Annotated in this window: 70 protein-coding genes and 1 pseudogene (2 of these 71 only partly in view); 53 read left to right on the forward strand and 18 right to left on the reverse strand. The window is 50.0% G+C overall.

Annotation, left to right across the window (positions count from 1 at the left end):
- Together CS948_RS02890 and CS948_RS02895 are read right to left on the reverse strand one after the other, a co-directional pair.
- A protein-coding gene (locus CS948_RS02890; RefSeq protein ID WP_099290251.1) for a DUF6046 domain-containing protein crosses the window boundary here: on the reverse strand, positions 1 to 408 show its 5' portion. It extends 585 nt beyond the left edge of the window; only the first 408 of its 993 coding nucleotides appear in the window; the start codon lies at positions 406 to 408; the stop codon falls past the left edge of the window.
- Positions 409 to 427: 19 nt separating this feature from the next.
- Positions 428 to 4,300 (reverse strand): phage tail tape measure protein, encoded by a 3,873-nt coding sequence (locus CS948_RS02895; protein ID WP_099290252.1) that lies wholly within the window; start codon positions 4,298 to 4,300, stop codon positions 428 to 430.
- On the opposite strand from CS948_RS02895, the gene CS948_RS21560 reads away from it, so the two are divergent.
- On the forward strand, positions 4,299 to 4,502 hold the full coding sequence (locus tag CS948_RS21560) for a hypothetical protein (protein WP_176554887.1): 204 nt from the start codon (positions 4,299 to 4,301) through the stop codon (positions 4,500 to 4,502). The two genes, CS948_RS02895 and CS948_RS21560, sit on opposite strands and share 2 nt — an antisense overlap.
- A 90-nt stretch (positions 4,503 to 4,592) precedes the next feature.
- On the opposite strand, the gene CS948_RS02905 is transcribed toward CS948_RS21560, so the two are convergent.
- Positions 4,593 to 4,946 (reverse strand): hypothetical protein, encoded by a 354-nt coding sequence (locus CS948_RS02905; protein ID WP_099290253.1) that lies wholly within the window; start codon positions 4,944 to 4,946, stop codon positions 4,593 to 4,595.
- 144 nt (positions 4,947 to 5,090) lie between these two features.
- Here CS948_RS02905 and CS948_RS02910 point away from each other — a divergent pair, with 144 nt between their 5' ends.
- Together CS948_RS02910 and CS948_RS02915 are read left to right on the forward strand one after the other, a co-directional pair.
- The gene (locus CS948_RS02910) at positions 5,091 to 6,335 is read left to right on the forward strand and encodes an ATP/GTP-binding protein (protein WP_099290254.1); all 1,245 of its coding nucleotides are present in this window, start codon (positions 5,091 to 5,093) and stop codon (positions 6,333 to 6,335) included.
- Entirely contained in the window at positions 6,319 to 6,948 is a 630-nt protein-coding gene (locus tag CS948_RS02915; RefSeq protein ID WP_099290255.1) for an RloB family protein, read from the forward strand. Before CS948_RS02910 ends, CS948_RS02915 begins: the two co-directional genes overlap by 17 nt.
- Positions 6,949 to 7,116: 168 nt before the next feature.
- On the opposite strand, the gene CS948_RS02920 is transcribed toward CS948_RS02915, so the two are convergent.
- The 9 genes from CS948_RS02920 to CS948_RS02960 form a co-directional block, all read right to left on the reverse strand.
- The gene (locus CS948_RS02920; protein WP_099290256.1) at positions 7,117 to 7,599 is read right to left on the reverse strand and encodes a DNA N-6-adenine-methyltransferase; all 483 of its coding nucleotides are present in this window, start codon (positions 7,597 to 7,599) and stop codon (positions 7,117 to 7,119) included.
- Between the two features lie 6 nt (positions 7,600 to 7,605).
- Complete coding sequence (locus CS948_RS02925; RefSeq protein ID WP_099290257.1) at positions 7,606 to 8,061, reverse strand: hypothetical protein; 456 nt, start codon at positions 8,059 to 8,061, stop codon at positions 7,606 to 7,608.
- An 8-nt stretch (positions 8,062 to 8,069) separates the two neighbouring features.
- Positions 8,070 to 9,413 (reverse strand): DUF2586 family protein, encoded by a 1,344-nt coding sequence (locus CS948_RS02930; RefSeq protein WP_099290258.1) that lies wholly within the window; start codon positions 9,411 to 9,413, stop codon positions 8,070 to 8,072.
- Between the two features lie 12 nt (positions 9,414 to 9,425).
- On the reverse strand, positions 9,426 to 9,722 hold the full coding sequence (locus CS948_RS02935) for a hypothetical protein (protein WP_099290259.1): 297 nt from the start codon (positions 9,720 to 9,722) through the stop codon (positions 9,426 to 9,428).
- Between the two features lie 79 nt (positions 9,723 to 9,801).
- The gene (locus CS948_RS02940; RefSeq protein ID WP_099290260.1) at positions 9,802 to 10,851 is read right to left on the reverse strand and encodes a hypothetical protein; all 1,050 of its coding nucleotides are present in this window, start codon (positions 10,849 to 10,851) and stop codon (positions 9,802 to 9,804) included.
- A gap of 132 nt (positions 10,852 to 10,983) precedes the next feature.
- Complete coding sequence (locus CS948_RS02945) at positions 10,984 to 12,240, reverse strand: ATP-dependent Clp protease proteolytic subunit (RefSeq protein ID WP_099290261.1); 1,257 nt, start codon at positions 12,238 to 12,240, stop codon at positions 10,984 to 10,986.
- A gap of 42 nt (positions 12,241 to 12,282) precedes the next feature.
- The gene (locus CS948_RS02950; RefSeq protein WP_099290262.1) at positions 12,283 to 13,083 is read right to left on the reverse strand and encodes a hypothetical protein; all 801 of its coding nucleotides are present in this window, start codon (positions 13,081 to 13,083) and stop codon (positions 12,283 to 12,285) included.
- Positions 13,080 to 13,661, reverse strand: coding sequence for a hypothetical protein (locus CS948_RS02955; protein WP_099290263.1), 582 nt, complete (start codon positions 13,659 to 13,661; stop codon positions 13,080 to 13,082). The genes CS948_RS02950 and CS948_RS02955 overlap by 4 nt, the downstream gene beginning before the upstream one ends.
- A 2-nt stretch (positions 13,662 to 13,663) precedes the next feature.
- A complete protein-coding gene (locus tag CS948_RS02960; protein ID WP_099290264.1) occupies positions 13,664 to 14,971 on the reverse strand; it encodes a DUF935 family protein in 1,308 nt (435 codons plus the stop codon).
- Between the two features lie 272 nt (positions 14,972 to 15,243).
- Between CS948_RS02960 and CS948_RS02965 the strand changes: the two genes are divergently transcribed.
- From CS948_RS02965 to CS948_RS02985, 5 genes are read left to right on the forward strand one after another with little or no spacing between them, the layout of a single operon-like run.
- Complete coding sequence (locus tag CS948_RS02965; protein WP_099290265.1) at positions 15,244 to 15,684, forward strand: hypothetical protein; 441 nt, start codon at positions 15,244 to 15,246, stop codon at positions 15,682 to 15,684.
- The gene (locus tag CS948_RS02970) at positions 15,681 to 16,064 is read left to right on the forward strand and encodes a hypothetical protein (protein ID WP_099290266.1); all 384 of its coding nucleotides are present in this window, start codon (positions 15,681 to 15,683) and stop codon (positions 16,062 to 16,064) included. Before CS948_RS02965 ends, CS948_RS02970 begins: the two co-directional genes overlap by 4 nt.
- A 6-nt stretch (positions 16,065 to 16,070) precedes the next feature.
- Positions 16,071 to 17,555 (forward strand): phage antirepressor KilAC domain-containing protein, encoded by a 1,485-nt coding sequence (locus tag CS948_RS02975; RefSeq protein WP_099290267.1) that lies wholly within the window; start codon positions 16,071 to 16,073, stop codon positions 17,553 to 17,555.
- Entirely contained in the window at positions 17,552 to 17,992 is a 441-nt protein-coding gene (locus CS948_RS02980; RefSeq protein ID WP_099290268.1) for a hypothetical protein, read from the forward strand. The genes CS948_RS02975 and CS948_RS02980 overlap by 4 nt, the downstream gene beginning before the upstream one ends.
- Before the next feature lie 7 nt (positions 17,993 to 17,999).
- Entirely contained in the window at positions 18,000 to 18,365 is a 366-nt protein-coding gene (locus tag CS948_RS02985) for a hypothetical protein (protein WP_099290269.1), read from the forward strand.
- A 296-nt stretch (positions 18,366 to 18,661) separates the two neighbouring features.
- Here CS948_RS02985 and CS948_RS02990 read toward each other — a convergent pair whose 3' ends face one another.
- Entirely contained in the window at positions 18,662 to 19,756 is a 1,095-nt protein-coding gene (locus tag CS948_RS02990; RefSeq protein WP_099290270.1) for a hypothetical protein, read from the reverse strand.
- Positions 19,757 to 21,077: 1,321 nt separating this feature from the next.
- Here CS948_RS02990 and CS948_RS21565 point away from each other — a divergent pair.
- The gene (locus CS948_RS21565) at positions 21,078 to 21,242 is read left to right on the forward strand and encodes a hypothetical protein (protein WP_176554888.1); all 165 of its coding nucleotides are present in this window, start codon (positions 21,078 to 21,080) and stop codon (positions 21,240 to 21,242) included.
- 220 nt (positions 21,243 to 21,462) lie between these two features.
- Positions 21,463 to 22,071 (forward strand): hypothetical protein, encoded by a 609-nt coding sequence (locus CS948_RS03000; protein ID WP_099290272.1) that lies wholly within the window; start codon positions 21,463 to 21,465, stop codon positions 22,069 to 22,071.
- A gap of 67 nt (positions 22,072 to 22,138) precedes the next feature.
- Here CS948_RS03000 and CS948_RS21820 read toward each other — a convergent pair whose 3' ends face one another.
- A complete protein-coding gene (locus CS948_RS21820) occupies positions 22,139 to 22,264 on the reverse strand; it encodes a hypothetical protein (protein WP_255301835.1) in 126 nt (41 codons plus the stop codon).
- 137 nt (positions 22,265 to 22,401) lie between these two features.
- Here CS948_RS21820 and CS948_RS03010 point away from each other — a divergent pair, with 137 nt between their 5' ends.
- The 31 genes from CS948_RS03010 to CS948_RS21430 all read left to right on the forward strand — a co-directional run bounded on the left by CS948_RS03010 (position 22,402) and on the right by CS948_RS21430 (position 41,040).
- Entirely contained in the window at positions 22,402 to 22,776 is a 375-nt protein-coding gene (locus tag CS948_RS03010; RefSeq protein ID WP_099290274.1) for a hypothetical protein, read from the forward strand.
- 37 nt (positions 22,777 to 22,813) lie between these two features.
- Positions 22,814 to 23,041 carry a hypothetical protein gene (locus tag CS948_RS03015; protein WP_099290275.1) on the forward strand — a complete coding sequence of 76 codons (228 nt, stop codon included), beginning with the start codon at positions 22,814 to 22,816 and terminating at the stop codon, positions 23,039 to 23,041.
- 89 nt (positions 23,042 to 23,130) lie between these two features.
- A complete protein-coding gene (locus tag CS948_RS21570; protein ID WP_153881015.1) occupies positions 23,131 to 23,268 on the forward strand; it encodes a hypothetical protein in 138 nt (45 codons plus the stop codon).
- Between the two features lie 152 nt (positions 23,269 to 23,420).
- Positions 23,421 to 24,989 (forward strand): hypothetical protein, encoded by a 1,569-nt coding sequence (locus tag CS948_RS03020; RefSeq protein ID WP_099290276.1) that lies wholly within the window; start codon positions 23,421 to 23,423, stop codon positions 24,987 to 24,989.
- Positions 24,990 to 25,015: 26 nt separating this feature from the next.
- Positions 25,016 to 26,086: a hypothetical protein gene (locus tag CS948_RS21575; protein WP_176554889.1), complete on the forward strand. Its 1,071-nt coding sequence runs from the start codon at positions 25,016 to 25,018 to the stop codon at positions 26,084 to 26,086.
- 81 nt (positions 26,087 to 26,167) lie between these two features.
- Positions 26,168 to 26,974 carry a hypothetical protein gene (locus CS948_RS21825; RefSeq protein WP_240053551.1) on the forward strand — a complete coding sequence of 269 codons (807 nt, stop codon included), beginning with the start codon at positions 26,168 to 26,170 and terminating at the stop codon, positions 26,972 to 26,974.
- Positions 26,975 to 26,978: 4 nt separating this feature from the next.
- Positions 26,979 to 27,218, forward strand: coding sequence for a hypothetical protein (locus CS948_RS03035; protein WP_099290277.1), 240 nt, complete (start codon positions 26,979 to 26,981; stop codon positions 27,216 to 27,218).
- Positions 27,219 to 27,494 (forward strand): DUF3846 domain-containing protein, encoded by a 276-nt coding sequence (locus tag CS948_RS03040; RefSeq protein ID WP_099290278.1) that lies wholly within the window; start codon positions 27,219 to 27,221, stop codon positions 27,492 to 27,494. It abuts the gene before it with no gap.
- 209 nt (positions 27,495 to 27,703) lie between these two features.
- Positions 27,704 to 28,969, forward strand: a complete 1,266-nt coding sequence (locus tag CS948_RS03045; protein ID WP_099290279.1) for an RNA-directed DNA polymerase — start codon at positions 27,704 to 27,706, stop codon at positions 28,967 to 28,969.
- Between the two features lie 1,218 nt (positions 28,970 to 30,187).
- The gene (locus CS948_RS03055; RefSeq protein ID WP_099290281.1) at positions 30,188 to 30,415 is read left to right on the forward strand and encodes a hypothetical protein; all 228 of its coding nucleotides are present in this window, start codon (positions 30,188 to 30,190) and stop codon (positions 30,413 to 30,415) included.
- Positions 30,416 to 30,420: 5 nt separating this feature from the next.
- Positions 30,421 to 30,897: a hypothetical protein gene (locus CS948_RS03060; protein WP_099290282.1), complete on the forward strand. Its 477-nt coding sequence runs from the start codon at positions 30,421 to 30,423 to the stop codon at positions 30,895 to 30,897.
- Positions 30,891 to 31,937, forward strand: a complete 1,047-nt coding sequence (locus tag CS948_RS03065; protein WP_099290283.1) for a ubiquitin carboxyl-hydrolase — start codon at positions 30,891 to 30,893, stop codon at positions 31,935 to 31,937. The genes CS948_RS03060 and CS948_RS03065 overlap by 7 nt, the downstream gene beginning before the upstream one ends.
- Positions 31,938 to 32,128: 191 nt before the next feature.
- Positions 32,129 to 32,368 carry a hypothetical protein gene (locus tag CS948_RS03070; protein WP_099290284.1) on the forward strand — a complete coding sequence of 80 codons (240 nt, stop codon included), beginning with the start codon at positions 32,129 to 32,131 and terminating at the stop codon, positions 32,366 to 32,368.
- Positions 32,365 to 32,778: a hypothetical protein gene (locus CS948_RS03075; RefSeq protein WP_099290285.1), complete on the forward strand. Its 414-nt coding sequence runs from the start codon at positions 32,365 to 32,367 to the stop codon at positions 32,776 to 32,778. The genes CS948_RS03070 and CS948_RS03075 overlap by 4 nt, the downstream gene beginning before the upstream one ends.
- Before the next feature lie 46 nt (positions 32,779 to 32,824).
- The gene (locus tag CS948_RS03080) at positions 32,825 to 33,460 is read left to right on the forward strand and encodes a hypothetical protein (RefSeq protein WP_099290286.1); all 636 of its coding nucleotides are present in this window, start codon (positions 32,825 to 32,827) and stop codon (positions 33,458 to 33,460) included.
- Between the two features lie 20 nt (positions 33,461 to 33,480).
- Positions 33,481 to 33,714 (forward strand): hypothetical protein, encoded by a 234-nt coding sequence (locus tag CS948_RS03085; protein WP_099290287.1) that lies wholly within the window; start codon positions 33,481 to 33,483, stop codon positions 33,712 to 33,714.
- 5 nt (positions 33,715 to 33,719) lie between these two features.
- Entirely contained in the window at positions 33,720 to 33,914 is a 195-nt protein-coding gene (locus CS948_RS03090; RefSeq protein ID WP_141560869.1) for a hypothetical protein, read from the forward strand.
- Positions 33,915 to 33,946: 32 nt separating this feature from the next.
- On the forward strand, positions 33,947 to 34,210 hold the full coding sequence (locus CS948_RS03095) for a hypothetical protein (protein ID WP_099290289.1): 264 nt from the start codon (positions 33,947 to 33,949) through the stop codon (positions 34,208 to 34,210).
- A 205-nt stretch (positions 34,211 to 34,415) separates the two neighbouring features.
- Entirely contained in the window at positions 34,416 to 34,907 is a 492-nt protein-coding gene (locus CS948_RS03100) for a hypothetical protein (RefSeq protein ID WP_255301836.1), read from the forward strand.
- A 138-nt stretch (positions 34,908 to 35,045) separates the two neighbouring features.
- Positions 35,046 to 35,222, forward strand: a complete 177-nt coding sequence (locus tag CS948_RS03105) for a hypothetical protein (RefSeq protein ID WP_240055265.1) — start codon at positions 35,046 to 35,048, stop codon at positions 35,220 to 35,222.
- Positions 35,223 to 35,285: 63 nt separating this feature from the next.
- Positions 35,286 to 35,498, forward strand: a complete 213-nt coding sequence (locus CS948_RS03110) for a hypothetical protein (RefSeq protein ID WP_099290291.1) — start codon at positions 35,286 to 35,288, stop codon at positions 35,496 to 35,498.
- 4 nt (positions 35,499 to 35,502) lie between these two features.
- Positions 35,503 to 36,309, forward strand: coding sequence for an N-6 DNA methylase (locus tag CS948_RS03115; protein ID WP_240053547.1), 807 nt, complete (start codon positions 35,503 to 35,505; stop codon positions 36,307 to 36,309).
- 32 nt (positions 36,310 to 36,341) lie between these two features.
- Entirely contained in the window at positions 36,342 to 36,935 is a 594-nt protein-coding gene (locus CS948_RS03120; protein WP_099290404.1) for a tyrosine-type recombinase/integrase, read from the forward strand.
- A 135-nt stretch (positions 36,936 to 37,070) separates the two neighbouring features.
- Positions 37,071 to 37,586, forward strand: coding sequence for a hypothetical protein (locus CS948_RS03125; RefSeq protein WP_099290293.1), 516 nt, complete (start codon positions 37,071 to 37,073; stop codon positions 37,584 to 37,586).
- 5 nt (positions 37,587 to 37,591) lie between these two features.
- Positions 37,592 to 38,065: a hypothetical protein gene (locus CS948_RS21830; protein ID WP_240053546.1), complete on the forward strand. Its 474-nt coding sequence runs from the start codon at positions 37,592 to 37,594 to the stop codon at positions 38,063 to 38,065.
- Positions 38,046 to 38,288, forward strand: coding sequence for a hypothetical protein (locus CS948_RS03135; RefSeq protein WP_099290294.1), 243 nt, complete (start codon positions 38,046 to 38,048; stop codon positions 38,286 to 38,288). The genes CS948_RS21830 and CS948_RS03135 overlap by 20 nt, the downstream gene beginning before the upstream one ends.
- Positions 38,289 to 38,314: 26 nt before the next feature.
- Complete coding sequence (locus tag CS948_RS03140) at positions 38,315 to 38,797, forward strand: hypothetical protein (protein WP_240053545.1); 483 nt, start codon at positions 38,315 to 38,317, stop codon at positions 38,795 to 38,797.
- Positions 38,794 to 39,249, forward strand: coding sequence for a hypothetical protein (locus tag CS948_RS03145; protein WP_099290295.1), 456 nt, complete (start codon positions 38,794 to 38,796; stop codon positions 39,247 to 39,249). The genes CS948_RS03140 and CS948_RS03145 overlap by 4 nt, the downstream gene beginning before the upstream one ends.
- 105 nt (positions 39,250 to 39,354) lie before the next feature.
- Positions 39,355 to 39,936 (forward strand): hypothetical protein, encoded by a 582-nt coding sequence (locus CS948_RS03150; protein WP_141560870.1) that lies wholly within the window; start codon positions 39,355 to 39,357, stop codon positions 39,934 to 39,936.
- A 10-nt stretch (positions 39,937 to 39,946) separates the two neighbouring features.
- Complete coding sequence (locus CS948_RS03155) at positions 39,947 to 40,474, forward strand: hypothetical protein (protein WP_141560871.1); 528 nt, start codon at positions 39,947 to 39,949, stop codon at positions 40,472 to 40,474.
- Between the two features lie 257 nt (positions 40,475 to 40,731).
- Positions 40,732 to 41,040 carry a hypothetical protein gene (locus CS948_RS21430; RefSeq protein ID WP_141560872.1) on the forward strand — a complete coding sequence of 103 codons (309 nt, stop codon included), beginning with the start codon at positions 40,732 to 40,734 and terminating at the stop codon, positions 41,038 to 41,040.
- A gap of 16 nt (positions 41,041 to 41,056) precedes the next feature.
- On the opposite strand, the gene CS948_RS03165 is transcribed toward CS948_RS21430, so the two are convergent.
- On the reverse strand, positions 41,057 to 41,710 hold the full coding sequence (locus CS948_RS03165; RefSeq protein WP_099290299.1) for a hypothetical protein: 654 nt from the start codon (positions 41,708 to 41,710) through the stop codon (positions 41,057 to 41,059).
- Between the two features lie 91 nt (positions 41,711 to 41,801).
- On the opposite strand from CS948_RS03165, the gene CS948_RS03170 reads away from it, so the two are divergent.
- The 7 genes and pseudogenes from CS948_RS03170 to CS948_RS03200 all read left to right on the forward strand — a co-directional run.
- Complete coding sequence (locus tag CS948_RS03170; RefSeq protein ID WP_099290300.1) at positions 41,802 to 42,032, forward strand: hypothetical protein; 231 nt, start codon at positions 41,802 to 41,804, stop codon at positions 42,030 to 42,032.
- A gap of 79 nt (positions 42,033 to 42,111) precedes the next feature.
- Positions 42,112 to 42,546, forward strand: coding sequence for a hypothetical protein (locus CS948_RS03175; protein ID WP_099290301.1), 435 nt, complete (start codon positions 42,112 to 42,114; stop codon positions 42,544 to 42,546).
- A gap of 12 nt (positions 42,547 to 42,558) precedes the next feature.
- Positions 42,559 to 43,221 (forward strand): hypothetical protein, encoded by a 663-nt coding sequence (locus CS948_RS03180; RefSeq protein WP_240053544.1) that lies wholly within the window; start codon positions 42,559 to 42,561, stop codon positions 43,219 to 43,221.
- 175 nt (positions 43,222 to 43,396) lie between these two features.
- Positions 43,397 to 43,915, forward strand: a complete 519-nt coding sequence (locus tag CS948_RS03185; protein ID WP_099290302.1) for a hypothetical protein — start codon at positions 43,397 to 43,399, stop codon at positions 43,913 to 43,915.
- On the forward strand, positions 43,915 to 44,307 hold the full coding sequence (locus CS948_RS03190; RefSeq protein WP_099290303.1) for a ribonuclease H: 393 nt from the start codon (positions 43,915 to 43,917) through the stop codon (positions 44,305 to 44,307). The genes CS948_RS03185 and CS948_RS03190 overlap by 1 nt, the downstream gene beginning before the upstream one ends.
- A 19-nt stretch (positions 44,308 to 44,326) precedes the next feature.
- Positions 44,327 to 44,533, forward strand: coding sequence for a hypothetical protein (locus CS948_RS03195; RefSeq protein WP_099290304.1), 207 nt, complete (start codon positions 44,327 to 44,329; stop codon positions 44,531 to 44,533).
- A 314-nt stretch (positions 44,534 to 44,847) separates the two neighbouring features.
- Positions 44,848 to 45,123 (forward strand): annotated as a pseudogene (locus tag CS948_RS03200) (helix-turn-helix domain-containing protein); the annotation flags it as partial.
- A 91-nt stretch (positions 45,124 to 45,214) separates the two neighbouring features.
- On the opposite strand, the gene CS948_RS03205 reads toward CS948_RS03200, so the two are convergent.
- The 3 genes from CS948_RS03205 to CS948_RS21945 form a co-directional block, all read right to left on the reverse strand.
- A complete protein-coding gene (locus CS948_RS03205) occupies positions 45,215 to 48,541 on the reverse strand; it encodes a hypothetical protein (RefSeq protein ID WP_099290306.1) in 3,327 nt (1,108 codons plus the stop codon).
- Between the two features lie 22 nt (positions 48,542 to 48,563).
- Positions 48,564 to 48,902, reverse strand: a complete 339-nt coding sequence (locus tag CS948_RS03210; protein WP_099290307.1) for a hypothetical protein — start codon at positions 48,900 to 48,902, stop codon at positions 48,564 to 48,566.
- A 201-nt stretch (positions 48,903 to 49,103) separates the two neighbouring features.
- Complete coding sequence (locus CS948_RS21945) at positions 49,104 to 49,349, reverse strand: type II CAAX prenyl endopeptidase Rce1 family protein (protein ID WP_099290308.1); 246 nt, start codon at positions 49,347 to 49,349, stop codon at positions 49,104 to 49,106.
- Between the two features lie 319 nt (positions 49,350 to 49,668).
- On the opposite strand from CS948_RS21945, the gene CS948_RS03220 reads away from it, so the two are divergent.
- The 5 genes from CS948_RS03220 to CS948_RS03240 form a co-directional block, all read left to right on the forward strand.
- Positions 49,669 to 50,310: a DUF6266 family protein gene (locus tag CS948_RS03220; RefSeq protein WP_099290309.1), complete on the forward strand. Its 642-nt coding sequence runs from the start codon at positions 49,669 to 49,671 to the stop codon at positions 50,308 to 50,310.
- 12 nt (positions 50,311 to 50,322) lie between these two features.
- Complete coding sequence (locus CS948_RS03225) at positions 50,323 to 50,952, forward strand: hypothetical protein (protein ID WP_099290310.1); 630 nt, start codon at positions 50,323 to 50,325, stop codon at positions 50,950 to 50,952.
- 33 nt (positions 50,953 to 50,985) lie between these two features.
- The gene (locus CS948_RS03230; protein ID WP_099290311.1) at positions 50,986 to 51,570 is read left to right on the forward strand and encodes an RNA polymerase sigma-70 factor; all 585 of its coding nucleotides are present in this window, start codon (positions 50,986 to 50,988) and stop codon (positions 51,568 to 51,570) included.
- Between the two features lie 57 nt (positions 51,571 to 51,627).
- Positions 51,628 to 52,800, forward strand: a complete 1,173-nt coding sequence (locus CS948_RS03235) for a FecR family protein (protein WP_099290312.1) — start codon at positions 51,628 to 51,630, stop codon at positions 52,798 to 52,800.
- Positions 52,801 to 52,885: 85 nt separating this feature from the next.
- Positions 52,886 to 54,760, forward strand: the 5' portion of a protein-coding gene (locus CS948_RS03240) for a SusC/RagA family TonB-linked outer membrane protein (protein ID WP_099290313.1). It continues 1,809 nt past the right edge of the window; only the first 1,875 of its 3,684 coding nucleotides appear in the window; the start codon lies at positions 52,886 to 52,888; its stop codon lies off the right edge, out of view.

Genomic DNA, 54,760 nt, shown 5'->3' on the forward strand with positions numbered 1-54,760 from the left:
CGTGCGGCCCACGATGCTGTCGGTGTAGTTCTTCTTTTCGGCGACAGCCTGCTGCTCCTTGATGAGTTGGTAGTATTGTCCCGACTTGTTGACGATGGCACTCTGCGACTGGGTTTCGAGGTATTTGTCCCGCTCTTTCTGTTCCCAGTATTTGATATATCGGGGATAAGAGCGGAGCATACCGTAGGCCGTCTGGCAGGCAAACTGGATGACGGCACGTTTCAGGATGTCGCTGTTCTTGGAGAAGTAATGCACGGCACCGTCCTGAAACTCCGCGAGTCCCAGACCGATGGCGCGACGGGCGGCATCGCTGATGTAGCCGCCCAGTCCGCCGTGCGAAAGGATACCCCCGCTCAGAAGCGTCGAGGCACCGATATTGAGCAATCTGCTGCCGAATAGGTTCTTCATGTTGTTGTTTTTTCGTTAATTAACCGTTCCACGAGGCATCGAAGTCATGCACCACGTCGATAAGGGCCTGCGCCATCTGTTCCTTGAAATGCTGGATTTCTGCGGTCTGGCCTTCGGGCGATTTCAGCAGGTCGATGGTCTCCACGCTCATTAGGTTGGTGATGTTGACGATGACCTGCTTGGGAGCCGCTGAAGACAGCCGCCCCGTACCGGAGTAGTTGCCGCCCGCACCGCCATCGTCATCCCCGGAAACACCCGTGATGCGGTTGGCATTGAACGGGGAGGTGTCGTTCGAGTCCGGCTCGTTGGCGTAGAGCGCAGCCGAGAAGCCTGCCTTGCGGAGAATGTTTTCCGCAGCCTCCGAGGAACCGCCGAATACCTGGCGCAGGGTGCCGGAAAGATTTACCAATAGGTGGTGCACGCGCTGCCGGCCGGCCAGCATCTCCTGACGCTCCTTGTCGGTAGCCTGCGCGTTCAAAGCCTTTTGCACCCACAGCCCGTCTTTGTTCTGCGTAAAGCCGCCACGGGTCAGCTCACCGTAGTCGAATCCCGACTTCTCAATCAGGGCACGGGCGCCCGCCATGCTCTCGATGGCATCGAGATAACCTTGTGCCGCCGTGGTGATGTGTTTCACGGTGGTGTTGTTTTGATAGGCGGCATAGGTGGGCGTATAGGCCGCAGCCACCTCCGGCAAATCACCGAGAGCGTTGCTGTAAGTAACCTTGCCGTCACGCTCGAACCAGAAAGGTTTGTCCAGTCCGAGTTTCTTTGAGGCTTCGGCCGCCGTCACCGCCTGTTGCCCGTATTTGAGGGCGATGTTCTCGATAAAAGCACGGACCTCCAGCGGGTCGGACATCTTGCCGAACTCGGCATAAGCGGCATTCAGGCGCGACTGGCTGTCGCGGCGGGCAATGGCGGTGATGGCCTCCCGACTGTCGTCCTGCTGGGCATCCTCCGGACCATATACGTCTAATATCGTAATCATACCGTCAGAGGCACCCACGGCGAAAGTGCCGGCCCAACCGGCCCACCAGTTTTTGGTAAAGGCTCCAATTTTATGTCCGCTGCTCTCCTCGATGGTCTTGCCGGTAGTCAGGTCGTCCACCGCCTTTTTGGTGTCGATGGCCTGCTGGTAGGTTTTGTGCAAGGCGGCATACAGGTCTTCGATAACCGGATAGCGGTATTTCTCGTTGGCGGTAATGTCTTCCAGCACGGCATCCTTGGCTTTCTTGATTTGCCATGTCTTGTAGGCGACCCAGCCCAACGCTCCCACCAATGCGGCGATACCGGCCGTTGCAGCTACGGCGGTCGTACCGATGGCACTCAAAGAACCGGCGGCACCGACCAAACCGCCGCCCGTAGCGACCTGCGAGGAGAACAGCGAGGAGAATCCGGCACGGGCGGCAAAGGAACCTGCGCCACCTTGCAGCAAGGCGCGACCCATCGCACCCTTGCCGCTGACTCCGGCTGCCTGCAAGGCCGTGACAAGGGCCCGCTTGTTGGCAAAGGAGAGTGCTTTGATTCCTCGGGCACTGGTCAGACCCGTCAGACCGGAAACCAGCTCGACAATGGAGTTGCCTGCGGCCTGTTTGCCGATAAAGCCGACCGCAACGCCGACATTGGTCAGGGCTCCGGCAAGTTTGAACAGCCGCGTGGCGACAAAGCCCGTGAACAGAAGCGGCTCGATCCAGTAAAAGTTACGGGTCATCCACGAAGCGAAGTTGCCCAGCACGGAGAGCAGGCTCATGACACCCTGCCCGATGGAGGCGAGACCTCGGGCGAACTCGCGGGAATTGAATTTGGCAAGGAAGTCTTTCAGTGTGCTCCGGATGACCGGCTCGACGAGTTCGTACCCTTGCATGAAGGATTCCGTGAGCTGGGAGGTCATCTGGTACCACAAACCTTTGGTCGTGTCCTGTTTCACTTGTGCCAGTTCGGAGGAGATGCCCTGTGACGCCCGGTTCTGGGAAGCAAGCGTCCGAAGCTGCCCGTAGTTGCTGACGAACATCATGGCGGCATTGCCTCCGATTTTGCCGAAGATGGTCTGCATGTCGGCCATCGTCGCCCCTTTCTTGTTCAGGTCCTCGAAGATGTCGGCCAACGGACGCAGCTTCTCCACCTGCTTGCCGTAGATGTCCTCCATGCGTGTGAATTTCACACCCAGGCGGTCCAACGCCTCCCGTGCCTCTTTGGTGGGCTTAGCGAAGCGGGTGGCCATAGCTCGCAAAGCCGTACCGGCCATCGTTCCCTTGATACCCATGTTGCCGAGTACGCCGATGGCGGCGGATGCCTCCGTGAAATCGACGCCCGACAGACGCAGGTAACCGGCCGCCATCTTGAAGGACTCGGCCATCTCGATGATGTTCACGTTGGAACGCGAGACGGTAGAGGCAAGTATGTCTGCCACCGAGCCCATGCTGGTGTTCTTGATGTTGTAGCCCGTCTGGATGTTGGTGGCGAGGTCGGCGATCTGCGAGATGTCGTTGTCCCCGATGAGCGCAAGGTTCGTAATCGGGCGGATCGATTCGTTGATGGTCTCGATACCCATACCGGCCATACTGAGGAATTTCACCGCACCCGCCACCTCGATGGCCGTGAACTTGGTCTCGACGCCGATGCGGCGCACGTACCGGGCCATCCGGTCGAAACGCCCCTCGAAGGTCGCCAGGTCGGAATCGGCAACCCGGAGAATCGAGTGTGCCGATTGCATGATGTTGGAATACTCGACGGCCTCCGTGAACTGCGTGCGCAGGAAATTATAGGCCATGTAGGCGTTGAGCATACCGGCCATCGGGAGGTTTCGCCACGACGGGGCCTTGGAATATTGGATGCGATTGATGGCCGCACGGCGTTTGCTGCCATATACGGAATCCTCGAAAGCTGCCTGACGACGTATGGAGGTTACCGCACGGGCTGCGTTGCGCCGCCGCTGGGTCTCCTCGGCCTGACGGCGTCGCTTCTCCGCATTGAGTTCCTCACGTCGGGTGCGCTCGGCAATTTTGCGCAACTCCCGGTCGGCACGCGCACGTTCGCTTTCACGTAAGCGTGCGGCACGCTCGGCAGCACGGATCTCCGACATCTGGCGGAAGGTCTCCACCTGTAAGGCGGCTTTCTCTTTGGCCTGCTGCATGCGTTGACGGTTCTTGGCCTCGTCCGCATAAAGGCGTTTGTTCAGCCCCGCCTGTTCTTTGTCGGAAAGCACGGCCGCTGCGACCGGGGCATACGGAGGTCGCACGACTGAACCGACAGAGACAGAGGTTGCGGGTGCTGCCGTGTCCAAGTGCAGCGTCATAGTAGCAGCGCCACGGATGTTACCCAAAAGCGAGAGAATCTCCTGCAAGCGTACACGGGCCGTGTCGGTTTTGATGTTTACTTCACGCCCTTTCTCTAAATGAGCGAGGGCCGAATTGATTTTGCCGATGGAACGGGTAACCGTCCGCTGGGTGTCCATGACGCTCTTGACAGCCGAAGCGGCATTTCGTTTCGCTTCGGCCTGCTGCTCGTCCAATTTTTTTTTGCCGACCAACTTATTGGTCTGATTGCGGAGCGCACGGCCGTCAATTTTCTCGCCGGGATTGATGGTCAGCCTAATGCCCTGCGTCAGCTCTTTGATTTCGGTCAGCAGGTTCTTGACACCTTCCAGCCGTTTCTCCGTCTCGCCGGTTCGGATTTCCAGGTCGAAGTTGAAATCCTTCTTCTTGCCGTTCTTTCCCCGAAAAGTCTTTTCCACGGCCTGCATCATCTCGTTGATGTTGGTCACGACCGGCGCAAAGCTCACACGGCCCTTGCTCAGTTTCTCGACGGCATTGGCAAAGGCGGTGACCTGCTCGGTTCCTTCCGTGGCATTGACCTTTATATCGTAATAGACTTCGTAATTCTGCGTTTGAGCCATGAATAGCGTGTTTACATCCGTTGAAAGAATAGCCCTTTTCGGCTGCCGGGGACTGAAAAGGAAAGCCCCGCAGTCACAAGGGCTGCGAGGCTTCGGGAAGCGGATCAGGGAGACGGCGGTTGCAGGGTCAGACGGGAGACGAGCACCTGCTGGTGAAGCCACAGCGCCTCCTCGGAAAGCATGGCGAACTCCTCGTCTGTGATGCTGTCAAGATGAACACCCGGAAAGTAGTGGCGGATATAGATCAGCCGCTGACGAATCCGCTGGTCGTCACGTACCGCCCAGGTGTCTATCAGTTTACCAGCAGGCTCTGACGGGTGGTGATGATCTCTGAAAGTTGTGACATCAGACCGAAGAGGAACAGCGATTCGTTGTCCACCAGCTCCTTATCGCCGTCGAGGAAGCAGTCGCGGGCGAGCTGACGCATGGCGTTCACCTCGTCCTTCTTCGATGCCGCCATGAACTTCGAGAATTGCGGGAAGGTCGGTTCACCCATGTAGGCGACGTAGAACTCTTTCTCGCCACAATCCGTATCGCCGAACACGACCATCGGATAGACCTTGCGGACTTTCTTCTCGGCTTTCAGCGCGGCCGCTTTCTCCTTAATCTGGGCTTCCTGCTCCAGTGTAAGATTCTTATCTTCCATTTCTGCGTGATATTTGGTTACAAAAAGGAATAGCGGCTTTATCGCTTCAACGGGTGTAAATCGGGGAAATATTTCGATAAAATACAGAAATTAGAAAGATATTGCTTATATTTGCGGAAAATCTACATATAACGACGATATTATATGATTATTCAGTTCACAGTTGAAAATTTCCTTTCATTCAAGGAGGCGGCGACACTTTCGTTGGCAGCTTCGGCTTTGAAGGAAAAACAAACCTCGTCGGAGGACATCGTTTTTGAACTGACCGGAACGAATCTTTCTTTGCTGAAAAGTGCCGTTGTGTACGGAGCCAATGCCAGCGGAAAGTCCAATTTGATAAAGGCTCTTGATTTCTTCAAGTGGTTTGTCATCAACTCGTCCAAAGGCGTGCAGTCCGGTGAGCGCATACAGCAGGTGGAAAGTTTTCGTCTCAACCGCAGTACAGAGAATGAACCCAGCTATTTCGAGGCTGTCTTTGCGGATGAACAGTCCCAGTACCGGTACGGTTTCGAAGTGGATGAGAAACGGGTTTACAGAGAATGGCTTTACCAAAAGAGCAATAAGAAAAAGGCAAAGGAAGTCGAGTTGTTCCTGCGCAACCTGGATGAGTATGAATTGCATCCGAAATTTGCCGTCGGGAAAGAGGTGGTTGCTAAAAAGATGGTGCGCGACAATGCACTGTTGTTGTCCGTAGCCGCGCAATTCAATGAAACCGTTTCGGTGGAAATCATGGAGTGGCTGGCCAATACGACCATCGTGCTGGGGAGCAGTGACGAGCGGATATGGAAAATGGCAACCCAGCAAATCGATAATCCCGAAATGAAGCAGCGTATTGTCGAGTTTGCCCAATTTGCCGATTTCGGAATAGACGACATCCGCAAGGTTGATAATACGGTCATCAGTTCGCATCAGCAGTATGACGAAACGGGAAAAGCCACGAAAATGGTCACTTTCCCGTTCCGGAAGAACGAATCGGAAGGCACAATCAAGTATTTTTCATTGGCCTATCCGATTATTGACGCGTTGGATCACGGCAAACGGCTGGTCATCGACGAGTTCGACTCGAAGATGCACCCGCTGCTGACCTGTAAAATCATTGCGCTCTTCAACTCCCGGCTGACGAACTCCAAAAATGCACAGTTGATTTTTACGACGCATGATACGAACCTGTTGAATGCAAATCTGTTCCGCAGGGATCAGGTGTGGTTTACCCAAAAAGATTCGCTGGGGGCGTCGGAGTTGTATTCGCTGGCAGAGTACAAAGTGCGCAATAGTGCGCCTTTTGAGAAAGAGTATCTCATGGGGAAATATGGTGGTGTGCCTATCGTTGGCCAATTCGAGCGTTTGTTTGACCAGAAAGAAGAGACGGAAGATGGCACGGATGAATAAACGAGATCCACGGGTTGCCCGTAATCTTCGGCGGGTAAGTTTTGTCCGGGACGTCAAGCAAACCTTTCTGATTGTGTGCGAGGGTGTGAATACCGAACCTGACTATTTCAATGCTTTCCGTCTGACATCAGCCAACATTAAGGCTGTCGGACAAGGCATCAATACGGTCGGCCTTGTGCAGAAAGCTCTTCGGATAAGGGAAGAAGAACGGAAGAAAGGTCGTATCTATGACCAATGCTGGGTAGTATTCGATAAGGATGATTTTCCGGATAACGATTTCAATCGTGCAATAGCATTGGCTCAAACTGGTGGAATGAAGGTGGCATATAGCAACCAGGCATTTGAATACTGGTTCCTGTTGCACTATAACCTGTTTCAAGGACCGATGCACCGAAACCTGTACGCCGAAAAGCTGAGCGGATTGCTGGGGATAGCATATAGCAAAGAAGCCGGATTTGCCGGTCAGGTATTTCGAGTGCTGGCTGACAAACAGGACCAAGCGATACGGAATGCCAAAGCCATCATGCGCCAAATGGAAAACGTACCGCCGGCACAGGCTGAATCATCCACAACAGTACATCTTCTTGTCGAAGAGTTGAACAAATATGTATAATCGGAGGTTGTACAAACTTACCGCACTTTTGAAAATTTGTGGTAAGTTTGTACAGTTTTCAGACCAAAACGAAAGATTGCCTTAGCGCAATCATTACTATAATAAAATAGCTAAAATAGAAAAATATCGCCGCTGTATGAAGGAATTTTACATACAGCGGCGATATGATTAGATTTTCACCAATTTACCTTCAATACCGCAGCGTTCCAGCACTGCGGTATTTTCTTTGTCGAAAGCAATCAGGCAGGACGGAGCGCCTGCCGTGCCTCCCTGCTCTCCTGTCACGTGATAGAAACTCAGCCGTCCTTTAATAAACAAGATGGAATCCGCATTCGGAAACACCAGCTCATGGAATAACCGTGTGTCTGTTCGCGCAAAAGTCAAGGCAACGGCATTGCGGTGTTCCACGCAACGTCTGATAAACTGTACGATGAGTGCCGTATCATACGGAGGATTGCAGAACACACGTCCGAACCATTGCTGTTTGAGCCCGTCATCTTCGATGGTATAATGGTGTGCCGCTGTATTCCACGGTCGGTTCACGGGAGCGCAAGGGTCCAAATCGAACGGCCCCAACCGCCGCAGAATATGTGGCGGTGTGAGCCATTCGTTTTTCCCTGTCGAGGATTTTCCTTCGAAAGTTACATCCATAACCTCCTAAATAGTATCCCCGTCACCGATCTGGATATCAAAGGGATTGAGGTCGAATTCATGCACGATATTGGTATCGTCCTGCTGGCTCTCCATGCCGTCCTCGCTGAAGATACAGCCTTTCAGCGTGACGGTGGTGGTCGTCCAGTCATCGCTGGCCATCGGGTTGGCGAACGAGATGATCAGATCGAACTCTCCGATGTCCATCAGACTGCCGTAGGTCGAGCGCAGGGTTTGCTGCGTGGCATAGTCCATCGTGATGCTCGCCGTGTAGGAGATGTTTCCGAAACCCCGGCTGACCGGTTTTCCGCCCAGACCGTAGTTGGGCTCGATTTTGCGTTTCTTGCTCCATTTGATACCCGAAACGCCTTCGAGTACAGTGGAGCCTTCCTCGATTCCCAGAGCCGTACTGGCTAAGGTAATCATCGACCAAGAGTATGCGACGTTGTTTATAATTGCCATGTTTACATCTATTTAGCGGTTAGTGATAAGCCTTCCTCGACATAGATTTTCACGGCCACGCCGACGGGTACGATGACGTAGCTGATGCGCAGCGTATCGTCCACCAGTACGTTCTGGTTAGGGTCGATGGTCACGGCATAGCCGCTGATCTCCTGCGCTGCCTGCATCTTGGCCAGTATGTCACCGATCAGGGTCTTGAAGGCCGTAATCTTTGAGGGTGCGAGAAAGCCCGTTGCAGGGTTCACCATCAGAGGGCTGTGCAGATACGGCAGCAAGGCTTCGCGCACGGCACGGCGGCTCTTGTTGATGGTACGGTTGCGGGCGATGGTGCGGTAGTCCCCGTTGGAGCAGGTCTGGTCTTTGGAGATGTAAATGCCGTTCTCCCGACCCGAATACTTGATGGGGAAAATGTATCCCTTGTCATCCAGCTCGTCCAGCAACACCGGCGAGAGGGATTCGTACAGGTTGGTCGATACGAACTCATCTTCGGCATCGAGCGTGAGGTCTCCGAACCCGAGCTCAATCTGCTGGAAGTCGTCGGCAAAGAGGTTGAACTGACGCACCCAGGCGATGGACTCGTGAACGCTCGCCTTGGCAAGAGCGCCCATGACAGCACCCAGAAAACCGACCGGCGTATGGTTCGGGTTGCGGTACTGGATTGTCGTGTTCTGGTCGTTTCGTGCCTGGCCGAAGATGACGCTGGTACGCGACGATTCACAGATAGCCGACGGAATGCGGTTCAGGTCGATGACCTTCGCCTCTTCCGTATCGCCACCCGTGTTGGCGGGGTTGGCACACAGCACCACTGACAGGGGCTGGTTCAGCTCGGCCAGAGCCACCGCCTTGTCGTTGATGCCTTTGACGAGGTTCAGGTTGTATTTCTCCTGCTCGCCGTTGAGTTTCCACAGCGGCTGCTCGGTCCAGATGCCCACCTGCGAGATGAGCCCGTCTGCGGCACGCTGCATCACATCGAGGGCGTCCCAGTTCTCGGAGCAGTCCGCGAACATGACGTACAGCCGGCCCGGTCCGTCGATGTTGCCGCTCATGCGGAAGAACTCGCGGATGTGGTAGGCCGGAATGCCGAACAGGAAGTTTTCGTTCGTCTCTTCGTCAAGGTCGCACGCGACACGTTCCTTGATGCCGAAGTCCTGCACGGAGGATTTACGGCTGGTGATGCAGATGACATCGCCCAGTGCCACGTTCGCCTCGTTGCTTTTCCCGTAGCCGGCGGTAAAGAGGTCGGGCTGTCCCGATACGTCGAACAGCAGGCCCGTGATTTTCTCGTTGCTTGCGGATGCGGCATACGGCAGATTGCCGTCCACATCCTTGATGATTACATTGCCTAATGCCATATAGCCTGCGTGTTATGATTTATAATAGGGATTCTTGTAGAGGATGGCCTTGCCCCGGATGGCCGGAGCGGTCTGCGGCGTGTACATGCTGCCATCGGCATCGATGTAGAGTTCCTTGTAGTCGGGGAACTTGCCGAGGATGGCCAACGCGGCGGCAGGAATCTCGGCCGCCGCTTTCGGCGCCTGTTCTTTCTTCGGGGATTTCTCGGTCGCCGTATCTTTCTCTCCGGTCGTTGTCGTAGGTGCTGCGACTGTCGCATCCGGCTGGGCGGTATCTGTTTCAGGAATGGTCGTTTGAGTCTTTGCCATAGATATTGCGGTATGAAAAAGGGGGATGGAGTATGGTGTCCATCCCCCGCACGTTGATATTCGGTGATTCGGTAAAGGGTTATGCCGTTTTGGTGTAGGCCGTATGGACGACGATCTCGGCAGGCTTGACGATGTTCACGTCCATCTTCATGCGCATCTGGAAGAAGAAGAGCTCCGAGTTGGATTGCAGACGGTCCACCTTCAGGACTTCGGCGTCGTTGGCGTAATCTACGCCCATCCACAGGTTGGAGTCCATTCCCGACGTGAAGTTGCCCATGACGATGGTGTGTTCCGGCACGCCCGTAATCGGAATGATACGCTTGCCCTTGAAGCGGTAGCGGTTCACCTCGCTGTTCTCGGAGTATTTCACCATCTTGTCGGTGATATACTGGTCGTAGGCGTCCCACGCTTCCCAGCCCATGACGATGCTCAGGCCCGAGCGCTTGCGGATCTGCTTGGGACATTTCCGCCACATCGAGTAGAGGGCTGCCTCGACCGCAGCGCCGTCCTTGAGCTCGGTCGTACCGGAGACGATGCACTGGCCGCCTGCAACGGTCTGGGCATCGGTGGCGTTCACGTTGTCGATGATACGCTTGATGACCCCGTCGAAGTATTTCTCCTTACCGGCTCCGATCTGCACGGCACCGGCGGGAGCCGTGATACCTGCGGCGGCCGCACCGCCCTTGGCCGAAGTCCAGATGGCATTGCCGATGAACTCGTTTTTCTTGTCCATCAGAAGGCGCAGCATCGTGGCCTGCAACTTGGGGTCGAGCTCGCGGAAGACGAGGTTGCCCGTCGGCTGTGCGAATTTCCAGTACGCCTCGAAATCGCGCGGGTTGAATTCGAGGTAAACCATGAACTCGGCGGGTTCGAGGTGGCGTTCCGTGAACTGGTATTCGTTCTCGCCGTTCTCACCTTTGGCCCCGTGCGAACTCTGGGGCGTAGGTACGTTGTCCTGAATGATGTCTCCCAGCCGGATGGCGGGAAGAGTGTACTTGTGCTGGATGCCGGACTTGATGTGGATCAGCCCCTCACGAAAGGTGTCGTTGCCCTGCGCCGTATAGGAGAGCAGGTCTTCCAATACCTCTCCGGCATAGCCGTTCTGTAAGAAAGTTACTGTATCTGCCATTGTGTTAGTGATTTTCTGGGTTAGAATCTCGGCCGCGAACAGGGAGCATCGACTCAAAGCGGTAAACCACTTCCGGCAAATCAGTTTATGTGTATCAAGGTGGCGGGATGGTACGTCTCCCGTCGGACGGGGTTATTGTAGTTTCTTGAACTGGAAGTCTTTGCCCACGACGGCTTCGACCTGCTCGGCCATCTTCTGACCGGCACTCTTCAGGGCGTCGGCGGCCGCTTTGGCGTTGTCGGGGTCGGTGGCGATCTGCTCGCTGATTTTCTCGCGGGCGGGAATCGAACCGATGGTGTCCTGCACCAACTGAAAGTTCGTGGCTGCCATCTCTTTCCAGCCGGACACCGCATCCGCCTCGATCTTGCCTTCGTCCACGGCTTTCTGCAAGAAGCTCTGGATGGCACTCGCTTTGGCATCGGCCTCTTTCTGCTCATAGACCTGCAACCGGGCGGTTATGCTGTCGAGGTCTTTCTGGAGATTGCCGATGGTGGCGTCCTTGCCGGCAATCACGGTTTTGGCGTCGCTCAGGGCTTTGTTCGCCTCGGCCAGCCGGGCTTCCACACCGGTCAGCTCCGTAATGCGGGAGAGCACGTCTTTGACCTCGTTCTTCTCCTGCATACCGAGTGAGGCGACCACCGCGCTGTATTCCGGGGATAATGTTTTCTCTTCGTTCATGGATCTGTGATTAAGTTTCGTATTAAGAATAGTGGTTTTCTCGTCCGACGGGTGATTTCCCTCTTTGGGTGGTGTGATGCGGTTCATGACCGCCTGTATGGCCGCCGCGTCCGTGATACCCGACAGGTCGGCACGCACCTTGTCCCGGAGCTGCTTGCTGGTCCTCAGCACATGGCTTTCGGGGATGATGCCCGCCTTTACGGCAGCCGCAGCATCGAAGAATGTCCCGTCCTGCCCGGCAGCCCCGTCCATGATGGCCCGGACCTTTTCGCGGCTCAACCCGAACCGCTTGCGGTAGATGGTCTCGATCTGCGTCGTGAAGGCTTTGACCATCTCGGACGGTTCCCCGTCGTTTTCGTCAGGCAGGAACGGGTTGTGAATCATCAGGATGCCGTAATCGCGCATGAACGACTTGTCCCCGGCAGCCCAGATGACGGAGCCCATCGAGGCGGCCATGCCTTCGATGACGCATTCGGTAGGCACCGAGGCGTTCTGGATGGCGGCATAGACCGTCATGCCGTGCAGTACCGAACCGCCCTCCGAGTTGATGAGCACTCGGATAAGGGACGGACGCACGATGTTCTCCAAAAAGTCGAATGCCTCGCTGAAACGTCCGGCACTCTCTTCTGTGATGCGGCCGAAGAAGCGGATGGAAGCCGGACGTCCGGCACCCGACTGACAGACGATATGTTCAAAAGTTTCCGTGTTCATCTTTTCCTTTGGGTAAGAATAGCTTCGCTCGCGTGAAATGGTTTATAATCCGCTTTCGGAGCCGTTCGGGACATCCTCGGCAGGCTTTTCCTCTTCAGGTTCTTTTTCATCCTCCTCCGGCAGGTCCGGCACATCTACCGACGGCTCGAATCCCGTAACCTGTTCGTAAACCGGTTCGGCATGGTGTCCGTGTCCTGCCGTGTCATGCTGCGGAGCATCGGTATGCTGCGTGAAAGGCGGCATGACCAGATAGCGTTCTACCCAGTTCCGGTATTTCCAGGCGGAGGATTCCCGGAACCAGACCTCGTAATCCACCCAGTACGCCTGCAACATGTTGGTTGTCATCGGCATGTCGAAGTAAAGGAGATTGCATCGCTCCGTGAGTGCCGGTTCATGGCTTTTGGCATCCTGAATGGCGACGTTCAACCGCTGGAAAACGATGAACGGGTCGCATTCCCGCTCCGGGTCGGTGTGGTTGAGCGTATTGAGGATGAAGCGGATGCGCATGGTGGCGCGGCCCTCGCCGATACGTTGCTGCTGCACGAGGTAGCGCACGTTCACGAAGCGGATGAAGATGGCAGGAAAGGCGATTTCCATTTCCAGATTTTCGCTGCGCACGATTCGGGAGAACTGTCCCGTGTCGATCATGATGGTCTTGAAAAATGGCGGACTTTGCGGCTCTTCCGGATGCTCCCGCAGTGTGAGGATGGCACGGCGGACAGCCTGATACATGTTCACGAACGGATTCTCCGATACCTGTTCGGGCACGGCGACCGCAGGTTGTTCCGCTCTCGGAGCGGAACCGTTTACGGGTGGATTATATGGCTTCTTGTCTTTTATCATGGGTTGGGAAAGGGAAATCCCCGGAACAGAATGGGGATAAACAATTGGTTGACGGTATGATTCAATTTCGGGCTGATGCCGATAAACTGCCGATGTTCGGGCCGGCGGCTGCTATATTGGTTGACCGTGTAGAGTCCCAACGCCGGATCAGTGTTGTGGACAGCGGCGTAGCTCTTGGAAGCGCCGCGTTTGCCCGGCTGCTTGAAATTGCTCGCTTGGGTCCGAATGGCGTAACGGGCTCCTCGGCGGAAAATCTTCTTCCGCTCACCGTAGCCGCGCTGGGTAATGTTGGTGTGGTCCATACGGTCGGCTTCCCCGGTGATGGAGCGCGACAAGGTTCCGGTGTCGTTCATCACGGGATGGGTGAAGCGTCGGCCCCAGCGGGATTTGCGTTCCGGCCACGGCTTGCCGCTGCCGTAAAAACCGCCTTCGGCGAAACTGGTGCGGAACCGACTTATGGAGTATTCGCCGGCCTTTGTCACGAAGTCGTGGGTGTTGAACTCCATCTTGTTAGGCAAATACCGGCCGTTGCCTTTCGGCGCCCACTGCTCGCAGAATTGTTCAAGGGTGATTCTCATGGCTACGGATTGGTATCGGTTTGTTTTACGCCACGGGGATGACCGTAGCGTTTGTAATATTCCTCGTCCGACATGATGCCCCGGTCGGATGAGCTTCCACCGACTGCCACACTGCCTCCGCCACCCATGCCGGGTATCACATTGAGCTGCTTGCCCACGACGATGCCGAACTCTTTCTCTATTTCATCCGCCGCCACCTCGTACTTGTCCGTGATGAGCGAGTAGAGCTTAATACGGTCTTCGTTATTCATGTCGATGCGGTTGGAATACTTGAATTCCAGTCCGGCGGGGATATAGCCCATCGCCACGAGCCGGGGGATGATCTGCTCGTTCATCACGTTCTCGATATAGCGGCGATATACCTCGATGCGGTCGCGGAAGATGTCCTGATGCGCCTTGGTGGAGCCGACATACGACTGCATGCCTCCGGCCATCGATTCGGAGCCGAGAATAAGGTTCGAGACCTCCTTGTTGGCGAACTGAATCAGTCCGGTATATATCTTCTCGCTGTTGGACATGGTGAAGGTCTTGATATCAACTTCATCCTCCAGCCCCGTTACGATGATCTTATTCTGAGCCGCATTGGAGATGTCCTGTGCCAGACGCTTGCGGTCCATATTGTTTTCACTGACGGTCTTTCCGTGAATAACCGGCTGACCATACGAATGACTGAAATTCAAATAGTTAGCAACCGTAAACTTTTTGGCGAGAATCAGCGGCGTCGTGGCCGAGAAAAGCCCGAGATCTCCCGTCTTGATGAGCACATAACGCTTCCGGTAGGCGGCCGAGTGAATGTCCCAGTGCGGCAGCCACAGTCCTTGCCGTTTGACGACAATGCCCTGTTCGGGTAGGACGTTGCGGCGTTCGATACTGTTTACCTCCTTCAGCCGTCCCGTCTCAGGATCGGTATCGGGCATGATTTCCAGCAGCGTATAGCCGTAGAGCTTGGCCTCGATGATGCCTCGGATGATTTTGTCGAACTGAGAACCCTGTATCTTCTGGCTCTCTTTCACATCCTTGACGTATTTGCCCTTGTCGTTCAAACGGGCGAGCATATAGCGGTCTCCGAGTATCTGGCTTTCGAGTGTCTCGATGACCGCGCGGATGTGCGCATCCTGTTGCAGGCACGCATCGTACAGGTCGATCAGACGCGCCCGGTCGTCGAGGATGGTTCCCAGCAGCATGTTCGAGCGCACCGAACGGTAGCGGTTGTGCCGTTCGATTTCCCGCACGTATTCCTGAATCGTTTTTTTCGACGTGTGGAATATGCTTTCGAGCAATTCGCGGTTAAATGTTCCTTCTTCCTGCATTTTTTTCGGGTTTCAAAAAGAATAGTTTGATCCCGAAAAAATGGGTTATCTGCCCCCTTCAGACCATACGAACAAATCGGCTCCAATATGTTCGGTTTACCATACAAAATAGGCGGACGGTTACTTATAGATTTTTGGCCTGTTTTTGCACTCGAAATGCGATTGTAAATACCTATGAATGAATTATTAACGATAAAATTTATCGGCAAATTTATAGTCAAAATCGAGCCGAAAAGTATATATTTGCCTGCAAAATTCAATATTTTGAGAAAATGAGAAGAATAGAAAATCATCAAGGGTTCAGACTTCGGTTCGGCGAGTTTCCGGATTTGCTGTTCGTCGTCACTGATACCCGGACTTATTTTGACATGACACACTTCCTGCAATCCATGAAGCTGGACCCGGAAGAAAAGATTGCTGAATTTACCACAGGATTCGCCTTGTGGATAGACCATCTGGGCAAGATGTACGGCATACCGCCGGACGAACGCTTCGCCGTTGATACCGCTACGGGGCACTCTCTGGCGGAAGAATCTTTCGCCCTGCCGTTCCTCTGCTGTGTTGATCCCGTATTCGGGGTGTACCTGCTGGACAACATGTCGCAGATGCTGTTGACCGGAATCGCGTGTTCAGACTCCTACATCCTAATGCAGGCGCAGCAGCGGTTTACCCATGAAGAACTGCTTTCCACCCCAAACACCGATGAGCTATGAAAACGAAAGGTCCATTTTTACCGTCGAAGCAGTTGCTGGTCTTCAACGGAGCGTATGTACTCATCGCCGTGGTGCGCTCGCTGCACAGCGCGGCGGATTTTTCAGGCATCAACCTCCAAAGCATATCGTTCTCCTGTACCGGGAAGTATGTAGCCACTGGAGGCTTCTATTTCCGACATGCGCACCCCGATGTGCAAATCGACCTGTCGGACCTCGACAACCTGACATTGCAGGAATACGACCGCCTTTGCGGTGTGGAGCGCCGCTATTTCACCGTGCGGGAGATCGCCCACAAGCGACAGGCGTATGAGGAACGGCGCAAGGAGTTCCGGAAATTCTGTAAACAACGTGATTTAGAAGAGAAAGAGAATGAAAAATAATACAAGATGAAAAGCAATGCGATACTATGTGAAGAGTACCCGGTCAGGGTGCTGTTCAACGATGACAAAACCTTGGCATGGGTAAACCTCCATGACCTCTGCAAAGTATTGGGGCGCGAGGAGATGTTGACCGACAAGGCGGCTATCCGCCAGTTGCCCTCCAGTATTCAGATTCCGTTCCGCAAGAAAGGACGCGAGATGTGGGCCATCAGCCCTTACGACGTCTATAAGCTGATCCGGCCCATGCGGCGCGAAAACTCCATCGCGGCAAAGAAGTGCGCCGCAGTGGAGACGTGGCTGAACGAACTGCTCGAAGACGCGGCCATACAGTCTGCCAAAGCGACGCGACCCGCACAGCAGGAAGACGTGGTGTTCAGCTATCAGGACCATCCGATCTCTTTTCGTGCTGCGAACAATAAGATGATGATAAACGCCACGCAGATGGCCCGCAGCTTCGGAGTTTTGCCCGCAGAGATACTGCGCAAGGCGGATTTCGTCCGCTATCGCCAACATCTGGTCGAGAAGGGCATCTCGGAAAGCCTCGACAGCCAGATTTTTACCACGCGCGGCCGTAACAACGGGGCGACATGGATCGATGAAGAGCTGGCGATGGAGTTCGCCCGGCAGTTGTCGCCGGAGTTCTCGCAATGGTGCAACACGAAAATCAACGAACTGATGACACGGGGCTATGTCACATTGGAACCCAGACCCGAAAGCGGCATGGGCACTACCGAGAATCTGCCCGTGCCGCAAAGCCTCGACGAGGCGCAGCAGTTGATTGTCGCCCAACGCCACGAAATACACCTGCAACAGGAACGCATCGAAGCCGATTCCTACAAGGTGGAGTTTTACGACAACCTGATCGAGGGTCGGGACTTCTATTCGACGACATGGCTCGCGCAGGAGCTCAATACGACACCCCGGCAGTTGCACCAGTTCCTTGCCGAGAAAGGCATCTGCAAGTTCTCGAAAAACCAGTGGATAGCCTTCCTGCCATACCGAAGCTGGCAAATCGACATGCCGTATTACTGGAATAACCTGCGCACCGGCAAGTGCTACGCGGCAGGAACACGGAAACGATGGAGCAAGATCGGCCGTGACCAGATTCTTGAACTCTGGAACAGGGAACCGCCTAAACGTCCAGAGCTGCCGTCCGGACGCCGTAGGGTGGAAAACCCGTACAGCCATCTGACGGAAGGCGTGGATTATTTCACACCCACACAACTCGCCCGGGAAATCGGTATCTCAGCCAACCGAATGAGTCAGTTTTTGGAAAATAGCGGCATTTGTCAGTTCGAGAAGAGGCAATGGGCTGTCCTGCCTGAATATCGGGAATGGCAAATCGACGTGCCGTACTACTGGACGAATCCCAAAACTCAGAAACGATGGGCATTCGGTACCCGTAAGCGGTGGTCACTACTCGGCAGGGAAAAAATCATCGAATTGTGGAACAAACGAAATGCCGAACAACAACCGGAAGAGACAGCATGAGCAAGGAACTGACCGAGAAGATTTCAAGAGCAACGGGGCGCTATCCCGTGAGCTGCGACTGTCCCCGTTGTCGGAGACAATGCCTGACGCCCTGCCTGGGTACACCGGAGGACATCTGGCGACTGATAGAGGCCGGATATGAAGAACGGCTGCGAATTACATTTTGGGCTGTCGGTATGCTGGTCGGAGCCATACCGTTCCCGATACTGATGGTGCAGGCCCTCCAGACGGAGCACGGCTGCATATTCTGGAAAAACGGGCTCTGTGAACTGCATGAGCTAAAACTCAAACCGACGGAAGGACGCCTGTCGTATCATATCCTCACGGAAGAGAGTATCTGTTTTAGTAAATCACTGAGCTGGAACGTGGCAAAAGAGTGGATCAACGTGGAAAACATCCCGCTCATTACCCGAATCCTGCAACGCATGGTAAAATGAAAACCGTATGAAACACAAAGGGAAAAGCAGCAGTTCATTCCGGCATCCGAAGCAGGTGCTGCTGTTCGGCCACACGCGCATACTGGTCGCCGTCTTCAAGTCGATGCAATCGTGCGCCGAAATCACCGGAACATCTGTCAAGACGGTCAGCCGGGCCTGCAAAGGCGAATATGCGCAGGCGGCGGGATTCTATTTCCGCAGGCTGCATCCAGACGTGGAGATTGAAATGGCAGACCTCGACACGCTCCCTCTGGAAGAGTATGACCGGCTCTGCGGCGAGGTGCGCCGCTACCTGCCCAAAGAGACGGTAAAGGCTTTCAGGGAGAAGTTCGAGCAAACCTACGGGCATAAAAAAAGCCCCGATGGGGGCTGACCGACAACTATTTCTAACTCTATAAAACAGAAAAGTAAGATGCAGTAATATTATATATACTATACTACTATCTTACTTTTCTCTTTTTATCTACTAAAAGAAAAACAGAGCGAACCCCTTTAGGGGTGAGCATTAAAGGGTATAAATAAACACTGGAGCGTAGCGGAAGTGCTTTATTTATACCCTCCATCTTGCTTCTTCTTTAGAAGAAGATAGAGAATACCGATACAGAAATTTCAAAGCGGGATTTACTTTTCCAGCAACAAGGTGACGGATAGCGGATGATTGTAAAACGGCTATCCCTTTAACGGATAACGGGACAGTTGTTCCTTCCGTTTATCCTGTAACTGTAAGGCAAGTTTTTTTATGCTCTCTTCATCGGTGGAATAATTACCGGCATTGGCTCGCTTTATATCCCTCCGTCGTCCTTTATCCGTCGTCTTGCAGACCTTCCAGAACTCTTTCAGGTAGTAATATACGGTCTCTTCAGAACGGGAAACAGCACCGACACCCAGCTCGCTGAAAAGATACCTCCGGAGTTCCTCCAGCGGTTCCCGATACCGGGAATAGTTTCCGTTATTGAAATACTTCGCACCTTTGGCCTTGCCTTGCTCGATAGTCCTGCATACCTCCCAGAACTCGTCCAGGTAGTAGTAGCCTTTCCCTGCCGGAGCCAGATAATTGACCGGCTCGATGCGCTTGTAAAACCCGTTCCAAAGGACACCGGCCTTTTCCAGTTCTTTCGCCAGTTCCTCACGCTGTCCTACATTGATTGGCTCCAGCTGGTAATCTTCTACCGGTCCGACAACCTCCCGCAGCGAATACCGCACTGTACCGTCCTCCGGTTTCATGCAGTACATGACAATCCGTCCCTCGGCATCGATTTCCCGAAACACGCCGTAGCCGATTTTCCGCCCCAATACGCTGATCTGGTACTGGACATTCTCTTTAGGCACTTCACGTGGCTTGATTCGGTTACGCCATCGGTTCCAGACCAGACCTTCCCTGTAAAGAGACCGTTGGAGGTGGAGAACCGTCTCCTTGTCGGCGATTTCCAACGAGGTGTAGTCGAAGCATCCGGAAGAGGCGTTCAGTTCATCACCTCTGATGGAGACGTACAGGCACACGGATTGGTTTACACCCACCGTTTCGACAATTCCCGAAATCCCTTGCCCTACAAGGTTCACGACATCACCGCGCCTGGGCGTATCCGTCTCGAACCATTGCCGGAACTCTTCGTATGTTACGGGCAACCGTTTGTCGGGTGTTGCGTCGATAGAGACGACAAAGCGTCGCTGGGCACAGAACTGCGCTATGGCCAGTTCATGCGTCTCATTCTTCGGTCTGTAACATCGGAAGAAATCATGGATTGCCGACTTGCTTTTACTCATCCGGTATTTGCATCTATAAATTATATACAGGTTTACTTTAGGCAAAGATAGAGATTGTCCGGGAAATGCGGGCTTAATTTATCAATTTTCTTTTTAGGGGAACCTAATAAAAGTTTCGACAAAAAATTCGATAATTCATTAGCGCATAAATTCCTATACAAGACTATATATGCGACCGCCTGCTTTGACATCCAAGCTCGGTATGTTTCAGCCGGTGACATTCTCCGCATAACCGTGTCTGCCATAACATGAAATGACAATCGTCAAAAGGATCCGCCAATGCAAAGCCGGCGGGTAAATGGATTCTTGCAAAGTCTGTCAATGACCTGACGGATTCTCCTGCTGCAAATCCTGTTCTATTTTGAACAAATAATCCCCCGAAACCGTGCCAAACTTTGAACAAAAAAGTCAGAGCCAAAAATGGGACTTGAAAATCAGGCCGTAGGGCGCGTATCGAATCCGCACCAGGGGTAGTACCCACCCCGTTATTTTTAAAAATTATTAGTACATTGTTATTCAATTATTTACAACCTTCACTTTGTAGAAAAGTGAAACTAAAAGCCTATAAATAGACCTTTGTTTCTTTCGGATTGAAAGCAAAAAAAAATTCTCCCTTGTTTTTAGTCTGTTTTTTAACTCGCAAATAATTGACTATCAATATATATAGTTTTTCTTTCAGTCTGTTTTTGAGCGTTGAACCCTATATTTTTTTTGAAAAAATTTTTTCTTTTCTGCAATAGGTTGATTTTCAATCAAATAGGAATAACCCTCGCGCGCGGGCGTCCACTCTCATTTTAGAGCCGTTTTGTCAGTCGGACGAAAAAAATTATTTGGAGGATTGAAAAATTTGTTTTAGAGTTGAATTGAACCCGAAAGGGAAACAGCCCCGACAAACAGACGGGGAAAACAGAAACAAAAAATATACAGACTTTCAAAAGCGACACAACCGCAACAAGTCTGTAAATAGTAAAAACAAAAAAAGTCAGTAAGTAAGAAACAGACAGCAAAAACCGCAACAGCGAGAAAACAAAAGCCTTTTTTGTGGGAAACCTATTTTTGAGGCTTGGAAAATCAAAAATTCGTCCGTGCGTTTTGGAACGCTTAAATAGGGTGTCAAACAACCACACCGAGCGGAACGGCAAACCAATGCCGCAAGTCGGAACGGTCGAAATACGTGTATTTTGTCCGCATACGCAAAGCCCGTGATTTTGGGAGGGCGAGAGTCGTATGGAAAAGGGAGGCGATAAAATAATGCCATAAGTCTGCCCTTGCGCAGCCGGAGATAAAAATCGCTATGCGGTAAAAACAATCCGCACGGAGCTTGAGAAAAGAGCATTGCCAATGTCATGCCCACAATCACCAGCCGCCAACCGCCCTAATGTTAGCTGCCCCGTTGGAAAAGACGGGGGACGTGCCAAAGAAGCACCCGTCGAAATTGGAGTATGTCGGGCTTGCCATGACAGCGGATAATCGTCTTTGCGTGTGAACGATGCAAATATAGGGCTTTTTTCCGAAATAGCGAGTATAGGGCACGTTTTAGTGAGGTGCAAATTGAGATGAAATCTGCACGCTATCGGGTGAAAGGTAGCGTGCGATTTTTGGGCACGCACAGGTCGTGCCGTTTTGCCATCCGCAGAACGTGCGGTTCGATTCCGCAGTGCCCTCAATATGCACTATCGCATAGAAACCAACTAAATTTTATCATTATGGCAATCAGTAAGTTAAATGCAGAACAGTTTGCAAACATGGCAGTTAATGCCGCAGGTGTGGTTTTCGAGTATGCCGGCAAAGACGGCAAAAACACGGCTATGCACTTTTTCGGTGCCGATTACGAAGCGACCGTGAAAACGCAGGACGAAATGTTCCGTGTACTGCGCAACGTGGTAACGACATTCTGGGAAGTGAAGACCAAAGAATCGCTGCTCCGTGAATCGAATGACGGTATCCGCTCGAAACTCCGTGCAGGAACTCCGCACCGGCTCATCATTCGCACCTCCGCAGGCATTACGGTCAAAGTCTTCGACCTCGATGCAAGCGTATGGGCGCGAATCGGGTTAATGCCGACCAAAAAGGACTTGGAACGCTCCGCCCGCGACCGCAAGAAGTACATCCACAATGCCACCAAAGCACTCATGGAGGCACTGAATTTCCGTGTGGAACTGCCCAAGGACATCGCCCAGACCGAAGAGGTGCAGACCGAACAGGTTGTCGCCGAAAGTGCGACGCCCGTAGCCGAAACGGTGGCGGAACAGCCTGCCCGCAGGCGTGGCAGAAAGCCGAGAAACGGAGCGGAACCCGTAGCTGTTGCAGCGTAACGGCATAACGAACCCTATACAATCGAAGCAAGACAGCGTGCAGAAAATGTGCGCTGTCCTTTTTGTTTCATACCATGTATAAACTCATTGCTTTCAACGAAGTGGCGGAAAATTTTTCTGCCCACTTTGCGCTCGGTATCTCCCCGTACTTCGACCGCTGCAAAAGCCATGAAACGGGGATGCTGCACTTCATCACGCACAAATTTGTGCGGTACTTATGCCAGAATTGCGGATATGAACGCACCGAATCGTTAGAGAATTTCGTGTGCCGGAGATACAGCCCGCAGGCTTGGAAATTCCTCAAAAAACTAATGTAACAAACCTGAGTGTATGATTGAAATATTCAGCGAAGACCGCACTCGTAATTACGGGCGTTATGCCCATTTCAAGGCGGCCAAAGACACGCTCGACAGGCTGCGGGTAAAAGGCGAAATTGCCGGCGAACCGCCTGCCGTACTGGTCATGTGCTACAAAGGCACGGAGTTGCAACGCATCTATACGGCAACGTTCAACGGCCGTTGGCGTGTGCCTAAAGAAGCGAAAACACCCGATGCTGGAGAAAAATTGCGGGCAAAAGGAGTACCGCAAAAACAATCTAAAAAGCCTCGGCGCATCCGTGCGAAAGAAGCGCAAAGGCGTGCTGACAAGTGTTTCCATGCCGGTCAGCCCGATTGGCTCGTAAAGCCGCTGCCGATATTCATGTGAGTTCGGCAATCCAATCATGCACTAAAATCAAATGACAATGATAGAATTATATAATAATGCCGGAACCGAGAGTTACGGCAGTTTCGACAAATTGAAAAGTGCCGGAGGTGTGCTTGCAACTCTGGCTTCAAGAGGTGTGAAAAGCGTTACGGTAAGCAGTTTTCGCGGGCGAAGACTCGTGCGGGTATATCGTGTGCTCACGGGCGAGAGTTGCCGTATCATCAAAATGCCGATACTGCCACCGTCGCCGACACCGGCGGCATAGCATAGTGTGAAATATATCGGTGCAGGCACGGGCGGAGAACTCGTGCCTTTTTTATGCCCGATTGTAGTCAAACCGTAATAATCAAAGCCATGAAGAAGATAATCGCCTTTGCCCGCAAACGGCAGGATGCCATTCTGAACACGGTATTTGTCGCAGGCTTGCTCTTGCTCGTCTGGGTCGGAATCCGTGTGCTGACGGCTCCGTGTGCTCCTTGTTTCGGATTCTGAAACTATGAACAGCCCCCGAAAGGCAGTGTAGCCTGAACGTGTGCCGAAAATATGCCCGAATAGTAACAGGGAGAGAGTGTTCCATTCAACATTGCACTTGCCGCATCAATCGGTGAGTGCAGTTTTTTTACCCATCTCTAAAGCCTAAATATATGTTATTCTACAAATTCCGCAATTTCGAGGAGTTCAACGAACTTTTCGGAATACAGCATCACGGCAATGGGGAGAAAAGCCGTAAAAATAAAATTCTGCTCTCCTATATCAAAGACCGCAAGTTGCTCCATGACGCCATCACGTCCGGCGACTTTCATCTGCTCCATATTTCGAGTATGGCAGAGTTGAAGCAAACCATGATTGCCGAAATCCTACGTTCCGGCATCCGTGACGATAATCTGCCGTACAAGGTCGAGATTCTGAAAAACATCTATCGGAGTGCCAATTACTACACGGATGACTACAAAGGTGTCTGCGAGGACGGAGACTATCGTGCCATCCGCTATGTCAATGCCGAAAACGGGCGTGTGTTCAAGATGAAAATCGGCAAGCTCTACCGCAAGCTCATTCTCGAAACGGCATTTGGCAGGACATTGCCGGAGCAGGTAATAACGTATCTGTGCGAGGAAATCGCTCAAGAGTGGCAGACATTTACAATGGGATGCCTGCCGCAAAACCGCCTGCACGTTAATTCTGACTTCCAAAGGATATATGATTCGGATGAATGTGTCGGCGACTTCCATAGTTGCATGGTCGATAAGGGATTCCATACGTTCTATGAAAATGCAGTGAATGCCAGTGCCGCCTATCTTGAAAACGAGGACGGAAAAATCATTGCTCGTTGTATCATCTATAACGAAGTCCGTGACCAGCATGATAAAGTCTGGCGTCTGGCCGAACGTCAATATTCTACGGAGTGCAATGATATTCTCAAACGGGCATTGGTAGATGCCCTTATTCGTGACGGTCATATAGACGGGTACAAAAAAATCGGTGCAGGCTGTGGCGATTCACAGGCTTTTGTGGACAATGAAGGCAATTCGCTCAGTCATCTTAAACTCTCCATTGCCTGCGATTTGGACTATGGAGATACGCTCTCGTATCAGGATAGCTTCAAAAACTATGATGAATACGAAAGAATTGCCACCAACTTCGGTGAGGGCGACATTGAACTGGATACCACGAATGGGGAAATCGAGGATGATGAGAGGGAATATGACAATTACCATGACCGTTGTTGCAACGAGGTAAGAACCGTCTATTGGCATGGACGTGAATATACTTGCGATGTGGAAGATTTGGAAGACTTCCGATTTGTGGAAAGCGACGGCGAATATCATCACGAGGATGATGTGTACTGTTGTGAATATTGTGGAGATTACGAGCTGGCGGACAACTGCTATTATTCGGAGCTTACCGAAGAATCCTACTGCTGTGAGGACTGCATGAGTAATGCAGAGCAGAAATACAAAGAGAGCAATTGGTACTATTCCGATTACGACGGGGAGTATTACGAGGATGACGACGATGTTGTCAAATACATGTGCTGGCGGTCTGCCCTGAATCGCTATGAGCAGCGTACAATCAGCACCGAATCACTCGAAGAACTGGTGGGTGACGGCGATTGTCATGTTTTTGAAGGTACGGCCTACGATGAAATCGATGAAAATACAGGGTTGCCTTACGGTATGCGCCTCGTTGCGGCGACAATGCCCGAAGCAGCTTAATCAATTATTTATAATTCAACAAGAAAATGAAATTACTGAAACGACTTTACGAAATACATTCCCCAAGCAGGAACGAGAACCGGATACGGACATTTATCAAACAGTACGTATCTAAAAACATTCCCGATGCAGTCATTGAACAAGATGCCATCGGGAATTTATATATTACCCGTGGCATCGTAGAAAACTATCCCTGCATCGTGGCCCATCTTGACCAAGTACAAAAGATACACAGCAGGGATTTCCGTGCGATTGAAACACGCGACATCATTTTCGGATACTCGCCCTCGAAACGTCAGTGGGAAGGATTAGGTGCCGACGACAAGAATGGGATTTGGATTGCCCTACAATGCCTTGCGAGATATGACGTCATAAAAATCGCATTTTTCGTGGGCGAAGAGATTGGATGCGTGGGAAGCAATGCGGCAAACATGACATTCTTTGAGAATTGTCGTTTTGTAATACAGCCCGACCGCCGTGGATATAACGATATTATCACACAAATATCATGGGAAAAGATTTGCAGTGAGGAGTTCTTGCATGACGTAGAGCCAGAGCGGTTTGGTTACCGTCCACAAGCAGGGATGATGACGGATGTGGAAGCCCTGCGGGGAAATGGTCTTTCGGTCAGTTGCATCAACCTCAGTTGCGGATACTATGAACCTCATACGGACAATGAGTTTACAGTCAAAGAAGATTTGATGAATTGCCTGTATTTCGTGCGGCACATCATCGAAACCTGCACGAAGGTATATGCCTATGAATCGACTGAGGGTTATCATGGGCACAGTCCTTATTGGGATACCGATGATTACAATGGGACGGAAGATATGATGTTCGACATCATGATGGCCAACCCCGATTATACACCGGAAGACGCTTGGGAAGTCTATTGCATGAATTTTCCGGAACTGACAGAAACCGAATTCTTGGAAATGTACGAGGAGCGTATGTTGGCTTACGGCATTGAAATGCCCAAAGTATCAGCATCATCCGAACGGAAAGGTTCTGACAAATCCTCCGTGAAAAAGAAAAGCAAACGGGGGAAACGCAAGATAGGATTCTTCGCAAAATCTGAAAAAAGAACATGCGACTAAAAACCGGGCATCAGAAACGGGGCTAATCTTATATGGATACCGCTTTATGCCGAAATTATTCACGGAATAAAATAAAACATCATGAAAGAGATAAAAATACGATTTCACCATGACGACAAGGGCTACTGTCGGGAATATTGGGAAGTCTTTTCCGACGACAGCAACAAACCGACTCGCTTCTTGATACGGGACACGTCCGGTCCGGGCGGAACATGGTATATTGCCAGCGAGGAGTTTTACGAACCGGGGAGCAGCCTTGATGAAGATATTACACTCATTGTGTGCAATCATGCGTGGGAAGAACACATGCGTATCGCCAATGACCGCAATCGGTTCCCCGTTGAATTTCCGACCGTGGAAACCGCTTGTCGTGAAGCATGGCGCAAGTTTTCCGGCAAACCGGCTCGCTGCCTTGATACTCCTGACTTTTGGAGTTGGATTGGCCAATATGCCCCTAAGGACTTGCCGGTATGGGAACGGCATAATTGGCAGAATAATTCCCGCGAGGTTGTGAAGCGGGAAACTCTTGCAAGTTTCGATTTCTGCGGGGACACGCTATCCATAATTCGTGTTACGGAACGCCACACCGAATGCAACCTTACGTGGTATAAATACTTCGCAGGCAGCACGGCCGAGGATAAGTACGACAATATCGCTCTGTTCTATGGCTATGAGGTAGAAGTAGCCCATAAGATCCACGAAGTACAAGGCACTATAATCAGCCGCGCCCTGCTCGAAGAGTACGGGTATAACGGTAATCTGCCTACCGATGAGCAAATTCAGGCAATAGCCGATGAATTGCTTGAATACTGGGCCGTAAGCGGAGGCTTTAAGGATGCGCTTGGTAGCACTATGTCGAATATGTTCGGGATCGAAGTCAACGAATAAGTCTATGGAGTTTCAGAAACTTACTACTCACCAGCGCGGAGTAATCCAGCGCGGAATATGCGGCGGTGCGGCGCTGAAAGACAAATTACCGCTTATCTCAGAAAACAACACTGTCATAACCTGTGCCCATGAACTAAATGTCTGGGACATCTGCTGCATCAGTTCCGATGCCGAGGCTTTCGGTCTAAAAGCGAAATTCGGTTATGACGGTCAAACCATAATCACTTTTACACATAAGAAATAAATGGCAGAAATCATAAAAACAAACGGGATGCGCCAATCGGTGCAACCTGCCAATGGGTCCGACTTTACGCTGGAAGAAATGCAGGCAATAGTCGGCGGAGACATCGAACTTGTATTTCTGAACGAAACGGAAATCATGGTCGTGAACGAAGAGGGGAAAATAAACGACCTCGCATACAATCCTGCGGCAACCCGCATTTTCAAAGAAAACCACCCGAGTGTATCGGACTACATTGTCGGGGATGTGCTCGTGTGTGATAACAAACAAATCAAATAACTATGTCAGGTGCAGATAAAAAATACAGATGTGAATGCTGCGGAGAACCTATTACCCGTGAGGAATACATCAGTCAGGGATTATTTAATGCGTTTTGCAAAACCTGCAAAAAATTAAGCCCGAAAAAACGCAATGAGAGAGCATATCGGCTGTGGCAGTCCGAACATAAAGACAAAAATTAACTTTCTAACAATATGATTAACTTGTAAATGGCAGATAAGATATTGCAAATGTTTTTTAACATCGAACGATGGACGAAAGCAATCGAGAAAGGTGTGGGCAAAGACATCCGGAAAGACCAGCTCATCCGGCTGGCCGATGAACACACGCGCCTGCAAATTGCCAATGCCATGCGGAAAGGAAACTTTGAAATCTCACCTCCGCATACGGCGCAGATACCCAAAGACAACGGCGAGTTCCGCACGGTGTACGTGAACGAGCCGATGGACCGTGTGATACTCAGTATCGCCAACGACCTTTTGTTCGACCTGATGCCTGAAATGCTCCACGAAACCTGCAAGTCCTACCAGACAGGAATAGGCTGCGGCCGAGTGGTTATCGAGGTCAGCCATCAGATCGTGAACGCCGCAAAGAACGGAGTTCTGGGCTGGAAATCCGACCTTTCCAAATATTTCGACAGCGTGCCGATTCAATTCGTCGATGAGGCATTCGATAAGGTTGAGGCCAAACACGGTCATTCCGTTTTAATCGACGTACTGCGGAAATATTATCATTCGGACCTGTATTTCGATGAGGAAAACAGGCTCCGAAGTCAATACCAGTCCCTCAAGCAGGGCTGCGCCGTGGCGAGCTGGCTGGCCGATGTACTCCTGTATGGCCTCGACGAGGAATTGTCGGAACTGAACGGCTACTATGTCCGCTATTCGGACGACATGCTCTTTGTCGGTGCCGACTATGAAAAAGCAATGGAACTGCTCCAAAAGCGACTTGCCGAGAAGTCCATGAAACTCAATCCGAAAAAGGTGGAGTACCTGACAGCGGACAACTGGTTCAAATTTCTCGGGTATAGCATCAAAGGCAAGATGATTTCGCTCTCGTCCAGCCGTATCAAAACCTTCCAGAAAGAGATTGAACAGCGAACGATTCGTTGTCGGGATACGACGCTGACGAAAGCCGTCCATGCCGTGAACCGTTACCTGTACAAGGGCAACGGCGAGTTCAGTTGGGCGACACAGATTCTTCCTGTATGCAATGTGCGGAAAGACCTTGACGAACTGAATATGTTTGTCATGGATTGTCTGCGGGCAGTTGCAACCGGCAAACGCAAGATCGGAGGTCTGGGATATGTCAGAAACAAGTCTGACGGATGTATCGTCCGGGGACGGGGACGTAATGTGAAAGCGAACCGCTCCAAAACCGGAGGCAACATCCCCGGCTATCTGACGATTGGTTGCATGAGGAATGCACTGCTGACAAGTCGGGCTGTGTACAACACGCTGGTAGCATCATTATAGGATACACCGAGCACACGGTAAATGGATGAAGAGGCAAAATTCAATGTTACAGGATGGCAGACCAGAACGCATAGATCTTCGCCGGTCTAACAACCGGCGAGGATCGGTGAGTTCTGGTTTCTCCTGTAATATATCGAAGTCATAAAGAAATGTGTCGCCTGCCTGACATCCGATGGGCTGAAACACATCAGCAGAAGTTCGAGGAATGAGTTTGAGATTCCCGCGTGTGTAGCCCAGCTCTATCGAGAGTCTTGAAGGTGATCGGACCATCACCTTCAGACTCCTCAAGAGCTGGGCTCTCGCGGGCGACATCAAGCAAGTAAAGATATGTGTCGTCATTATGAGAACTTCTTCTTTAGCACGAAAGCACAGTGATTCAAGGAATATGATTCAATATGCCGAGTTTCGATACAGCCCGTCCGGCGCCGTCGTATCCCTAACGTCATACGACGGCGACCATCCGGCTTCCGAAACTGGCGTACATCAAAGCAATAAAGCAATGTGCCGATATTCTGAGAATCATGAGAAGCTGAGTACACAGCTACAAAAGTCAAGGTCGGAATTTCAGCTATGCAGCTCTTGAACTTGCGGCCACATACCTCCTCATCTCCGAGCGGAGATGAGGACATATCAGGCCAGCAGAACAGAGCAGCGCACATCAGGAAAGTAAAGGAATGTACCGTCCGAATGAGATTTTTTTTCAGCACGGAAAACTGCGGTTCAGGGGACAAGAATCAGCGTGCCGCAAGCAATGAAGTCCCGGCAATGACGTCGTTATTCACTATCAGGAACACGACGTCGCTGCCCGGACTTCAAATCGCGGCGCACATCGACCTATTAGAGCAACGTGCCACAATCCTAAGAACCGCAAAAACTTAGCACGAAATGAAAAGTCAAGGTCAGGAGTTTAATGGTGCAGCTAATAACATCAAGGACCGTAGTCCAAGGCATCTGATTAGATGCCTGTGGACAAGGTCCGTAGCTGAATAGCTGCTCATATCGAACTGATAAAGCAATGTGCCGGCCTGATTGAGACTTACGGGCAACGCAGCCTGATTTTGCACGAGGAATCGAATTTAGCATACAGTATTCTACCTGGATCCTGACCAGGCGATTACCTGGTTCTGGATCCAGGACCTACTGTATTCATCAGAGCTATAAAGCCATGCGTCAGCGATTCGAGTGCATAAAAGGACAAACAATTTAACCAGATAAAAAATGAACGTAAAAGACATTGAAATCGGAAACTGGTATCATATCTCGGGAGATATAGATAACGGGACCAAGGACGGGAAGCCTTACACCTCCCATGACGAAGTTACACGGAGAATCAAGCGGGTAACGGACACCCACATCATTTGTGAGTGCGACAGGAAATTCCTGATTAACGCCAACCTGAAGCTGAGCATTCCCGCCTTCAGGAGAACGGACATGGCCAATTCGTAGGAGCTATGGACAATATCTATCAAGAAACAGTCCGTGCCGTAGAAAACGGGGCGCGTTTCAAGGTTGACTTCCAAACGCGAAGCCTCAAAGTAAACGGCAAGTACGTCATTCGGGACGGCTCGTATGAAGGCGTTCTCGGAGTGTCGCATTGCAGTGAAGAGGAGTTCTTCTCGAAAGTGGAAGAGCTGTACCGTCGGTACAAGCACTCGATTCCGTCGGAACGCAGCGAGAGTACATCGCGCCGCTATTTCATGGCATTGCCGGAAAGAGAACTAAGTGATGATGACATGCTCTATGGAGAGCGGCGCGACAAATCACAAATCGAGCTGGAACTATTCATCCTCTGCCAACTGCTCGGCGGCTTCAAATGGAATCCCGAGAAGTTCGGCCGGTGGTTCTGGCAGAGCCAAGAAGACAAGGAACTGGTAATACTCAGACAATGGGTAGAGCCGAATAATAATCAATCAACTATTTTATCATGAGGAAAAAACAAGAGACGAATGTTACGTGCCCGACATGTGGGACGGAACTTGCCATCGCAGGCAAAAAAGTTACCATCGCAGAAAACCCTGCGGCATCAATCAAACAAGCACAGCTGCCCAAAACGGCACACGAACGTATTGAAGCACTCCGCAGTGTCGGCGTGGACGTGAGCTGCCTGTTTGCCATGCAGGGAGCCAACGGCGGCGATTATGTCGCCTCGAACAAGAACGGCAAGCTGTCGATTCTGGACGACAACGACCCGATTTTCGATTACATCCTCGAAAAGGGAACCGTACCCAACCGCCGTCTGTTCCGCCGCTTCGTCATGGCGCAGATGTTCCACATGCTCTCCTACAAGGACTACGGTGCTTGGAGTCCGGTCGGCGTGACCGAGATGATCCACCGTTTTGGTTTTGAATACCAGTGGAAAATGCTGCTCGACGAACTGCGTGCACAGATGAAGATGGAGCGCAACGACCCCGAGAACTTTGCGGACAGGAACCGCTGGTTCAACGTCAAGGTCGCTACGGCTCTGGCGGAAGATTACATCGAACAACTGAAAACGCATGTCGATGGCCTGCCGGTCAAGAAATGCAAGGGCATTCCTTACAAGCGTCTCGGCGGCCACAACATTTTCGTGCAGGACCTGCACTCCAAACTCTACAGCCCGCTGCGTCTTGCAGCGTACCATATCGGAGCGGCTAAAAATGCCACCCAGCTCTACAATGCCGTGAAGAAGTTCAACGACAAGCGGTTCAAGATGAAGCACGCCACACCTCAAAGCAAGGCGTGGATAGATGCCTACAAGGGCACCGGCGCATTCTACACGATGCAAAACCTCATCCGCTTTCACAACTGTACGGCCATCGACGACAACGGGCGACGGCTGGACAAATACCAGTCGCTCGCATTCCTCTCGGCCAAGGCCGAAGAGTATAAGAACGGCAATGGTTGGCGCCTGCTTGCCGCACTGAAAAAGATGCTCGACGACAACGGTATTGACATCAAAAAGAAGATGGCCCAGTGGCGTAGGAAGTAAGCCGTCATCGTCTGGCAGGCTTGATGTGATGGACCGAAAACTTTCAGTTCGTCTTCCTTGACAGGATCCTGAGGCGCTGGCTACACGCCGTGCCTCAGGATCCTTCCGGAAGACCATACATCGAACAGATAAAGCCATGCCCCATATCGGTAATCGCATCATTTTTTTCATACAATCAAAAAACAATCGAAATGGAAGAAAAAGAGATATCAGAAGTGCTGCTCGATATAGCAGATGACCTCAAACGCAAAGGCGATCAGCCGTGTGACCTTACCAACGACTGCGGTGAACCGACCGTGTTCGATGCCCGGAGCGAACTCTATATCCAATACATCACACTCGATAAGGGTGGTAATCCCTGCGCATTGATCCCGCTGGGATATTTGGAGGACGAGACGATCCGCGAAATTGCAAAGATGGTACACCAATGAACCGTTTGTTCAATCCTGCCACCGAATGCACCGATCCCGACCAACTGCAATTCTGCTTGAAAATATCGGATACGGTATTCTGGTATTGCGAGCCGAATACCTGCCACCGTGATTTGCTACCGTGTGCTGAAACGGAATCCAATCGGATTTATCAGCGGTATCTCGGATACCCGACAGAGTTTCTGCATGATGCGCACAATGTGCCCGAGGTCCGAAAATTCGCAACGGACAATATGCTTTGGCGGGAAGGCGAAATCGACGTGACGGATTTCAGCCGGTCGGAGCAAGAAGAATTACTGAAAGATTACGGTTACAAGTGGGATGATTTCTCCGCAGACATCGACCGTAACCAGATCATTTGTGAGAACCATTTCGAGCAATACCTGCTCGACTATCGAAACGACATTTGAATGAACAATCAAAATCATTATACGAAAACTAAAATAGTTCAGAATCATGCACGAAGCAGAGCAATATTTACGCAATCCGGAAACCCCGGATTCTTTGTATGTTCAGTATAAAGGACGCAGACGACGTTTGTTCTACAACCGAGACAACAGTATTTTCGGTATCATCGGTATCGGAAAACGAAGGCGTGGTTTCGGATTCAGCGATTGGGACGGAATCGAAAAGATTTTCAACCCGGCTCCACCTAAAGAGCCGTCAGAAATCAACCGCCACCTGATTCGCAAATTTCAACGGGAAGCTACCAAGGCGGGATTTACAAGTCCCTTTATCCGCAAAATCCAGAATGCCGATTACAACAAAAGCCTTTATGAAAACGGAATTACCACCGGAACACGTATCGACGGGCAAATCATTACACTTGAAGCTGTACGGAAATGGTGCGGTGAAGGAACTTACCGGTGTTTCTGCGAAGCCGTCAGAAATCGCACGTCATATCATTCGGGACGGTTCAACTTTCGCGGCTATGACGGATCACTTTGGGTGGAAATCTACGACAAAGACGATGGATACCACAAGAACGGAGACCTGAATGCCGGCTTCTCAAAAGAGTTCAGGAATTGCGGAAACGGTTATTACTATCTATTAGTAAACGAGCAAACCTTCATTGGATGTGATATAGATTGACAATTATAAATAGTAGCATTATGGACACCAATCATACAAAAACCTGTACCGACGGATTCGTGTGGCTTCTTATTACTCCTGAACAAGCCCGTAAACTTTGGGAAATTGATGTCTTCACACTATATCGCCTTTATGACGATGACTCAGAAGCCGAAATCGAATCCGATAAAGATTTGGAAGAAACCATAGAACGTGGATACCAAATCGGTATTGAGGTTGGATTCATCGCCCAATTATCCGACGCAACAAAATGATGGCGATGAAGCAGAAAACAATCCGAAAACTCAAAAAAGGAGAACTTTTCCGTCTCTCAGACCGCGAAACTGCTCCAGTCTGGGTGCGTGGAGAATATATACCTGAAGCGAGAAAATACAGCACCTACCGATATGATGACACCAATCATGAGAAATTATTCTCCGGCGACAAAAAGGTATATGCTGAGTTTATATTCTGATACAAAGTAAATTAACTAATAATATACACAATATGAGCACACGTTTACACACAGGGAAAGTCTATCAGATAGAGTACATCCCTTGCGGTCAAGGGATGTTCGGAAGTGACGGACAAAAAGCCCTATATAACATCCTGTCGATGTTCGATATCAACAACACGGCATCGGATGAATTTGCGGAAGACTACGAAGTTTCCCGCGAAGAATTGAAACGTCTTCGGACAATTATCACGGAAGATGGAACTGAGTATCAGAATTGTGAAGAAGGTTTCAAGGAGGCTTTGGACAATGCATAAATGACTAAAGCGAATTTTATCGATGTCCTCGACCACTTGATTGACAAGAGCGATCAACGTAACCCATTCGTCCTTATTTCATGGATGCACGCATAAAATTAGGAGGGGAAATATGAAACGTACAAATGAAAACATCGTCTCCAGCTTCTTCTACTACATGTGGAACCGCTGGAGCAAAGCCGAATGCGAAACCGTATTTGGAAACATGGCCGGCCATTTCTGGGCAAAATGGTGCGGTCTGAGCAGCGCCACGTTGTCGGGTGCGGCCGAACGCTTCTATGCCGAACTGGGCAACAACGCCCGCGACAAAATCGTGGAACGGGCGTGCGAACTCTATGACGGGCAGAGGTTCGTTACCGAAAGGAAGGAGGAAGATGAAAGCCAAATCAACGTATGCGAATGTTGCGGTTCCCGTGACATTCAGATACGGGCATGGGTCGATGGTAACACGAATGAACACATTTCGGACATTGATGATTCCAGCGACGATTTTTGGTGCGATTCGTGTGAAGAGGCTCACTATTTCGTCTCATTGAAAAAGTATAAAGAGCGAATGTACCAGTGGTGGAAACACCTTGATCTGGAAGAAAACAAACGGCTGTCCGGCGATGCCGGGGACCTCGACGCCTGGTGGAACTCCTTGTCTTTCGACCAGCAGCGAGAGATGTACAAGAAAAACTATTGGGACGAAGAGTAAGAAGAACCAAAATGATGAAAGAATTGCATACTCTCGACCACTCTGTCGCCATTACCGATGACGAAGAGGAAATCGTTGAGGTTTGGACGACACCCCAAACCAATCCGAAGACTTTCCGAAAAAAGGGTAAAAAGCCTGATGATTTCCGGTCTTTCGCAATCGGAAGCCGAACACATCGCCGCCGCCGAACCGATGAAACTGGAACTCTTCTATGATGTGCAGCTTGGCAGCTTTGCCATTGACGCAGAAGCTGTCGGCAACACACCGTTATATCACCCTTATACGGGCAATGAAATACCCGACGACACGACATAGTAAACACAATTTATTCACCCGAGGCGGAGAGCGAAAGTTCTCCGCCTTTTTAATTTTTCAGACATGAAATACAAGAAAGCAACTCTCAAAAAACGGCTGGAGCGTCTTGAAGAAAGTCGCAGCAAAGAAAACGCCCGACTTACACGGGTCGCCAACAACATCGGTTGGGGTGCCGGAATGCGCCGCACCAAATGTACCCCCTCGTTCGCAAAACTGAACAGCATCGACGAGAAAATCCGCAATGTAAAACGCCTCCTGACAGAATGTGAAGATTAAGATTATGGCAAAAGGATACAACGCCCCGGCAGAAGTCCGGGAACTGGAGAAACAAATCAACGACTTCACGTATCGGAACGGACTGGACGTGAGAACCGTCTTTCAGGACCTGCTGCGCTACATCGTACACGGGTTCTCGCTCCCCGACACGCCTCCGCTCACTGACTGGAGGTACAATAAAGAGCAGACCAAAGTATTCTACGACATGTTCGCCACATGGATACAAATCATGTCGCAGCAGATCGAACGGCACGGCTGGTACGATGCTTTCGGCGATCTGTTCATGGCACTGACCTCCCAAAGCGGTCAGCAACAGAAAGGCCAGTTCTTCACACCCATGCACATCACCGACCTTATGTCGAAGATAACTATGGGCAAGCAAGAATCGCCGTCCAAAATCATTTCTGTGTGCGACCCTACGGCAGGCAGTGGCCGGACGCTGTTGGCGGCCAAGGCCGACCGACCGCAAAGCTATCTGGTTGCCTGGGACATCGACTACACCTGCTGCCTGATGTGCGTATGCAACTTTTTGATAAATGGCTGTGTGGGCGAAGTGGTCTGCATCGACTCACTCCGGATGAATAACTTCCGGGGAGCATGGATCGTCAATGAAGCCCTATGTAGAACGGGACTTCCCACGGTCCGCAAACTCAACGAAAAAAAGTACAACCTATTCAAGCAGGCCGACATTCCGCCTTACGTCTTCTTCATCAACCAGAAAGACTACGACGACTATTTCCGGATGCGGGAAACGTGGGCGAAAGTCATGTCCCTTTTTCAGGAACCCCCGACCACCAAAACAGGCACATGATGCCGTATCATAAACGTAAATCCTATCTGCCTATGTCAGTCAAAGGTCAAATTACCACCGCCGAGCCGCTGGAATTCAAGGATTTCATCCGCCTGCTTTCCAGCCTTCACGAAGACGGCAACTACCTCTGGGAACTCTACTGCTGCATCTCTTTCTGTACCGCCTGCCGTGTGTCAGATGTTCTTTCCATGACATGGAAAGACGTACTCGAAAGAGATGCACTCTACAAAATCGAACAGAAAACCGGCAAGACGCGCCAGATTCCGTTCAACGAAAACGTACAGCGGCGAATCACGTCGCTATATAAACTGCTCGGCTCACCGGATAAACGGTTGCCGGTCATCTGCAACCCTAAAACGAAGAAACCCTATACTTCACAGTACATCAACGACACCCTGAAATATCTGCGGGTGAAATATCGGCTGCCGATCAAACGATTCTCCAGCCACACTTTCCGCAAGACTTTCGGCCGTTACGTTTACGAATCGATGGGGCGCACAACCGAGGCCCTGATCCTGCTGTCGATGATTCTCAAACACTCGTCGCCACAGGTGACAATGGTCTATCTGGGAATCCGACAGGAAGAGATTGCCGGAGTTTACGGAACAATCCAACTCAATTATTGATACATCATTCGCCATAATGATAACCGGAGCTGTCCTGACGTGAGTCCCGGCAGCTCCACCTTTTTTGAAAAATCAAGAGACGGGTAACGCCGGTCTCTTTAACATATCAACTAATCTTTATAAAACCTCTTCTTTATGGATAACATAAGCAATATCATGGCCGCCATTGTGGCCATTCTGAAAAACAATGGTCTGACGGAACTCTCGTTGGGCGATTATGCAGAACAGGAGGATCCGACCTTCATTATTTGGTTCGATAACGACGGAACTCCCTACGACGACCCGGCCATCAAAGTCATCGTGGAGAACTCCGAAATATCGGTCGAACTGGAGGCCCGGGATTTCTCCAACAACGTAACTCTTCAGGCTTACGAGATTGACCGTCTGGAATGGTGGCAAGGTATCCATGCCGGTGTGTTGGGGATTCTCGAAACGGATGGCAAACGCCGTTGTCCGGCCTGCGGAAAACCGCTTCGTGCCCGCCAGAAATACTGCTCCGAGACCTGCCGGAAATTTGCAATGCCCCAGCCGACACCGCAGGAAATCGCCGAACTGGCAAACAAACGCATTCAGAAACTCATCGTCCGAATCGCACGAGGCAACCGGAAACTCAAACGATCATTAACCGAAGAATACTTCATTAAACTTTGACGATTATGGACTTACACCAGTATTACAAAGAGAACAAAGACGAAATCAATTCGTCCATCATGGAAATTGCCAGCGACCTGGCTGTTGCCAGGTTGGTTGACAAACACAAACTGCCTTTCGATGCCTTTGTCGAGCCGGAGGACCCGGACGATCCGGACAGTGGAACCTGCTATAAAGAAGAGTATCAGGACGAATACAATCGGTTCTACGACGAGGAATACAACCGCCTTGCCCAACTGATGAAATTCGACATCACGTCTCCCGATGGCATCGCCGGGAACGACAACGATTCTCGGGCAACCGAAGTCAAGACGGTTTACGTTACGGTTCGCTACGACATCGAGAACCGAAACGGCAGCGAGGTATCCGAGGAGGATATCGACGACATCCTCGACCAGTTCCACCGAGACACGAAAATCGTGGGCGACATCATCGTGAACACAGAAATCTGCGGCCGCAATGATGAAGGTGGTTTTTAGAAAATGGAAGAACGGCGACATCATCGCACTCTTCCCCGACGAACCGTGGAGTCAGAGTAGCTATATGACTACCTCCTACATGCACATCGGTCAACACGGAGCCGCAGACTATGCCGATGTAATCGCGGATACGTCTCCCGCGCAAGAAAACGAATACAAAGATTTGCTCAATGAACTGAAAGCCATCGGTTATACCGATCTGCGCGTCGTTCAGCGAGCATGATCCAAATTCACTAACAAAAACATATAATGGAAAATAAGACTTACGAAATCGAAATAGACGGACGAATCATTCCCGTCACAACAAAAGAAGTGTTGGACTTCTACCCGAAAGATTATCATCTTACCGAAGACGACATCCGGCAATATGCCGCCATGTACACTGCCCGAATCAAATGTTACAGAGAGTATGACGGCCTACTCGATGCCGCTTACGTTCGCAGGCTTTTAGACGAAGAACGCCTGATGAAAAACGGAGAGTCGGACGGCTTCCGCCTACAACTTAATTTCAGATGGTATGTAGAACTCCGCAAAGAAGACGGGCCACGAGTTGCCCCGTTCAAATATGCCATAGAGGCTTACTGCCTGGACAACATCCAATCTTTCTCACGCCGGTATGTCAGCATGGAAAAGGCACTGCTACATTGCCTGAACGGATTCAACGAAAACGCAGCCATACCGAACCGCTACGAATCCATCCAAGATTACTTATCCAAACACCCTGAACAATGATAAAAGCAACAATCATCTTCGGTGGTGATGCCATCAGATACTATAACGAAACCGGCCAAATCCCGTCAGCCGAATGGTTGATGGATAACGGCGGTGCAGTTCAGAACATTGAATTCCCCACAAAAGCGGAGTACAACGCCTACGTGCAAGGCGTATCGGATGCCCACTTGTGGGGCGATTATCACATCCTCCCGAAAACTGCCGAAACGCCCCAACCAGAAAGTACGCTTTGGATGCGATTGGGCATAACCGTACACGGGACCAAAGACGACATCGAGAAAATCATTCAAGGAGACCATACGGCCTTAAATCGGCTTCTCGGAAAGAAGAGCTTCGACATTGATGGCGAGACATACATCCCGTCATCCGTGATTGAAGAATACAACAAAGAAAATCAAACCGACTTCGACGAAGAGGATATTGATTTTCCAACTACTTACATATCACAATAAATTATGACACCGCAAGAACAAGAACGGAAATTATCGCAGAATATCATAGATTCTCTATGCCACATATCCGAACGCCCTGACGGGTGGTTACCTCACATCGTATTCGTGGAAGAAGAAGGAGAAGACGGCTATCCCTGCTATGTCAGGTATAACTTGATCGACTATCACGCGGACGGTACTTGTACGCTCCAGCGCCCGAATACGGAGGTCCAGGAAACAGACCGTGAACTTTGTGAGATCAATATAGATTGGCTTATAACCGTCTGGAACTGGTACGTCGAGTTAAGCATCGAGCAGAAAACATGGAAGGACCATGCGGTAGAGGTCCTCCTGCAAAATAGCAACGCCGACGAAAGCGTGATTCGGGAATTTGTAGAGGAACACTGGCAGAATCTGCTGCTGGACAAAGACAACAGCAAGGCATTTGAGAATTGGCTGCATCAGGATGAATCAAAGCCACGTTATTATGCTTTCATCTGGAATTGCTGCCATCTGGATCGCAATATTTCCAATGCGCAACTGCTCGAAGCCTGGCGAAACGGTCCTTCTCGCAGCACCACAAACGAAGACGAGGAACCCGAATACGAAGTCGAACGACTGACGCTCGACGAATTAGCCGAGCGCATCAACGATGAACGCTTTAACGATACCGAAGACTATGTCCGATTCATACAAATAATTGATTAACAAAGAAATTGTGGAAACAGATAGAAAAGAATACCTCCAGCGTCCTCTTATCGAGGGCGTTGTTTATGAGATCACAAACAATCTCATACGTGTCAGTAATTCCAATACACTCTTCATAAACCTTGAAAAAAGGGAGCGGATTCAGCTTGCAGAAGTCGAAAAACTTTTCCGAGAATTACGAAAAATCGCAAAGAATAACCCCAGACTCAAGCTGAAAGGAGTTACGAAATTCCTCCCGACCATACGGGAACTATATCCGGAATACTGCAAAAGTGTCTCTCTTATAGAAAAAAACTTCTCGGAAATCAGCGAACTGTTCAGGCAAATCAAAACCGACGGACTTCACATGGGGTGTCGTGATGATGAATTGCTGAATCTGGCCAATACAAAAAGATTCGAGATAGAACGCCAACACTATCAAAATAGCCCATATTCTCGATTTGTGAGATGTTATACGAACCTGAAATCCGCTCTGAAAATGCAGGGATGGAAAGACGAGGGAATCGTTAGCTACACCGTATTGCTGTTACCGTTCTAAATACCGATACCATGTTCATATCGAAATCATTAGCAATGAAACTCCGTCATTCCGCCTCGGTATTATTGCACGATGGAACAGACGAAAACGGCATGCCGAAAGTCGCGGTTCGACAAGTGAAATCCGCTTGGGGTAAATTCGAGCCGACCGGCCGTAATGGCGGTGTCTGTTTTCCTGCGTTAGCGGACGGCGCCACCCAAATCTCCTACGCAAACATTTTAGGCTACCATACCGGGAAAGAAGCCAGCATTCAACCTTTGATACTCAAAGACTACTTCTGGCGGTCGAAAATGTCGTACCATGACTGGCCGGACTTTCTCCGGAACGCGGCAGAACTGCTGCTTGCTTCCCGAACAGATGCCGCCACCCATATCACAGCCTCAAAGCTCACAACCACGAACTATTGGTTCTGCGACAAATGGTACGGACACCGGCTCTCTTTCGTCCGCTTGCGGGACGCAAAGAAAGCCGCACTGACACAAATCGGAGTAAGCGTAACCATATTCTCCCGCAAGACAGGGGACATCGTCTGTTTCGCCCCGGCATCGGGTTATTGCCCGCCTTGATTGTCTTGTGAAAGAACTAAATGCACTCAGAATCCCGAGAAATTTCCGGAAAATTATCATCTACCGTTCCGGGTATATTTCCGTGAATACTATATTCTTTGGCCGAGATAGTGGATTCTGTATCATTTTCATGGTCTTCTTTACGGAACAAAATGGGAATAGCCTCAGATTGATAGGATTCCTGCTCATTGCTAACCGCATATCTTATTTCATACGCCTCATCAAAAGGAGTTATCAAAAAGAGCCGAAGAGATGCTGAATACAAGTACAAAGGATGTCGCACCATTTCGCCAGGTAATATAGGTTTGGTTTCACCTTGCCTTATAGCGATATAATCCCCTTTAGGCTTTATGGTTATATCGGAATGATGCTGGTCTGTATGTACAATTATACGGTAAATCTCAATGGGATAAGACAAATTCTTGACCAATATCTCCATACCCCACATTACATCATGTTTCAATGTAATTTGGATTTTGGGGTATATGGTGTTTCCCGCTTGAATACGTGCCATTTCATATTGGCGTGTAAATGTAGTCGCCATCTGGGACAGACTGTCAATCTGTTTCTGTGTTCCTCTCTGGCTTTTAATCACATAAATAAAGGTCCCTGCGGTTGCCAATGCACCGAGGGCTGTAATACAATTGATAATTATTTCAAAGTTAGACATAAATAGGCTTTAATACTTAAATGCAAAGATATGAATGATTTACGATGCAGCAAAATTTCATTCAATATCATATCAATAAAACCAATCAATCATGAACAAAGACAGACGAAAACAACTCGAAGATGTAAAAGATTCCCTCGACGAAATCATCGCATCATTGAACGACATCAAGGACGAAGAACAGGATGCCTACGACAACATGCCCGAAAGCCTCCAATCATCGGACAACGGCTCCCGTATGACCGACGCCATCGATGCAATCGACGAAGCCATCTCTTCCGTCGAGGAGGCTCAACAGCATATCGATGAAGCTGCCGCATAAAAATAACAGGGCGGCTTGCACCGGTTCCTTCGTCCGGAGCATTATTCTTTATTTACACGAACCATTAAAAAGCAACGTTATGACAATAGAAGAACTGTTAAACAGCTACTTTCAACGCGATGCGAAAGTTTCCGAACAGCTCGACACAATCGAACGTGCCGAGGCCGATATGCAACCCGTGCCGAAATTGACTATTTCAGTACCGAACTATGCGGATGAAGTTATCCGGCCTATCCTGAAAATGGTGGCCGTGGCACTTCCCGAATACGAAATCACGGTGCCGTCCTCAAAACAGTGCAAACTGGTCAACGGACTGTTTCAGATACGGACGGACAAAATCTGCCTCGGCGGCCTCTCGTATCCAACCAAGGACGACCACAAACTCTATTTCGCCCCGCTGTTTCATCGCAAAGCCGGCGAAAGGCAGGAAGTGAAGACCTTGGAGCAATTAGTGAAATTGCTCCGTGCAGAACTCAACAAACGGGGATTGCTGATCCTTCCGAAACATCTTTAATCCAATAGCGCCATGACAGAACAAGAGTTAAAACGACAGACCGAACGGGAAATCCGGTGGCGGATAGGCTTCCGGCTCCTTCCGTGGATGCTCCTGATACTTATCATCTGTATCGGACTGCTGAAAGACTGTATCCGCTCACGAGACCCGATAGACGACAGCATCAACCGTTCGCAGGAAGTCGTCCGTCATCTCGAAGTATGCGACACCACCCGAAACGGATTCCGTGTAGTGTACGTTACCAATGATGCTGTCACGGTTCAGCGGCTGAACGAAATCCGACTTCGCCAGCCGTTGAATCGCGCATTCTGCAAACTGAAAGACAGCGCGGCTTTTTACTTCGGCGGAAGTCTGCTCCAAACCGACATCTACGACTTTGCCGCATACGCCCGTCAGTTCGATGTGGACGATGACGTGCGAATGCAGAACATCTTCATTTTCGGTCCCGAGAAGCAGAAATTATACGTTGGAGAGAACCCTCGGATAAAAAATTCCGCTACATGGATCAATCCTGCCACCGAACAAGGGGTACAATATATCAATGCAGATGATATTTATTTCCGTGTGGGCAAAGGCGAAAGAGTCTATCGGTATTGGAAATGTCACGGAAACCACTCAACGTCCACTACTGACGAACGTTTCAGTCATTTTTCCGAAGACGAAAGACTATGGTAACAGGCTCCGTTTTTCTCTGTAAATAGCCCGTTTATCGGTCAAAAAATAGTCGTAAATTTATTTGCTTACTCCGAAATGAAAATATAAATTTGCGATATGATTTTCAATAATAATGACTGATTTACATTTTGTTAATTGACCGTACAACCAGATTGGAATAATATGAGAACGGAGTATGATATCAGAGCGAACGCAATTAAAATTTGCGACCTCGGAAAGAACCGGCGAGATCATCGGATTCGTGTCGCGCCATTCGAAGACAAAGCAACTGCGAGGAGTACGTGAGGATTCACCTTACAAGAAGAAAATTTGTGTATTGTCTGAAGACCTGAAAGGCAAAGTCCAGCCGAACATATTGTATTCGGTCGAACTCAAAGCAATGCACTCACGCAACGGTTTTGTCGTAGTAGCGGCTACACCGCTTCTTTTCAAGGCCACGATTAACACACTGGTGATACCGGGTGAAACTTATCGGGTAACCGTCAACTTTGGAAACAAAACCGTTTACTTCGATCCGCTGAGAGGTAATTCATACTCCAGCAAGACAGTATCGGGAGTTGTCTCCCTGTTACAACGCCGCACCGACATCGAAAACTTGGAAAGCGTAATCAACAGCTTCAAATCCGCTGCCGCAAGACTTCTGCGGAGAATGGCCGACGACGGATTCAGCACACCGGCCATTCCCGGTTTGTAATGCGCCCGGAACGTGGAATAGCCACCGACGGGGCACATTCTATGAAAAGAGGAGTTACCCGGTACAGAGCCGTTGATTTGGGCACCGGCGAACTCCTCTTTGAACAGAATATCGGAAACCAGACCATCAATATCGGTGAATTTTTAGGCGTTGTCGAAGCCGCAAAATACATCATCGAACATCGTTTCAGTCCGGCAATCATCTACACCGATAGTCTTACCGCCCTGACGTGGTTTAACGAGAAACGAACAGCCTCGCGCAAAAGAAACGCCGCACTCAAAAAAGCGGAAATCTTTCTCAAAGCGATGGCCTCCGAAATCGACAAAATCGAAGTGCTCCACTGGAACAATTCCCTGTGGGGCGAGACGCCCGCTGATTTCGGCGAGAAATAACAATTCAACCCCGCGACTTATGGCAAGACTCAAAAAAGACCTTCACAAATACGTCGAGATTCGGGAAGAAGACTACCTCCAATTAGTTGAAAACACAATGATAGTTGAGGCCATGAAACTGGCCGGAGTAGAAAAACTTCCCCTATGGAAAGCCGTCCGCCGAATCTTGGACGACAGACGTATCGAGATACACGTCAAACCCGTCAATCGACGATACGCCGATTGACCCCAAAAACTGGTTCCCTTCAAAAAAGAACCAGTCTATAAAACATCAAAAGCCCTCGAAAACAACGTTTTTTCGTGGGCTTTTATCGTCCATGTATCTCGTAATGAGTTCGATACTCCTTTCACTTTTGTCGGAAAGTGAAACCCGATACAAAAATCTGACAATTAACGTCTTATATTGAACAACTCTGTATATCTTTGTACTCGGAACAAATTCTAATATTAACCGGCTCATGTACGGCTGTATGTTAGGAATAGCACACCTCCACACAATTAACACCTGATAAACAGGGAGTTGATATTAAAGTTGAATAGTCGGAAGGATTGCCTTCCGTGAAATATTTTGCAGATAAAATATGCTTGTCACCCAATTACTTCGGGGATTTGATTAAAAAGGAAACGGGGAAATCGGCACAGGAATATATCCAGTTGAAATTGATAGGTGTCGCCAAAGATAAAGTGCTTAACCCGGCTAAAACGATTAGCCAGATCGCTTACGAACTGGGATTCCAGTACCCGCAGCATTTCGTGCGTGTTTTCAAAAAGCGGGTGGGGTGTACCCCGTCGGAGTATCGGTTGCAAGGTTCGTGATGTTTTTTTTATGTATTATGGAGAATAAAGGCTGTCCGGGAAACTAATGGACAGCCTTTTTGCGCGTTTTCGCTAAATGACGTGGATGACCTTATTTTTTTACCCATTTCACGGCATCTGCCACGATAAAGTGTTTCGGGCTGGCTCCCCGGTCATCAAGAATCACTCTCGCTTTCCCTCCCGCTAGATTGAATTTTCCAATCGAGAACCACCCCCGGTGTTCCTTGGAGATATCAATCTTGATCTCTTCGCTCTTGCCCTCGCTGTCTTCTACCGTGTAATGATAGCACGTTCCTTCCGCGTGAGTGTCTATGTCCGAATGGTCTATCCACTCTTGCGCCACGTAAACCTGTACCTCGTGTATCCCGGGTTCCGGCAATTCCGCTTCCCAAACCGCCTTGAACTTTCCTCGCCCGCATTGCCTGTAATACGCGCTCCGTACCACGTCCCCGTGTAATCTTGAAGAAATCCATTTCGTCCATCCCTCGCGTCGAGCGACATAATCTTCTTCTGGGATAATTTCTTCTCTACCAAGCACCCGTTGCAGCCAACCGATAGAATTTCCTTCCAGGTGGAACCCGGGGTCCTCGTTGTCCACGATAATCTCCCCGCGAGAGTCGAGAAACTCTTCCGGTGAAATATCATGAACCCCCACCGTCGTGTCGGAAGTGTGTAAAGATGGCGACCGCAACGTTGAAGAGGAAGAGGGGCGAGAGTATCCCCCCGGTTTATTCTGGGATAGTCCGAAATACACGCTCGCGCCATTTCCCAGTACACTGATCGCTTTACATTCACCTGGCTGGATATAAAAAATATCAGTACTCAACAAATGATCATCTAGTAACAAGAAACCTCCCTGTCCGGACGGGTTATACACCTTTAATGACGTTCTGGTCCGGCGGGGAAAAGGTTCTCTCACCACCTCGTGCTTGATGTCTTTTATCAAGAAACATGGCAATCCCCGTGCCGTGTACCACCCGGGTAAAAACGTCATCAAATCAACCCCGAGTTCCGCTTTGATATCCGCCACCAGTTCTTCCAGTGGAATCTCCCGGGGGCGTTCCCGGTAATAATCCCTCAAGTAACGGTAAAAGTCCTCGAACTTCACCCCGTGCCAGCAAACGTAATTTCCGAGTACCACGCCTTTCTGCTCGATAATGGAATTCAATAAATGGGGATCAATGCCCGGTTCGTTTAACGCGTCTTCCAGGCTCTTGTTTTCCAGGTAATCTCTTACCTTGTTCGGGATGTTAAAATTCATTCCCCCCTTTCGTCGGATGATCTGCTGCATGGTTCGTTTCAACGCGAGGTCTACCACCGGGTAATCCTTGGAAACCACTTTCCCCACCGGAACCTTCATTAAAGGATGGCAAGACACCTCGTTTCCCCGGGACGAGGGGGTAGAGGAACAAAACAAGTCGTTAACGAACGTGTCATTATCCTCGTGATAAATATCTAGCTGCAGTAAATAACCAACCACGCCTTGTACCGTGTTACCCTCGTACCTTTTCACCGATATCTGTTCCGGTTTTCTTCTAGCCGCAAACCGGTTTACGCTATATCGAAAATCATATAACCGCCCCAGGCTAGCCCCGAACTCCGGGTAGAACACCATTCCCGGTTGCGTGAGCTCGCTCTTCCCCTTGACCGCCCGGAAATAGGAGGTAAAAGCCAGTGGAGTTTCTATAAATCTTAACTTGTCCCCCGGGTATTCGAATTCACCCCTGTCGCCAATCTCTTCCTCTATCAAGTACTCTATCTCGGCATGGCGCAACCTCGTGAAAACCCCCGAGAAGAAATCATGCCCCTTGAAATGATACATCTCTATCGTGAAAGGATTCGACACGTGCTCCTTTTTTCTTCTGTCATACGGGTTTATACTCACGTTAAAATCCTTCACCCGTGCGCTCTTCCGCGCGTAATACCCCGCGCACAAGCTGATCCCCTCCAGCGGTGTTCCCGTGTCGAAACACCAGTCGTCACCTTCCCGTCGTGAAACACCTTGCGAGAGAACGGTGCGCTTGCCCGCTTCTTTCACCCGCAAGTGAAACCGGGTGAAATTCACTCCCGGTACCGCCTTCGATAAATTCACGGGAGGGATGGTTACCGGGTACCAGATACATTCGGGCAACAATAGCGTGAACTCTTCCCCCGTGTAAGCGTAACGGCGTCCCCAGTGAAACGCCGCGTCAAAACGGCTCGTGTTGTAATAATCCTTGTCTGGGATATCCAGGTAACAAACCCGCTCGTCTATTTTCCCCGAGTAATCCAACGAGAGGACAGCGCTGTCCCCCGTTGGCAGGGGAATATCCACGACCAGGGCTTGTTCCTCTCGTTTGAAGGTCACGGTCTTGTTCCCGGATTCCACCCGTTTTACCTTCAAGAAGGGATTCAAGTACAACACCACCCGTGACAAATTCTTTCCCGTCTGGTTCCATACCACCAGACGACTGGAAAGGTTTAACTCTTCCCCCGTGTTTGTAAAAACGATATCGTGCTCCTTCACCCGGGGCAGGAGTTCTTCTTCATGCTGGAGATAAACCGAGCGGTATCTCTCTCGAGCACGCTGTTCCTCCCGGAAAGATTTGTCCCGCGTCCACCCGAAACAAATCCCGACCAGTAACAATATGCCCCCGAGTCGTGACAAGAACCGGGGACTTGACAACCGGTTGAATAAACGTCGCGAGAAACGAACGGCCAGTGTAAACAACCCGGCACCGCAAAACAGGAAACACGCCCTGTGCAACAGGTAAGCCTTCAAATCCACGTGCCCCATCACGGGGGAGAAAAGGTTAGGCTGGTGGGTTGCCAGAAAATTGAAGGCGTCCCAGCGCTTTCCCGGCAACACCGTTGCCGTTAATAGAAAGACAATCATCAACGACAATAGCGACAGCCAGCGGTTGTTTAACGAGAAAACGATAAAGAAAGAGAGCGCCAGCATGAATACCGTGGAAGGTAAAGTCAAGGTGAACCAGTAAAACGTGTAAACGGGGAAACTGAACGGGGCGTTGCTGGCAATCCCGTTTACCGCCATGCCCGCGCTCATCACGACCAGGCCCAATAGCGCCAATCCCGCGCCAATCCCGGTAAACTTCCCCGCTAGATACTCGAGGTTACTTTCCGGGTGTACCCGGATCACGTCGAGCGTGGCAGTTCCCCGCTCCCTCGACCAGAGGTCAAGCACGGCAAAGGGTATAAAAAAGGACTGGAACAAACAAAAAAGAAAGGCGTTCACGAGAGGGATGGAAGAAGGCAAAGCCACCATGCTCCAGCTGTAAACACCGTAAGTACTTTGACAAGCAACGTGGAACGAGAATACCCCCACCACGAGCAATAAAGCGTAAACCCGAAACGCCCAATTACGTCCCAGTAACAGTAACTCGCTTTTCGCGATTTGATACACAAACGCCCGGTTCATTTTCCCTTGGTGTTAAATGTAGTTAATCGTCTAATGTCATCTCGTTAAGCCTGATGTCACCATAAATATTAATGCCAGTATCATCTTCCTGTATAGTGAAGGTTTGTTCAAGTGGTTCATAACCTATTGCATAGAATAATATTTTGTATACACCAGGTGATTCACATGTGAACAAAAATCGATTGCCTTCTATTTCACCTTTAAAATTTCCTTCTTTCGGTTGAGTTATTATACTGAACTCAAAGCCTTCCGGGTACACGTCACAAGCACCATAATAAATATCTTTAATAGGAGCATTTATCATTGCACTTCCCATAAAGAATACAAGAGCTAAAAAAGATTTTAAAACAAGTGATTTCATAGTTTTTCACATTTAAAGTTTTTGTAATAAAGTAATCTCGTGTACATTTTAAAACAGAAATGACACGTGAAGCACAGCACGTTTCGGGTTTAAAAACCAATATTGTACAAAATTATGGAAAAATGTGTTTCGTGTATTTTGAAAAAACAAGGAATTGTAATTATTTAACATTTTGGATGTCCGAAAATAACCTTCGCGAAATTAACTTATCCAAAGGCGAAGGGAAGTTACCAGGTTCCATAACACGTGTAGAGCGATAACATAACCGAATCCTAGCTGAATTCTTGTGTACCCGAAGATTAAGGCTCCGGCGAAGATGGCCAAGAAGAACGTTATAGGCATGTTATAGATATGGTATATCGTGAAAAGAGTTGCCGATAGGTAGAAAATAACGGTAGGGTGGGTATTCCATTTGTAAAAGAAATGGAAGTTTGTGGTGATAGATATGCATAAATATTGATTACTGGGTGTGGTTTCCGGTAATTATAGTTTATTGTATAAAATAATATAAAAGACATACTTCAATAGGATATATTACTGTAATGTTATAGTTATTTTCTAGGTATCCGCTCCTATTCACTTCCCATTCCACTCCCATTTAAAGTCTATTTTAATAAAATATTTATTGTATTTTATTTGCATTTAGATGGATTTTATTATATATTTGTCCTATCGGATATTTGTTATAGATAACGGTGAATGATAGGATTTTCTTATGATTTGACCGATAAGTTGGTATGTATGGTGTAAGTAAAACAAGGAAGGTATGGCTACATTAAATGATTCTTTATTGAGTGGAGCGTCAGGGAAACTTGATGGCTACGTGATTTATCGGGTGGGGAAGAAGACGTATATGCGGAAATTGGCGGAGAATGTGTCTAACCCTCGTACGGACGGGCAGACGATGCAGCGGGCGAAGTTGCCGGGGGCACAGACGATGTATCGTGCGATGCGGGATGGTATGTTGAAAGATGTGCTTGATGTTGCCGCTCGCAAGGAAGAGCGGCGTTCCGGTTATCATTGGTTTTTGCATGCTAATATGAACGTGTTCGGGAAAGAGCATTATATTGATTACTCGAGATTGGAATTGACGGCAGGGAGTTTGCAATTGCCTTTCGAGATGAAAATGATCGAGGGGGACGAAACGTACGCTTTGTTTAGTTGGATAGATAATTCCGGTTCGGTGACGGCACAGGCGACAGATCGGTTGCTGGTAGCCGCGATCTTTGACGATGAACCGTATAGTCCGGTGGTGTTGGAGATGGATAGGTCGTGCAGGAGTGACGGTGCGGGAGTCGTGAATTTGCCCGAGGGTACGTGGAAAACGGTACATTTATATTGTTTTTTCGCTTCGGAAACGGAGAGGCGTTATTCCCCGTGCCGGTATTTTAGTATTAGTAAATCTTAAAAAGAAACGGTTATGGCTATATTCGATTCGACTATTTTTCGAGATTTGTCAGGGTCCGTGGGAAACGTGACCGCGTATAAATTGGGTGACAAGCAGGTGGCAAGGGCAAAGACTTTCGTCGTGCGGGATGCGAAGTCTTTGGCTCAGTTAAAGCAGCGTTTGCGGATGAAAGAGGTTGCCCGGCTTAGGCGGGGGATTGTGGGGGTGTTGCCCTTGGGGTTTTGTACTTCGTCAAGGAAGGTGTGTTTGAATGGTTTCTTGAAAGAGAATATCAAAAAAGTGGAGGTTGATGATGATTTGAACGTGACGTTCGATTTGTTGTCCCTTTCGCTTTCTGCCGGGGAGTTGGCGTTGCCGTCGATACAGGCGGAGGTTGACGGGGATATGCGGCGGGTGATGTTTCATTGGGTGAAGCAACCGTTGATGCCTTACATGTTCAAGGATGACCGTTTGTACGGGGTGGTATATGAAAGTGGCTTGCGGAGGTGTAGGAAGGTGGAGTTGGGGACGAGGGGTGTGAGTGGGGATATGGCGTGGGAGTTGCCGAGAGATTGGGACGCGGGGAAGTTGGTGGTGTACGGTTTTGCCGTGAGTGCCGACGGGAAGAAGGCGTCGGGGACGTTGGGCGTGTGCCGGAGTTGAACAGGATGTGGTGGCTCGTAAAGATGTCGTAAGATGGATGATTTTCAAGATAGTGATGTGTTGGTGAAGTCCTTGCGGAGTGGTGAGGAAAGGGCATTCGTGTATCTTTTTGATAATTATTATGACGGTTTGGTGAATTATGCCGGGCGTATCGTGAAGGAGGTGGAGTTGGCAAATGATTTGGTGCAGAGCACGTTTTGTAAACTTTACGAGGATAGGAAGATGTTGGATGTGCGATTGTCGATTAAGTCGTATTTGTATAAGTCCGTGTATAATAGTTGTTTGAATGCAATTAAACATCAAAAGGTTGTTCGTAATTATATCGACCGTGAGATGTTGGATTTTTATTTCGAGGAGGTTGTTCAGCGACCGGAGGTAGAGGTGGAATTGCTGGAACAGGATATAAGAAAGGTGCTTGAAGAGGCTGTAGAACGGTTGCCAGAGCGTTGTCGGGAGGTATTTGTCTTGAGTAAAATGGAGGAATTGTCTAATAAGGAGATCGCGGAGAAGTTGAATGTTTCCGTGAAAACGGTTGAAGCACAGATGACTAAAGCTTTGTCCCGTTTGCGGAAGGATTTGGAATGGTTACTTTGTGTTATTTTTGTTACAAATTTTTGATTCGGGCGTAGGGGTTATCCTTTTCAGAGTTGTCATATATGTATAAAGGAAAATACTATGGCAAACGAGATGGATGAATTGATATGGCGAGTGCTTGACGGGAAGGCTTCTCCCGGGGAGATTCACCGTGTGGCGGAGTGGGTGAAGGAGTCCGGCAATAGGGCGTATTTCCGACAGTTGCGGAAGGTCTGGAATCTGGTGAATGGTCCGAGTGTTACCCCGGAACGGAAACGGGTGGAGTTGGAGCGTTTTCGGAATTTCATGCGTCAACAGCCCGTGAGAAAAGAGAGGCGTTTGGTTTGGAAAGAGGGGTGGTACAAGTATGCTGCCGTTATAGTTATTCCTGTTTTGATAGCTGTTTATTTGTCGTGGTACGAGTTTGCGCGGGAGGATACGCGGGTGCTTTTGAACGAGGAACCGGTGTATCCGGGTACCCGTCAAGCGATATTGACTATCGCGGGCGGGGATACGATAGCCTTGCCTCCGAATCGGGATGTGGATATTCAATTGGCTGGTCAAGTGCGTGTTGTCGGTTCGGGAGAGAGTATCGCTTACGAGTTGGGCGAGGGGGAGTGCGCGAGTGAGGAGCGGTATAATACGTTGACGACTCCGGTCGGGGGTGAGTATCAAGTGGTGTTGTCCGACGGGTCCCGAGTGTGGTTGAACGCGTTGACACGACTGCGTTACCCGGAGATATTCAAGGAGGATTGTCGTGAGGTGCATTTGAGCGGGGAAGCTTATTTCGAGGTGGCGCATGATCCGGAGCGTCCGTTCGTGGTGGTGGCGAACGGGGTGGAGGTGACGGTTTACGGCACGCGGTTTAACGTGAATAATTACGGGACGGACGTGGTACGAACCGTGTTGGTTGACGGTAAGGTGGGAATACGGGTTATGGAGTCGGGCAAAGAGGTGGTGTTGAGCCCGAATGATATGGCGGAGTTTTTCGAGGTGTCGCGGTCTGTAAAAGTGAGGAAGGTTGACCCGTACGTGTACACGGCGTGGAAGGAGGGTAAATTCGTGTTTGAGGATGAGCCTATCGAGGAGATTATGAAGCGTTTGAGTAACTGGTATGGCGTAAAAGTTCTTTATGCTGACGAACGGGTGAAGAAGCAGACGTTCACGGGGGTGATTACCCGTTACACGGAGGTGAGTAACGTGTTGCATTTGATCGGGGAAACGGCTGTCGTGCGCTTTCAGTTGAATGGAAATGTCGTGACCGTGGGTACGTGATAAAAATAAAACCGGTAGTTATTGGGCTAACTACCGGTAGTAGATTGATGCGTTTGCATCAAAATGTCAAACTAATTGCAAAGTTATGAAAAAATTTGAAGAATCGGGAATTTATGTCGCGAGAGGGTGTGTATTGCTGTTATTTTTGTTGTTTACGACGGGAGTTATGGCGCAACACCAGAAGGTGACGATCGACGTGAGAGATGTCGGCGTACAGGAAGTGTTTAAATCCATTAACAAGCAGACGGGGTTGGATTTCGTGTACGGGGCGTTGCAGTTGAAGGAGCTTGGTACGGTGACACTTCAGATGAGGGATGTGACGGTGGAGGAGGTGATGGCGAAGTTGTTTGCCGGGACACAGTTCGAGTACAAGTTTGAAATGAAGTCGATTGTTATCAAGAAAAAGGAGAAGAGGGATGAGGTGAGGAACCGGAGTTTGAGCGGAAGCGTGAAGGATGAGAATGGAAAACCGTTGCCGGGCGTGACGGTGGCGGTGAAGGGGATTAGTTTGGGTACTGCCACGGATAAGGATGGGAAGTATAAGTTGGTTTTCCCGTGGGTGGAGAAGCCGGTTATCGTGTTTTCTTTTATCGGTATGGAAACTTTGGAGGTCAAGTACGCGGGCAATGACACGATCAATGTGGTGATGAAGGAGTGTGTCGCTGAGTTGGAGGAGGTGTTGGTGCAAACGGGTTACCAGTCGATTGACCCGAGAAAGAACACCAGCGCTGTTACCACGATTAAGGCCGCGGATATTATTACTCCGGGGTTGCAGACGATAGACCAGATGCTGGAGGGGTACGTGCCGGGGATGGTTTTTATGCAGAACACGGGACAGATTGGTGCCGCACCGCGTTTGCGCGTCAGGGGGACTTCCACCGTGTTGGGGTCGCAGGAGCCGTTGTGGGTGATTGACGGGATCGTGCAAGAGAATCCGGTGAACGTGGATCCCTCGCAGATTAATGATTTGGATTTCGTGAATCTGTTGGGGAATGCCATATCCGGCTTGAATCCGGAGGACATCGAGCAAATCGACGTGCTGAAGGATGCTTCGGCAACGGCTATATACGGTGCCCGCGCGGGGAATGGCGTGATCGTGATCACGACGAAGAAGGGGAAGGCGGGTCCGCCCTCGGTGTCTTATTCGTTTTCCGGCACGTATACCCGTCGCCCTTATTACACGGACCGTGCTGTGAACGTGATGAATAGCGAGGAACGGATTGATTTCTCGCGTGAGTTGATTGCCAAGCAGACGGTTTACCCGACAATTAAGACTTGGATCGGGTACGAGGAAGCGATCAGGAAGTATTACAGGGGGGAGATTTCTTTCGAGAAGTTCCAGCAAGACGTGGGGTATTACGAGCGAGTGAACACGGATTGGTTCGATCTGTTGATGCAGAATTCATTCTCGCATAAGCACACGCTGAGTTTGTCGGGCGGAACGGACAAGACGAAGTATTACGCTTCCGTGGGGTATAGCGATATGAAGGGTGCCGAGCGGAGGGAGAAGAATAAGTTGTACTCGGTCAGCTTGAAGGTGGATGTGAATTACAATCGTTTCGATTTGCATTTTGATATGAAAGGGAACGTGGGAGAGAAGAGATACACGCCTTCGGATGTGGGTGTCACGGAATACGCTTATAATACCACGAGGGCTCTTCCTGCCTACACGGAATCGGGAGATTACTGGTATTACGCGCGGGAGGGAAGCGATAATACGGGGTATTATCAATTGTTTAATATCTTGAAGGAGGTGGAAAACAGCACGCAGGATATTGATTCTCACGGGATGACTTTTACCGGAACGTTGGGGTACCGTATCATGGACCCGTTGAAGTTTGCCTTGACGCTTTCTTATTCGGTGAATAACACGGAACAGGATATTTGGCACGGGGAGGATACTTATTATTGCAGGAAGTTGAGGTCGAATATGCCGGATGGCTCGGAGAATCTTAATTAT

Origin of the sequence: Butyricimonas sp. Marseille-P3923, assembly GCF_900184685.1 — a bacterium.
GTDB lineage: Bacteria > Bacteroidota > Bacteroidia > Bacteroidales > Marinifilaceae > Butyricimonas > Butyricimonas muris.

Excerpts from the sequence above, each read along its gene's own strand:
- CS948_RS21560 (WP_176554887.1), top strand. The coding sequence starts at position 4,299 with ATGAATAGCGTGTTTACATCCGTTGAAAGAATAGCCCTTTTCGGCTGC.
- CS948_RS02895 (WP_099290252.1), bottom strand. The coding sequence starts at position 4,300 with ATGGCTCAAACGCAGAATTACGAAGTCTATTACGATATAAAGGTCAAT.
- CS948_RS02905 (WP_099290253.1), bottom strand. The coding sequence starts at position 4,946 with ATGGAAGATAAGAATCTTACACTGGAGCAGGAAGCCCAGATTAAGGAG.
- CS948_RS02910 (WP_099290254.1), top strand. The coding sequence starts at position 5,091 with ATGATTATTCAGTTCACAGTTGAAAATTTCCTTTCATTCAAGGAGGCG.
- CS948_RS02915 (WP_099290255.1), top strand. The coding sequence starts at position 6,319 with ATGGCACGGATGAATAAACGAGATCCACGGGTTGCCCGTAATCTTCGG.
- CS948_RS02920 (WP_099290256.1), bottom strand. The coding sequence starts at position 7,599 with ATGGATGTAACTTTCGAAGGAAAATCCTCGACAGGGAAAAACGAATGG.
- CS948_RS02925 (WP_099290257.1), bottom strand. The coding sequence starts at position 8,061 with ATGGCAATTATAAACAACGTCGCATACTCTTGGTCGATGATTACCTTA.
- CS948_RS02930 (WP_099290258.1), bottom strand. The coding sequence starts at position 9,413 with ATGGCATTAGGCAATGTAATCATCAAGGATGTGGACGGCAATCTGCCG.
- CS948_RS02935 (WP_099290259.1), bottom strand. The coding sequence starts at position 9,722 with ATGGCAAAGACTCAAACGACCATTCCTGAAACAGATACCGCCCAGCCG.
- CS948_RS02940 (WP_099290260.1), bottom strand. The coding sequence starts at position 10,851 with ATGGCAGATACAGTAACTTTCTTACAGAACGGCTATGCCGGAGAGGTA.
- CS948_RS02945 (WP_099290261.1), bottom strand. The coding sequence starts at position 12,240 with ATGAACACGGAAACTTTTGAACATATCGTCTGTCAGTCGGGTGCCGGA.
- CS948_RS02950 (WP_099290262.1), bottom strand. The coding sequence starts at position 13,083 with ATGATAAAAGACAAGAAGCCATATAATCCACCCGTAAACGGTTCCGCT.
- CS948_RS02955 (WP_099290263.1), bottom strand. The coding sequence starts at position 13,661 with ATGAGAATCACCCTTGAACAATTCTGCGAGCAGTGGGCGCCGAAAGGC.
- CS948_RS02960 (WP_099290264.1), bottom strand. The coding sequence starts at position 14,971 with ATGCAGGAAGAAGGAACATTTAACCGCGAATTGCTCGAAAGCATATTC.
- CS948_RS02965 (WP_099290265.1), top strand. The coding sequence starts at position 15,244 with ATGAGAAGAATAGAAAATCATCAAGGGTTCAGACTTCGGTTCGGCGAG.
- CS948_RS02970 (WP_099290266.1), top strand. The coding sequence starts at position 15,681 with ATGAAAACGAAAGGTCCATTTTTACCGTCGAAGCAGTTGCTGGTCTTC.
- CS948_RS02975 (WP_099290267.1), top strand. The coding sequence starts at position 16,071 with ATGAAAAGCAATGCGATACTATGTGAAGAGTACCCGGTCAGGGTGCTG.
- CS948_RS02980 (WP_099290268.1), top strand. The coding sequence starts at position 17,552 with ATGAGCAAGGAACTGACCGAGAAGATTTCAAGAGCAACGGGGCGCTAT.
- CS948_RS02985 (WP_099290269.1), top strand. The coding sequence starts at position 18,000 with ATGAAACACAAAGGGAAAAGCAGCAGTTCATTCCGGCATCCGAAGCAG.
- CS948_RS02990 (WP_099290270.1), bottom strand. The coding sequence starts at position 19,756 with ATGAGTAAAAGCAAGTCGGCAATCCATGATTTCTTCCGATGTTACAGA.
- CS948_RS03000 (WP_099290272.1), top strand. The coding sequence starts at position 21,463 with ATGGCAATCAGTAAGTTAAATGCAGAACAGTTTGCAAACATGGCAGTT.
- CS948_RS21820 (WP_255301835.1), bottom strand. The coding sequence starts at position 22,264 with ATGAAGTGCAGCATCCCCGTTTCATGGCTTTTGCAGCGGTCGAAGTAC.
- CS948_RS03010 (WP_099290274.1), top strand. The coding sequence starts at position 22,402 with ATGATTGAAATATTCAGCGAAGACCGCACTCGTAATTACGGGCGTTAT.
- CS948_RS03015 (WP_099290275.1), top strand. The coding sequence starts at position 22,814 with ATGATAGAATTATATAATAATGCCGGAACCGAGAGTTACGGCAGTTTC.
- CS948_RS21570 (WP_153881015.1), top strand. The coding sequence starts at position 23,131 with ATGAAGAAGATAATCGCCTTTGCCCGCAAACGGCAGGATGCCATTCTG.
- CS948_RS03020 (WP_099290276.1), top strand. The coding sequence starts at position 23,421 with ATGTTATTCTACAAATTCCGCAATTTCGAGGAGTTCAACGAACTTTTC.
- CS948_RS21575 (WP_176554889.1), top strand. The coding sequence starts at position 25,016 with ATGAAATTACTGAAACGACTTTACGAAATACATTCCCCAAGCAGGAAC.
- CS948_RS21825 (WP_240053551.1), top strand. The coding sequence starts at position 26,168 with ATGAAAGAGATAAAAATACGATTTCACCATGACGACAAGGGCTACTGT.
- CS948_RS03035 (WP_099290277.1), top strand. The coding sequence starts at position 26,979 with ATGGAGTTTCAGAAACTTACTACTCACCAGCGCGGAGTAATCCAGCGC.
- CS948_RS03040 (WP_099290278.1), top strand. The coding sequence starts at position 27,219 with ATGGCAGAAATCATAAAAACAAACGGGATGCGCCAATCGGTGCAACCT.
- CS948_RS03045 (WP_099290279.1), top strand. The coding sequence starts at position 27,704 with ATGGCAGATAAGATATTGCAAATGTTTTTTAACATCGAACGATGGACG.
- CS948_RS03055 (WP_099290281.1), top strand. The coding sequence starts at position 30,188 with ATGAACGTAAAAGACATTGAAATCGGAAACTGGTATCATATCTCGGGA.
- CS948_RS03060 (WP_099290282.1), top strand. The coding sequence starts at position 30,421 with ATGGACAATATCTATCAAGAAACAGTCCGTGCCGTAGAAAACGGGGCG.
- CS948_RS03070 (WP_099290284.1), top strand. The coding sequence starts at position 32,129 with ATGGAAGAAAAAGAGATATCAGAAGTGCTGCTCGATATAGCAGATGAC.
- CS948_RS03075 (WP_099290285.1), top strand. The coding sequence starts at position 32,365 with ATGAACCGTTTGTTCAATCCTGCCACCGAATGCACCGATCCCGACCAA.
- CS948_RS03080 (WP_099290286.1), top strand. The coding sequence starts at position 32,825 with ATGCACGAAGCAGAGCAATATTTACGCAATCCGGAAACCCCGGATTCT.
- CS948_RS03085 (WP_099290287.1), top strand. The coding sequence starts at position 33,481 with ATGGACACCAATCATACAAAAACCTGTACCGACGGATTCGTGTGGCTT.
- CS948_RS03090 (WP_141560869.1), top strand. The coding sequence starts at position 33,720 with ATGAAGCAGAAAACAATCCGAAAACTCAAAAAAGGAGAACTTTTCCGT.
- CS948_RS03095 (WP_099290289.1), top strand. The coding sequence starts at position 33,947 with ATGAGCACACGTTTACACACAGGGAAAGTCTATCAGATAGAGTACATC.
- CS948_RS03100 (WP_255301836.1), top strand. The coding sequence starts at position 34,416 with ATGGCCGGCCATTTCTGGGCAAAATGGTGCGGTCTGAGCAGCGCCACG.
- CS948_RS03105 (WP_240055265.1), top strand. The coding sequence starts at position 35,046 with ATGATTTCCGGTCTTTCGCAATCGGAAGCCGAACACATCGCCGCCGCC.
- CS948_RS03110 (WP_099290291.1), top strand. The coding sequence starts at position 35,286 with ATGAAATACAAGAAAGCAACTCTCAAAAAACGGCTGGAGCGTCTTGAA.
- CS948_RS03115 (WP_240053547.1), top strand. The coding sequence starts at position 35,503 with ATGGCAAAAGGATACAACGCCCCGGCAGAAGTCCGGGAACTGGAGAAA.
- CS948_RS03120 (WP_099290404.1), top strand. The coding sequence starts at position 36,342 with ATGTCAGTCAAAGGTCAAATTACCACCGCCGAGCCGCTGGAATTCAAG.
- CS948_RS03125 (WP_099290293.1), top strand. The coding sequence starts at position 37,071 with ATGGATAACATAAGCAATATCATGGCCGCCATTGTGGCCATTCTGAAA.
- CS948_RS21830 (WP_240053546.1), top strand. The coding sequence starts at position 37,592 with ATGGACTTACACCAGTATTACAAAGAGAACAAAGACGAAATCAATTCG.
- CS948_RS03135 (WP_099290294.1), top strand. The coding sequence starts at position 38,046 with ATGATGAAGGTGGTTTTTAGAAAATGGAAGAACGGCGACATCATCGCA.
- CS948_RS03140 (WP_240053545.1), top strand. The coding sequence starts at position 38,315 with ATGGAAAATAAGACTTACGAAATCGAAATAGACGGACGAATCATTCCC.
- CS948_RS03145 (WP_099290295.1), top strand. The coding sequence starts at position 38,794 with ATGATAAAAGCAACAATCATCTTCGGTGGTGATGCCATCAGATACTAT.
- CS948_RS03165 (WP_099290299.1), bottom strand. The coding sequence starts at position 41,710 with ATGTCTAACTTTGAAATAATTATCAATTGTATTACAGCCCTCGGTGCA.
- CS948_RS03170 (WP_099290300.1), top strand. The coding sequence starts at position 41,802 with ATGAACAAAGACAGACGAAAACAACTCGAAGATGTAAAAGATTCCCTC.
- CS948_RS03175 (WP_099290301.1), top strand. The coding sequence starts at position 42,112 with ATGACAATAGAAGAACTGTTAAACAGCTACTTTCAACGCGATGCGAAA.
- CS948_RS03180 (WP_240053544.1), top strand. The coding sequence starts at position 42,559 with ATGACAGAACAAGAGTTAAAACGACAGACCGAACGGGAAATCCGGTGG.
- CS948_RS03185 (WP_099290302.1), top strand. The coding sequence starts at position 43,397 with ATGATATCAGAGCGAACGCAATTAAAATTTGCGACCTCGGAAAGAACC.
- CS948_RS03190 (WP_099290303.1), top strand. The coding sequence starts at position 43,915 with ATGCGCCCGGAACGTGGAATAGCCACCGACGGGGCACATTCTATGAAA.
- CS948_RS03195 (WP_099290304.1), top strand. The coding sequence starts at position 44,327 with ATGGCAAGACTCAAAAAAGACCTTCACAAATACGTCGAGATTCGGGAA.
- CS948_RS03205 (WP_099290306.1), bottom strand. The coding sequence starts at position 48,541 with ATGAACCGGGCGTTTGTGTATCAAATCGCGAAAAGCGAGTTACTGTTA.
- CS948_RS03210 (WP_099290307.1), bottom strand. The coding sequence starts at position 48,902 with ATGAAATCACTTGTTTTAAAATCTTTTTTAGCTCTTGTATTCTTTATG.
- CS948_RS03220 (WP_099290309.1), top strand. The coding sequence starts at position 49,669 with ATGGCTACATTAAATGATTCTTTATTGAGTGGAGCGTCAGGGAAACTT.
- CS948_RS03225 (WP_099290310.1), top strand. The coding sequence starts at position 50,323 with ATGGCTATATTCGATTCGACTATTTTTCGAGATTTGTCAGGGTCCGTG.
- CS948_RS03230 (WP_099290311.1), top strand. The coding sequence starts at position 50,986 with ATGGATGATTTTCAAGATAGTGATGTGTTGGTGAAGTCCTTGCGGAGT.
- CS948_RS03235 (WP_099290312.1), top strand. The coding sequence starts at position 51,628 with ATGGCAAACGAGATGGATGAATTGATATGGCGAGTGCTTGACGGGAAG.